The sequence below is a fragment of the Streptococcus phocae genome (genome assembly GCF_001302265.1).
Taxonomy (GTDB): domain Bacteria; phylum Bacillota; class Bacilli; order Lactobacillales; family Streptococcaceae; genus Streptococcus; species Streptococcus phocae.
The window spans coordinates 1-57,671 of the sequence record NZ_LHQM01000006.1 but is presented as its reverse complement, the minus strand read 5'-3'; the positions used below and the strand labels follow the sequence as shown (position 1 = coordinate 57,671).

Here is a 57,671-nt window from a genome sequence, read left to right as displayed (position 1 = left end):
GTTTATTATGTCTATTAAAAAAATAAAAAAAGAAGCCCGTCAAACCTTGAAAGGGCTACCTGGCAAATACCAGCTATTTGCTGTTCCTATTCTATTGTACACGCTGTACATATGGGTCGAAGGTCACGGTGCCTATCTCTACAACAGGGGTCTCGAGTTGTCTCCAGAAGCAGACCTTTTCCCAATCTCTATCTTGCTGTTTATGACTTTGTTTACCTTGTCAGCAACCTTTATCATGCTGGATGTGATTAGGGGCAAACGTCAACAAGCGACTTTTTCAGACACAACGCTTGCTTTTTCAAGAAATTATATTGGCAAACTCATTGCAGTGTTTTTGTTAAACACCTTATTTTTATTCACCCTTTTTTTATTAGCTAGTATTGGTCTTTTATTGCTATTTGCGGCTGCTAGCACAGGGGGAGGCATGTCAGTCGGTCAAATCAGTTTAGCTGTGATTGGACTAATCCTTTTTATAGGCGGGGCCTCTTGCTATATCAATCGTTTATTGGCCTATGCTTTGGTTAATCATATTCTCTATGACACTGTTAACCAGCAGACCTATATCGGAGCTTTATCCGCTCTAGAAAGAAGCAGCGCCTTGGTCAAAGGATACAAGGGGAAACTCTTTTTGTTCCATCTTAGTTTTCTGGGCTGGTACTTAGGCACTCTCTTAACCTTTGGATTGCTTAGCATTTATAGCTTACCTTACTTTGTTACCGCAAAAGCTCTCTTTTATGACCAGTTACTCCAAATACGTCACAAAAAAGAAGCCCAAATAGCTAGCGACGCCTAATTTAAGGACACCAATACAAAAAGCCAGAGATAACATCTCTGGCTTTTTTATGATGGACAGCAGACGCTTGTTAAGCGTCATGCTCCTCTTCTTTTTTCTGGCATTCAGGACAGACGCCATAAGCAATCACTGGAATGCGAGTGACCCTGTATCCAGTTTGTTGATGAGCTTCTCGAGCAATATCCATGACATCAACGTCCATAAAGTCGGCAATTTTACCACAAATTTCACAGACCACATTGACGTGTTGGTGCCCCATAAAATCATAATAAGTGGTGAGATCATTGCTGATTTTTAACTCTGAGACAAACCCTTCATCCACTAAGACCTTCAGGTTATTATAAACCGTAGCAAGGCTCATATTTGGATATTTGGGGTGCAGGTCACGGTAAATCCTGTCTGCACTGGGATGCTCTGTTGACTGAATCATATAAGAAATGATGGCCTTACGTGTTTCAGTAATGCGAATATGTCTTTCGCGAAGATGCTCTAGGACATTTTCATAGGCATCTAGGGCTTGTTGATGTGAATGAATGTCCATAAGCTCAGCTCCTACCTTTTTCTTTTTTGTATCACAAGTCATCAATAATCATTCTAAACCGTTTAGCCTTGCTTAGCTACCAAACGTAAATATTCTATTTTGATGCATCGATTCATGACAATATCGTTTCTGCCTGCTACACGCAGAAGGTTCTCTGCTTCTTGATTTTCTAAACCAAGTTGTGCCCAAAAGACCTTAGCCTTTGTTTCCAAAAAGTCTTCTGCTACTTGAGGGAGAAACTCACTCCGCCTAAAGACGTCCACAATGTCAATCTCAAAAGGAATTTCCTTGAGACTAGCATAGACTGTCTCACCCAAAATGGTTTGTCCTGCTAACTTTGGATTAACAGGGACAATCTGATAATCCATGGCCTGCATGATCTTAGCAACTCTGTAGGCAGCAGTTTCCTCACGGTCAGACAAACCAACCACAGCAATGGTCTTGGCTGCTTCAAGATAAGATAAAATGGTTTCGTCAGATGGGTTTTGAAATGTATAAGTCATTGTATCTGTCCTCTATCTAATAATATCGTGGTCTTTAGCGGTAGCACCAAACTAAGGACCTCACTGCTCAATTCGCGACAACAAGACGAGCCGATATGGCATCTTGCCAGAAAACGATTGCTGATAAAGTGCTTTCATTCTATTATAACACAAAGTTTAAAAATGAGAACACGTATGATTGTGCAAAAAACGATACTTATTTGGCTTCGTACCAACTTTGTCCAGCATTTTCATCCGCTTTTAATGGTACTGCTAAATGAACTGCAGATTCCATCGTCTCTTTGACGAGTTTTCTAACGTCATCTAACTCATGATTTGGCACTTCTAGGACGATTTCATCGTGAACCTGTAACAGCATCTTGGCTTCAAAATCGCCTGCAACCAAGGCCTTGTCTAGATTAATCATGGCAATTTTGAGAATGTCTGCTGCACTGCCTTGAATCGGTGAGTTAATCGCTGTGCGCTCAGCAAAGGAGCGAACGTTGAAATTGCGAGAATTAATGTCTGGTAATTCGCGACGACGCTTAAAGAGGGTCTCTACATACCCTTGGTCTTTAGCTTTGCGAACCACATCTTCCATGTAGCGCTTAATCCCTGGATAACGCTCAAAGTAGGTGTCAATGTAACTTTTGGCTTGTTTACGCGTGATCCCAAGATTATTGGACAAGCCAAAATCAGAGATGCCATAGACAATGCCAAAGTTAACTGCCTTGGCGTTACGGCGGTCATTAGCAGTCACTTCTTCTGGACTGGCAATGCCAAACACGCGCATAGCTGTTGCGGTATGGATATCTGCACCCTCATTAAAGGCAGCAATCAAATGCTCATCTCCCGAAATATGTGCGAGCACTCGTAGCTCGATTTGGGAGTAATCCGAACTCAATAAAACAGCATCATCGCTAGACGGGGTAAATGCCTTGCGGATGAGACGTCCCTGCTCCAAGCGTACGGGTATGTTTTGTAGATTAGGGTCAACGCTTGACAAACGCCCCGTCTGGGTCAAGTCTTGAACATAACGGGTATGAATGTTGCCGTCTTCTAAGATATAGTCTTGAAGTCCTAGGACATAGGTTGATTGGAGTTTGGTGATTTGTCGATACTCCAAAATCTTGGCTACGATTGGTGCAATAGGAGCTAGGCGTTCCAGCACATCGACTGCGGTCGAATAGCCCGTCTTAGTCTTTTTGGTCAACTCTAAAGGAAGCTGCATTTTTTCAAATAAAATAACACCTAGTTGCTTAGGAGAGTTGATGTTAAAGGCTTCGCCAGCCATGCTGTAAATGTCCTGTGTCAGCTGATCGATAACGCGCTGATTTTCCTTAGCCATTTCTTGAAGACTTGCCTTATTCACCTTGATGCCCTGGATTTCCATTTTAGCTAATACATTAGCCAAGGGCAATTCAATGGCATCATAAAGTTCTGCCTGGTCATGGTCAACTAGTTTTTGAAGCATCACAGGCTGGCTATCCAAAAGTACCCTGACCTTACGAGCTAGATGCTCTAAAAGTACTGACTTTTCAGGAACCGCTCGCTTAACCCCTTTGCCATAAACAACCTCATCTGACTCCAAAGGAATTGTGGTGTACAGGCGAGCAATCGTGGTCATCTCGTTATTCTCGACATTGGTTAACAAGTAATTGGCTAAGCGAGCATCGTGGCGCGCCTCTAAAAGCTCAACACCTAAATGACTCAGCAGGACCTTGCTTCGTTTAAAATCATAAGTGGCAAGCGGTTTAGCAAATGCTTCTTTAAATAAATCACCCGTCAAAAGGCTCGTGTCTGCCGAGGCATAAATGTTATCCCCATGTCCCCAAGCAAATCCAATCATTTGCTCACGATGGTAGTTATCTTTTAACACTTCAAAATAAAACACATCGTCTGCTGTAAACATATCAGCAGTCACTTGGTCAACCTCTTGAAAGGCGATAGCTTCGACGGCTTCTTTAGGAAGTTGATGATCTATTGTTTTTTTTAGCTGGACAAATCCCATATCCTCGTAAAACTGTGAGAGCTCCTCAAGATTTGGCCCCTGATAGACCAAATCATCTAGGCCAATAGTGATTGGAGATTCCGTATCAATGGTCGCCAAGGTCTTGGACAAGAAAGCCTGCTCCTTGTCTGCAATCAAGTGCTCCTTCATTTTTGAAGCCTTGATGTCATCCAAGTGGTCGTAAATCCCTTGGAGGCTACCATATTCATGAAGGAGTTTAAGTCCTGTTTTTTCACCAATTTTTGTCACGCCAGGGATATTATCAGATTTATCTCCCATAAGCGCCTTGAGATCAATGAATTGCTCTGGCGTCAGCCCCATTTTAGCCATCAAATAATCAGGCGTAAATTCTTCAAATTCGGCAACCCCTTTTTTAGAAATTTCGACCACTGTGTTGGCATCTGTCAGCTGAATCAAGTCCTTGTCACCACTAACAATGGTCACCTCAAAAGGCTCCGAGGTACCCTCTGCCATCTTGTCAAGGGTTCCAATAATATCATCAGCCTCGTAGTTGTCCAATTCATAAAAAGGTACCCCTAAAGCAGCTAACATGTCTCTGATGTAGGGAAATTGTTCTCTAAATTCATCAGGGGTCTTTGCTCGACCTGCCTTGTAGTCGGAAAAAAGCGCAGTACGAAAAGTGGTTTTCCCCGCATCAAAAGCCACTAGCACATGAGTAGGCTGCACACGCTTCATCGTATGGTCTAGCATCAGATGAAAGCCATAAATAGCATTGGTATGTAGACCACTAGCATTTTTAAAACGATCAATCTGCTGATAGAGGGCAAAAAAGGCACGAAAGGCAATAGATGATCCATCAATTAAAAGTAATTTATTCTTGTTTTTCATGACTTTATTATATCATAAGCTAGCCAGCATTGCTTTTTTGAAATCATCTACATATACTAGAAACACAAACCCCTTTTTAAAAATGATATTTTTATTTTTTTGTTATATTATAATGAGAAATCTATTGTTTTTTTGGTATTTTATGATAAAATAATGATGTCAACTAACCCTTGACACCCAACCCAAAAAGATGAGAGGAAACCTATTTATGAGATTTAGACATATGGCTCTTGGCTTGGTGGCTACTGTTGCCTTATGCACATGTGCTCCTGCCTTGCAGTCTGCTCACGTGCCACAGTCCCAGGCGACTAACATCCAAACCAATCAAAAACCAACTAGAATCAACAGTAATACCCTTGCACTAACTCCTGCCAAGACAACCACTGTGGTTAATGCTGGTACAACAGCTGCTGTATCTAGCTTCTGGCGATTCTTTATCAATATCAGTGCCATTTTAAACAGTTTAGGGCACCGTAGTTAAAATACCATCCTTATTCTCCAAACAACCTTATACAAGCAACACTAAAGAGTCAAACTAGCCATAGGCAGTTTGGCTCTTATCTTTACCATCAAAAAAGAATGGACTATCAGTCCATTCTTTTTTTGATGATAGGCTTATTTCAACCATTCAGCGACTTTATCCTCATTCGCATCAATCCATTTTTTGGCTGCTGCTTCTGGTGACATACCGTTGTTGATGTCCAACATAACTGTTTCCATGTCTTTTTGAGTCCAATGGAAATGGTCAATGATGTCATAAACTTTTGGCATTTCTTCTTTTAGCCCTTTACGAGCAATTGTGTTAATGTTTTCTGCAGAACCAAAGCTACCCTTAGGATCTTCTAGGTATTTCAAATCATACTTCGCAAACATCCAATGTGGTGACCAAGCTGTCACAACAATTGGTTCTTTTTTCTTGAACGATTGTGCTAATGAGGTCGTCATCGCACCAGTCGAAGCAGAAACCAAGTCCCAATCAGAAAGGTTTGAGTAGTCTGTTAGAGCACTTTTGGCAGCATTCATGATACCTGCACCAGGCTCAATCCCTGTGATCTTTTGATCAGCTTGTTTCGTTAAATCAGCAATGCTATTAACATCTGTCATATAACTAGGAACCGCAAGACCTAACTTAGTACCTTCCAAGTTTGGACCAAGGTCATCTAGTTTAGCTTTGTATTTGTCATATTGTTGACCGTGTGTCACTGGCAACCAAGCACTTGTTGAAAAGTCAGCGTCGCCATTGGCAACTGTCTGCCACATAACAGCATTATCAAGCGGTGTTAATTCGACATTGTAGCCTTCTTTTTTCAAAGCTTGGGCAATCACGTTAGTCGAAGCCACCTCTGAGTCCCATTGCACATAGGCAATAGTTACTTTTTCGCCCTTGTCTGCTGATGAAGATGTCATCGCCATCAAACCACGTCCAAGACCTGCGAAGATAAAAATTGCTAACGCAACAAGACCAATCCATTTATTCACTTTACCAGCTTTTGCCTTTTCTTCAGGTTTGCTGTTAAAGTTTTGGGTCATACGGTCCAGGATAATGGCTAAAATAACCAGTGCCAAACCGCTGACAAAACCACTACCAATATCAGCATGCTGAAGGGCTGACAAGACTTCACGTCCAAGACCTGGAGCCCCGATCATAGATCCTGTAACCACCATAGACAGTGCCAACATCATCGTTTGGTTAACACCGGCCATAATCGTGTTTTTAGCGAGAGGAAGTTCCACCTTGAACAATTTTTGTTTTGGTGTTGACCCAAAAGCGTCTGAAGCCTCTACTAGTTCCGTTGGAATGTCACGGATTGCTAGATTAGTAAACCTTACTGTTGGTGGCAAGGCAAAGATCACTGAGGCAAAAACCCCAGGTACCATACCGATACCAAAGAAGGCTACCGCAGGAATCAAGTAAACGAAGGCTGGCATAGTTTGCATAAAGTCCAAGATAGGGTTAACCACTTGGCGCACTGTTGCATTTTTTGCCATCCAAATCCCTAGAGGGATACCAATCAAAATCGAAATCAGACTGGCCACGAGTACCAAAGTAAAGGTATTGATTAATTGTTCCCAAAGCCCTTGGTTATAAATAAAGAGCAAACCTAGGAAAGTAAAGGTTGGCAGGTGCCATTTTTTCTTTGATAAAAAGAACATGGCAACTGTCATTAAAGCGATAAACAGTAATGGGTGGATAAACAAGAGCGTATCTGTCATCCAGTCCATAAGGAAGCTACCAATCACTTGCATCAGGTCAAATAGACCTGAGAAGGTTTTAGTGAGCCATTCTGTGAAATTTTCGACCAGTTGAGCAACTGGCAATTTGGTTTGTAATAAATTTTCCAAAATATGTGTTCTCCGTTCTAGTTGAGGTCTTCGTCTGAAATATTAGCCAGGGCTTCAATCACACGACCACGAATAATAACCCCTAACAAACGATTATTGTCATCTGTCACGGCTATCGGTGCAGATGAGTCATAAATCAGTGGCATAATGTCTGTGATGACAGTGTCTTTGGATACCGTTCTTACATCAGTGTCAATCACATCTGCTAACGGTAGACCTTTTTTACGCGCCTCAAGGGCTGCATCTGCTGTCAAAATACCTTCTAGTTGACGGCGACGGTTGGTTGCCATTAACATAGATACTTCTTCATTGTGCATGCGAGTTAGAGCAACCTGTGGACCATCGATGCCAACTGTTGTTGTAAATGGCTTGATCATGATGTTTTGGGCGGTCAAGACTTTAGATCTGTCAACGTCCTCCACAAACTCACGCACAAACTCATTGGCTGGGTTGGTCAAGATTTCCTCACCCGTACCAATCTGCATGATTTTACCATCTTTCATCAGCGCGATACGATCTCCAATACGCAAGGCTTCGTTCAAATCATGACTGATAAAGATAATGGTTTGTTTCATGGTATCTTGCAAGTCTAATAACTCATCTTGCATCTCGCGACGAATGAGTGGGTCTAAGGCTGAGAAGGCCTCATCCATCAACAGAATTTTTGGACTGTTGGCTAGGGCACGCGATAGACCAACACGTTGCTGCATCCCACCAGATAATTGGTTTGGGTATTGGTCTTTAAAAGCCAATAGACCTGAGTTTTCCAAAGCTCTCTCAGCAATTTCTTGACGCTCTTCTTTTGGAACGCCACGCAGTTCCAAGCCAAACTCGGTGTTTTCTAAAATGGTCTTGTGTGGGAACAAGGCGAAACTCTGAAAGACCATGTTGATGTCGTGACGTCTCACTTCACGCAATTCATCAGCATTCATTTTTGAAATGTCTTTATTGCCAAGTAATACTTGACCAGACGTTGGCTCAATCAAGCGATTCAGCAAACGAACCAAGGTCGATTTCCCACTACCTGATAAGCCCATGATAACGAAAATCTCACCATGTTTGACTTCAAAGCTCGCATCGTAGACCCCGACTGTTGCTCCAGTCTTTTCAAAAATCTCCGTTTTGCTTTTGCCTTTTTTAACCATGTCAAGAGCTTGCTTTTGTCTCTTGCCAAAAATCTTGGTTAAATGTTTTACTTCTAAAATGTTTTCCATTTGGTTCCCCTTGAAATTTCTACTGTTTGTGTTTCATATTTTACAACCGGCGCTAGTTGTCATATCAACGCCTGCTTTTTTTCCTTAAAAAAAGAATCTGTCAAAACAGAACATATCTATTATATCACGTATGGTCTCTTTTTGTCAACCAATTTCTCTTGCAAGCCTCTCTAAAGCCCGGTTTAATCAGTCTAAACACCTACCAACAACATAAAAAAATTCCTACAACCTCTCTCAAAGAAAAAAGTCCTGAGAGTAAGGTAATAGGAACAAAACTAACTGGATAATGTGTGCGTTATGTAATCATAAGGTAAGGAAGTGGTTTAGCCATTTCTGCAAGATACACTCCTAACACCAATAATCATGTTACGGCGACAAGCCGAGAGGCTCATTCACTTCTTAGTCTAATCGATTCGACAATAAAAAGCCATATCAATTATTGGCAAAAGGATTATTTTTTGACCTCTTTTCCTATATATAGTCACCAAATTTTCTCCTTCTTTGTCATGACAAAACACGAACAATTCAACCCCTTAAGACTCTCTACGACTTCGCACCTTAGCATCAAATGCGGTTCCCATTCGAACTTTGAGATACTGATTGAGCTTGGCAACCACAACCGTTGGGATTAGTTTAGCAAAGAAAAAAACATCTGCTTCTTGGCAATCTCCAATTGCAGTATCTGTCACAATCACATCGTATTCTTTTTCCAAAGCCTTGGTGTCAATGGTCAACTGATCAAAAACCGTGATATCAAAAAACTTGCCAATATACTGATCTAAAAAGTCACCGACACTGCCATAGCTTCTTTCAATGACGAGAAGACGTGGTCTACGCATGGTCTCACCAATAGCCAAGAACAAATTTTCCCAAGTCGTCAAAAGGGTATAAAGAAGATTGTTTTGAATAGTGTCTGCCAAATCCTCCTGACCACAGGCAAAGAGTTCCCTGATATAATCAACAAGCTTGTGATAAACATGGGTATAGTGTTTTTTGAAAAAAGCCAAGTACTCACGCTTGTAGTCATAAATGAGATAGCTGTCATTGATATCTTCTGCTGCTAGGATGACTGTTGCATGGAGTCTACGAGCCACTTCGTATTTATTGGATAATACCAACCCAGTATCGTGCTCAACCTTGCTAAGGAGATCTGTCCAACTATTGAGCGACTTGGGTCCTAGAGGTTCTGTTTGGCTATTAGTGACCTGCAAAGAACGACCAAGAACGAGCCCTTCATCTAAATAATTAGAAAACATCTCAGACAAGGCCAACTCATCTAAGGGCAACGAAAACTTAAGCGTAAAAAGATGAGACAAGTCTTGCATCTCCTGTGAATCGCTGAGCAAGCTCAGAAAAATACCACTGAGCTTTTTCTCCTCTCCAATGGCAAAGCCTTTCAGGTAACGGATAAGATTAACCGCACTCAAAATCTTGAGATAGCGAAAGATTGAAAAATCCAAATCAATCTCAGTCAAAGAAGCCATCAAATGAATCAGGCGGCCATGATTGTTCTCATTGAGCAAGGGCTCAAAAGGCCACTGGTTGAAAGGATAAGCCTCTGCAAAATACTTGGCATAAAAGAGGCGAATATCATGTTCTTTACCAACCACACGTATCGGGTGAGTCGCAATTTTAATGTTGAAGCGCTCCCTAAGGTAAATGTTGGTCTTTCCAATAAGACGCTTGAGCGTAGACAGGCTGATAAAAAGCCCCTCAGCCAAGTCATCTAGGGAGGCAAAATCATCAAAAAACAAGGCCGACATCATTTTGAGCGCTTGAGACTCTAACAGAGCCCTTTGGTAAACATCTCTGAGACCATACTGGTGTTCATAGGAGATACGCAGTTGAGAATGCTCACTAGTGATGCTACCCAATCCCTCCATAAAAATAGGATGAGCCACACAAGCCTGCAGGGTCAACGCCGAACAATCTAGCCGTTCGCAAATATCCTTGTAATAAACAGAATCTGAGGTTTGACTCAGAAGATTGATGAGCTCTAATTCGCGCCACTGTTGCTTTGTAAAAAGATTATCTACCGACATCATAACGAACTCCTAACCGTCTTTATTTTTGATAAAAGGTTTCCGTTGTAAAAGTTACCCATGGTCACCTTTTAATCCTATTATCAATATTATCTTACTATATTATAACATAGAGTTTTATCAAAAATGTTCAGAATATATTAACGTTAGGGTTTTGGTAACGATTTCCAAATCAGTTCAACTAATCTTTTTTTATTTATTCTCAAAATAAGCGACCTCCATAGCATCTTGCCTTATCATGCTTCTGCCATAAATAAATCGCTAGCTCTAATAACATTGAAGGAATAGTCTTTTTAAAAAGATATTATAAAAAACACCTTGATAACACTTTTATGGCTAGGTCACTTTTTTTCAAATAGTGATAATTTACTCCAGGATCTGTTAGCACAAACACCTCGCAAGCAAGTTCGTCTGAGAAAAAACAAAAAGCCCAAAAGGTCGAAAACCTAACCTTTTGGGCTTAGATGGCAATATATCTTGCGGATTTTTTGGATTTTGATTAGAACTCTTCTGTACTACCCCAACTGTTTAATAAAGCTTGTCAATCACATCTTCATTGATTTTAAAGGTATGCTTGTCTTCTGGGAAGGTTTTGTTCTGAACTTCTTCAATATACTGGCTGATTCCTTTGGTCATTACCTCTCCGACTTTGGCAAATTGTTTGACAAATTTTGGTGTAAAGTCATTGTACATGCCCAACATGTCTTGATAAACCAAGACTTGGCCATCACAGTCCACGCCTGCACCGATACCAATGGTTGGTATGTCTAGCACTTCAGTGATTTTCTTAGCTAAAAGAGCTGGAACACACTCTAAAACGACAGCAAAGGCACCTGCTTCTTGTACCGCTAGGGCATCCTCGATGAGTTGTTTTGCAGATGCTTCATCCTTGCCTTGAACCTTAAAGCCACCTAAGGCATTAACTGCCTGTGGGGTCAATCCGATGTGGGCACAAACAGGAATTTTGGCTGCAACAATTGCTCGGATAACGTCACAAACCTCACGCCCACCTTCTAGCTTAACACAGTTGGCTCCGCCTTCTTTCATGATGCGCCCAGCATTAAGGACCGCATCTCTAACCCCTGTGCTGTAAGATAGAAAGGGCATATCTCCAACTACTAGGGCATTTTTAGTACCCCTAGAAACTGCTGCAATATGATGAATCATGTCGTCCATAGTGACCTTGATGGTATCATCATAGCCTAACATGACCATGCCTAGCGAGTCACCCACCAAGATGGCATTGACCCCTGCCTCGTCAACGATTTTGGCAGTGGTGTAGTCATAAGCTGTTAGCATGGTGAGTTTGCTACCTGTTTTTTTGGTATCTTTGAAGGTTAATACTGTATTTTTCATAAGCTCGTAAGACCTTAAGGTCTGTCCTTTCTTAATAATTGCTCGAGTGGGTCATAATCTATAGTCTGATGCTTGTCTTGGGCCAATTTGAGGAGCTGCAGGCTAAGAGATTGGTAGATGTCACGCACTTCCTGATAAGATTCTGCCGATAAAGCCTCTAGGTGTTTTTCAACGGTACCCAAATCATTGCGCTCAACAGGCCCTGTTAGCGAAGCTAACGCTCCCTTAGTTACAAAGTGCTCTAAATTATAGGTTGCTAGGCTTTTGAGAGCCTGCAGAGCCTCAGTCTCAGAAAAATCATATTCTTGAAACAGCTCAACAGATAAGCTCCCAAGCGACAAGACCAAATTACTGATCAAAACCGCACCAATATGATATCTGGTTTTATCCTTTGCAGGCATGATTTTGTAGGAATTCCCAGTCACATCTAACCAACTCGCTAAGAGGTCAAGGGCTCTTTGGTCTCCCTCAAGCGTAAAGAAGACCTGGCGCATTTCAGTTTGAGGAGTTGCTTTGCTTTTTATCGCCATAAGAGGGTGGAGGGAACAGACCGCAGCCTCCTGCTGGAGATTTTTATCTAGAGCCTTTGAGGATAGCGCTCCACTGCAGTGTCCAACAACCTTCCCGTTAAGGTCAAGGGGCGATAGGCTCTGCCAAACAGGTACAATCTGAACATCAGTCGTCGTAATCAACAAAACATCACTATCAGCAACTAGCTCTGATAGGTTCACATAAACCGCTGAACCCGTTAAACCAGCAGATTCCTTAGCGCTCATCAAGGTACGACTGTAATAACCCGAAAGTTGTGCAACACCTGCCTCAGAGAGGTAGCGACCAAGTGATGTGGCGACCTTTCCAGCACCTACAAAGCCTAACCTAGGCAGATAACCAGTGGTTACCTTATGCGTTTTCGAGGTCATGGCTTAGCCTTTCATCTGATAGGTAAAGTTGTCAATCAAACGTGTCTTGCCTAGTTTAACAGCCAGAGCCACCAAAACATCTCCTTGGACACTAGAGACTGGCTCCAGAGTGTTAGCATCAACGATTTGAATATAGTCAATGATGGTCCCTGGTGTTTCTGAGATAATAGCTGTCATCTGGTCAATAATGGCCTGGCTTGAAATACCTGGTGCCATCAATTGTTGAGCTTGAGTGATTGCCTTGTAGAGGCAGGTTGCTCTTTGGCGTTCTGTCTCAGAAAGATAACTATTTCGCGAAGACATAGCCAGTCCATCTGCCTCTCGGACAATCGGACAGCCTATGATCTCAACGTCAAAGTTAAGGTCAACTACCATTTTTTTCAAAATCGCCAACTGCTGAGCATCTTTTTGCCCAAAATAAGCTCGGTCTGGTTTGATGAGATTAAAGAGTTTTGCAACAACAGTACACACCCCTGCAAAGTGAGTAGGGCGCTGTTGCCCACAGAGTTGATGAGACAAGGCATCAATGCTGACTGTCGTCTGCAAATTATGATACATCTCTGACGCATCTGGCATAAAAACAGCATCCACACCCAGTTTGTCACAATAATCCAAATCCCTCTCATGATCTTTAGGGTATTTGTCTAAGTCTTCATTCGGTCCAAACTGAATAGGGTTGACAAAGATTGACACCACCACTTGGTCATTTTCTGATCGGGCTTTTCGAATTAGGCTAAAGTGTCCCTCATGCAGATAACCCATGGTAGGTACTAATGCCAACTGTTTGGTGCTTTTTGCAATAGGATTGATGTATTGCCTAACATCTTTTAGGGTTCTTAAGATTTCCATCTGAGTCTCCTTAAAACTCCTCACCTTTCACTAAAACTAGGAAAAGCAAGGAGTTGTTGATGATAACAAATAAACTAACTATACCTAGACTAGCTAGCCATTTCACAACATGTGCAGATACTTTTACCTCAAGCTCATCTGCACATGCTACTACAATAAAAAGGTATTCCAAAGAGACTGAGGCGCTAGTTGTTGTTAGCAGTTCCTCTGTCTATATATGATTCCATTATAGATGTTTTGACCGCAAAAATCAATCTCTATTAAAGAGAGGTAAGTTTAACATTAAGTTGAAAAGGCAACATTTTTCTGTATTGTTACTTTTCCAATTTTTCATCACTCACTACAGTTGGCATTGAGTCTCTTTTTTCCAGAATAAATTGTTCTAAATTCATCTGATGGTGATATTTTTGAGCTGCTAGCTTATCCTTTTTTAGAATTGCCTCACTTAGGTTAATATCATTCAATGCTGCAATGGCAATGGCATAATGCAGAACATCTGCTATTTCTGAGCCTAACTGGCTTTCTAAGTCTTCTGAGATAGTTTCCTTTCTTTTGGCCTTTTTATTTAAAACCTCAGCTACTTCTCCTACTTCCTCAACTAATTTTATGAACAACCCCTCATCGATGGCCTTTTTATGATAGTGATTAAACAAGTAATCCTGTAATTCTGATACGGTAACTTCCATGATTTGTCTCCTTTACACAAATTTGTCTCAGTTTTATTTTGTTTTACACCAAGAGTAACTATCTGACACAAAGTCAGTCTCCACGCTATATGCCTATTGTATCATATGTGGAAATGCCGTTCAAATCGTTAATTATTGCACCTACTCAGTTACTCAAAACGATTGCATGTTCAAAATAACATTAGAAGAATACAAATCTGTCTTTGTTTGTGACTGAAATCAGCCATCTAGTTTGTATCGCTTGCACTATCAACTCTAAAGTAATGTAAAGATACTGTAATTAGCCCATTGCTACCCATGCAAAAAAAGCTCCCTAACTATTGATACTTATTCATAGATATCTAGAGATTATTCTAAACGATAAATCTCCTAAAACCTTTAACAGCTGAATAATTGCAGTCTATTTTTTTATTTATTTGCTATAATCGTATTGCTTTTTTATTAAAATAATTATATTATGAATAATGATAAAAAATGGAGGATGTGTTGTGAAAAATAATCATAAAAGATATAAAATGCTAGGTGTTTCATTGGTGGCGGTAAGCGCCCTTTTAATTAATGGAAATAACGTAGTAGCCGATGAGACTACGGACATGCCCTATATTGAAAAAAATTCTATTAAAGACGATAGTAGTAATCAAACCGTTACAATAGATACGTTAGATACGTCATTAGCGAAAGAGAACATCATTACAGATAAAGCTGTAGACGAAGAGGTCATCCAAGAGATGGAAGAGGTTTCTCAAAATAGCGAGAAGGTAACAACAGAGAAAAAAACAGAAAACTATACTAAGTTACCACCAGCTTATAAAAATATTGAGAATACCTCAGCAACTTTATTATCAGTTAATGACCCTTCTAAAGTAACACATTTGCAACATTTAGCAAACAAAGGACTTGGTAATGTTATTGCTGTGATTGATTCTGGTTTTGATATTGAACATTCAGCCTTTAAGTTAGATAAGGATATTGATAAGAATAAATTATACTATTCAGAAGCAACATTTAGAAAATTAAAGCAAGACAAAGAGATTGACTATGGTCAATGGATAAATGATAAAATTATCTTTGTATACGACTATATTAATGACACTAATATTGTTGGAAGAACAGCACTAGAAATGACCGAGGATGAATCTATCCTTATAAATCACGGAACACATGTGACCGGTATCGTTTCTGCTAATAGTCAGACAACAGCTGAAAACAATCTGCTTGTTACTGGAATTGCACCAAATGCTCAATTAATGTTGATGCGAGTTTCAACTGCTATCGGCGATTCAAAAAAAACAAAAGATAGCTCAGAAGTTTATGCTAAAGCTATTAAGGATGCTGTGTCGCTTGGTGCTAAGACAATTACAATGAGTTTCGGAAAAACTGCAGATTCGTGGATTGGATTGAGTCCAAAAGTTATGGAAGCCATTCAACTGGCTAAAGAGAATGGTGTAGCCCTTATTGCAGGGGTTGGAAATGATGGTGCTTTTGGAATGGACTATAGCAACCCTTTGGCAAGTAACCCTGATTTTGGAATGATCAGTAGTCCAGCTATTTCAGAAGATATTTTGACCGTTACTAACTACGACTCCGAAAAAAGTATTAGCCAAATGGTAACCGTTGAAAAAGCAGGGCAAAAGCAAGAATTTCCGATTATTTTGTCAAAATCTTTTGATGCCAATCAAGTTTATGGATTTGCTTTCGTAGATGTACCTGATGATAAACAGGAATTTGACAATTTGGCAGGGAAAATTGCTCTTGTTCAAAGACCGAATTCAATTCGTTTAGATGATTTAAAACCAATACTTGAAAAATTGGAAGGCGCAAACGCTAGCGGTGTCATTATCGTTAACAACCAAGAATATCAAAGTAATATCTTAATTCCTTATACAAAAATACCAGTTGGTTTTATGGGGAAAATAGATGGGGAAAATTTACTTAAAGACACATCCGCAACATTAAGCTTTAATCATATTTTTAAACTTGTTACTAATAATGGCGGCTTACGTATGGTTCCACAATCGAGTTGGGGCTTAAATGCAGAAGGACACATCAAGCCAGATATTGCTGCACCAGGTTTTGAGATTCTGTCAACACTTTCCGACAATAGTTTTGGAAACTTGTCGGGATCAAGTATGTCTACACCACATGTAGCGGGTATTGTAAGTTTGCTGCAATCTCATTTTGCTAACAAATATGCTCATCTTAACTTATCACCAGCAGAACTAACCGTTTTAATAAAAAATGTTTTGATGAGCTCAGCAACCGCTCTATACAGCCCAGAGGACAAGGCGTATTACTCTCCACGCCAACAAGGTGCTGGCGCCGTCAATGCTGAAAAAGCGGCAAATGCAAACTATTACCTGACCGGAGAGGATGGTCACGCTAAAATTAATTTAAAAAATGTTGACGATAAATTTACATTTACAGTGCGTATTCATAATCTGGATGGGAAAAATCATAATCTTTATTATCAAACAAACCTATTAACTGATCAAGTGATTAATGGGAAATTTGCCCTTAAACCACGCTCTTTATATAATAGTGAGTGGAAAGCAGTGACTTTAGTTGGAGATTATACTGATCTTGAGATTACGATAGACTCTAGCCAATTTAGTCAAGAGCTAACTAATCAAATGAAAAATGGCTATTTTTTAGATGGCTTTGTGCGATTTTCAAACAATCAAAATAGCAAAGAAGAAATCATGAGTATCCCTTTTCTAGGCTTCAAAGGAGATTTCGCCAATTTGCCAGCTCTTGAAAAATCAATCTATGAAAGCATTCAAAGTGGTAGTTTCTATCACAAAGCAAACAATCCAGAAAATAAGTTCCAATTAAATTATACCGATTACTTAGATGAATATAATCTATCAGAATATCAAACAATAAAGAACAAGGAAAGCAAAAACAACTACACTGCTCTACTTACAGAAGCAACGCCGTGGTTCTTATCACAAGACTTCAAAAATGGTGTTGAGTTAAGTTCATTTGCTCAAGAAATAAACAAATATATTGTTTTAGGTACTTTTGCTAAACAGAATGATGACAAAGATGAATCTTATAATCTAGTATTTGACAAAAACGAAAAGCCTTATTTAGTGATTTCGCCCAATGGAGATCAGAACCGAGATAAAATTATTCCTCAAGCAACTTTTTTACGCAACGTCAAAGACGTTAAGGCTATCGTATTAGATGCCAAAGGAAAAGTTGTATGGGAGCAAGTAGCTGGGACTCATTACCGAAAAAACTATAGCCTCAGCAAAAAAGAGACCGAAGGAAAATATAGAATTGAACAACTTGTTTGGGAAGGAAAAGATAATCAAAACGAGACTGTCGAAGACGGCCTTTATACTTACCGATTGCTTTATACACCAGTAGCAGATGATGCCTTGGAACAACACATGGACTTTTCAGTTATCGTTAGCAATAAGTTACCTGAATTGCCTTCTTTTGGAAACTACAACGTCGATTCAGGACAGCTTATTCTCGAGTATAAACCGAGTGTTGACAGCTTGCCAATTTATCGTTCCTTTGTTGCGTTTGCATATGAAGAGGGAATAGGGGAAGCTATCGAAGCTACAGATACAGATACAAGAGTTTCCGATGAAGACGAACTGATTTTTAAAATCAGCAAATACTTCTATGCAGATGAGAACGGAATGGTTATCATTCCTAAAGAAATCCCCTCAGAAGATGGAAGTGGCATGATTACAGTTGATGTTAACAAACTCATCGTAGTAGTTGAAGATATAGCTGGTAATTTTAACTCTATTAAACTATCTGAATTGTTAAAACATAACCCATCAGATAGTAACGCCAAACGAATAGATCAATCACCAAAACAAGAGCTTAAACCATCTGAACAAGATAATCAACTTAGTCCTACATACAAAGAAGATAAGAAACAATCAATATCTTCCAAACCTATTTTTAGTAATGTATTGGATTATAGAACTAGAGAAACCTCAGCATCTAAATATAAACGAGACAGAGTTTTACCTCAAACTGCTGATAGCAAAGGAAGTGTTCAAATGACATTAGGAGCTTTGTTCATTGCTATGGGGCAATGGATGGGCTTAAAGAAGAAAAAAAAGCCAAGACTAAAGAGAGTAAACCTTAAGTGTCAATGACTAAGTAATCTTTCGGATAATTAACTATATTCGTGTAGAAAAAATCTAATTGATATACTCCCCTTATAGTGGACAGTGAAAAACAAACATTCACTAGAAACGATAAGGGGAGTTTTCGCATGTCCTAAAATCAGTACATCAACGTTTAAGAGATGGGTAAGACGATACCAATTAAAGGGTAAAGTTGGACTTGAAGAAAGAATAGAAGTAAATATGATAAAGAGACTAAGAAAACTACTGTAAAGGTGAAAAGGCAACAGTTTTCACCATAGTGACAGAGGATTCCAGTATACCTCACGAGAATATCGCATGGTGACGGTGACAACCCAGTATCAAATAAGGCAATCTATGTCACATATTGGCAAGTGCATTGATAATGCTCCGATTGAAAGTTTTTTGGTCATTTTAAAACAGAATGTTATGATTTGAAAACCTAAAAAGCTATGAAGAGTTAGTTGATGATATTGATGCGTATATCTACTTTTACAATAACCAACGATTTCAAGAACGCAATAACGGCCTTGCCCCTCTTGAAACGAGGAACAAGGCCGTTGCTTAATCTTTTATTATTTCATTGTCTACTTGACAGGGTGCCGTTCAAATTGGTCCTCTCGAGATGTTAGTTTTTCATCTACCCAGTACAGTTGGCAAATAGTCTGTTCTAGTTTTGAGTCGAGAAATCTTTTTATCCCAGGCTCTTTTCTTGGTCTTATAAGGTGTTTAGTTATTGCTACCAAATTCACCGATGTAGCTTGGATATGAGTATGCTAATGGATTGTTCTGTTTGATCCCTGCTAAGAATGGAACGTTATTACCTTTACCTTTGTACTCTTCTTTTAATTTAGTTTTAAAAGTCCAGGTAGTCGTATGACCAAGTTTGCGATCTTCTTCTGGACTACCAAAATAGCCATAATTATCAACTAAAACTCTAGAAAAACCGCCATTATCTTTTAGCCTAGTAAAGCGGTCATAGCTTGCGCTCCATCCTGTCCATCCAGGAAACTTTTCCCATTCGCTATTAAAATTGCCTTTTTGGGTGTCCCAATCATAAAACCACTGAGTGTTATTTTTATGATGCCTTTCTTGTCTTCCGTCTCTGTAGTCGTCAACAATATCAATGCCAGTTGGTGCTTCTACTTCTTTTGGCAAAAAGACTGCAAAATCCGGATAAACCCATTTTTCTTTTGCGCCATTAAAAGTGACCTCCCATGTGATGTCATCGTTAGTGACGGTTTTTTTATAGTCAACAAATTTTCTAACATCAACACCACCATTCCAATACAAGTGGGTTTTACCAGTAATGTCAACCCAGTCTAAGGCGCTGGCTTTCTCAGTCGAAACGACCATCATTGCAGACAAAGCCATGCCAGCTGCTGTTAATTTAAGACAATTTTTTAGTAATGAATTCATAATTCATTATCCTCTCTTTTTTTAATATTTTAGTTTAATTGTTATAATTAACTAATTACAATTATATTTTAAGCTATAAATAAGTTTTTGTCAATACTTTTTGTCATAGTAAATTTATTTTTTAATCAAAATAAATTTTTAAACATCTTGTGATAAGTTATTTATTATAAAATAGATTCTCCTGTATACTGCTAGTATCAAATAGAGCTAGAGGATGTTTTGATATCACAAACTACTATACCTTTGAAGTTTCCACAATCACATCATTTTGATAAGAAACGCAAAAATGAGAGTTCCGTGAAGATACGTTTTGAAAATGGCAAAATGACTTGCACAAACACTGAAAATGAGGTTGAAGTTCTAATTGCTGAACAAGTTAACTGGCACATGGAGAGCTTTTCTTTCGGTATAATAAAGAAAAACATCAGGGGAAAAGCGATGAGTCTACAAGATAAAATTATTGAAAGCTTAACAAAACCGTTGAAGAAATTTCTAATGAGCTAACTTTCCTTAGCTCCATAGCAAATCGTCTGAAAAATCAATGACAATCAATGACTAGGATTAGGTAACTGAGTCTCTTTTAAGAAAATAAACTGTTTCTGAAGGAAGTGAATGGGTTCTAATTGAGTGAATCAGGTCGTTCCTCAATGGACTTAGCAGCAGACTTAAAGCGAGAGCTTGCCTTCTTATGTTTTCTCTGAAAAGGCAACACTTTTCTGTACAGATTTTATAAAGTGTTTTTTGTTAAGCGATCATTCGCTTGGTTATTGGTGTTTGGTAATTGAGACTGCTGTGAATTCGATGGTGGTTCCACCAGTGGACATAGTCCTTGGTTTTTAGGCTTAATTCTTCTAGCGATTGGAAGGTTTCTTGGTTGATAAACTCAAGTTTGAAGGAACGATAGGTACTCTCAGCTACGGCATTGTCATAGGGACAACCAGCTTGGCTAAGTGAGCGACTGATGCCAAAGGCCTCTAACATCTCATCTATCAGCTGGTTATCAAACTCCTTCCCTCTGTCAGAATGAAAAATATTGACCTTGGTAAGTGTATAAGACACGCTTCAAATGTTTTTTGGGGGGTTAATTTTTTTATAAAATTTTCTTATAAACGCAATAAGGATAGCAGAATAAAGATATTAACAAAACACTATAAAATCAAGCTTTTATAACTCATTTTCATTAAATAAATGTCCTTATAACCCAACACATCAACTAATAGATTACCAAAAAATTAGTTTTCGGAGCTTATGTAGTTGAGAAAATACGTATTCACTTTACTTTTTTGTATATTCATTTTATAATGTATTTACACAAGGAGGTAGACATCATGAATGTTGTTTTGCGTAAAACCGGGAACAGTACCGTCATTACTATCCCAAATAAAATTAGAGAAGCACTTGGAGCAGAAATTGGTACAGAAATCGAATTCGAGACATCTGGAAATACGGTTATCATTCGTAAAGCTAAACCAAAATTTGATTTTGATAAAGAACTAAAAAAAGCTATGAACCAATATGATGAACTATTGAAAGAATTGGTAGATAAATGAGATATCTAACTGCTGAAGATATTATCAAAATCAATGTTATGGTCATTGGCAAATATTCTCCTCTGGAACCTATTGGTATTGTTGATCCAGATAGTTTACAGATGATTGTTGAACAGCCAAAACAAGAAATATTTGGCAAAATTCTTTATCCAGATATATACAGTAAGGCATCTATCGTCTGGATTAATTTGATTAAAAAACACCCTTTTTACAATGCCAATAAACGAACAGCTATTCTTGCAATGCATCTGTTTTTTTCAATGAATGGCTATCAATCTAATCTTTCATTACATGATGGACTTGAAAAGACAATTGAAATTGCTACTTTTCAAGATGACTTTGAAGAATTAAAAAGGACCATTGTTGAATTCCTTAAACAAGGAGATAATGTAACAAAATTATGATTTAAAAAGGGGTTGTCAACTTTTAGTTGGCAACCCCTTTTTTATATCCTTCTACAATACTTCGAAAAGCGTACCAATGACTCTTGGAGTGAATCGGTTACAAGAACTTTGACAATTTCAAAAAACACATTTTCCTCGCTTTGAATATGACAAAAGAGAAGACGACATTCGTCTCCTCTCGCCTTTAGCTATAAGTCACCCACTACAGTTGACAATGAGCCGTTTTTGTTAAGATGATGAACACTAGTGAGTTTTGGTTTAGTCTTCTTTGCGTTTTGGCAAGAAAGCTAAGCCGACGCTTGCAAGAACTGCCATTGCTGTTGCGGTGAAGAATCCTGCTCCGGCGGCATCCCCAGTAGATGGCAAGCTTGCTTTTTGGTCATGTTTTTGCATGCTTGGTGCGTGTTGGTTTTGTGCTTTCTTAGATTCCGGAGCTTTTGGTGCTTTAGGAGCATCTTTTTCTTTTTTCTTCTCAATAGGAGTTGATGGGGTTAGCGGTGTCCAAGGAATAGACTCTTTCTTAGGTGCTTGTTCTGGTGTCTCAGGTTTTTCAGGAGTCATCGGTGCTTCAGGAGCCTTAGGCATATCTGGAGTTTGCTCAGGAGTTTTTGGTGACTCTGGCATCTCTGGAGTCTTAGGCTCTTGTGGCGCTTCTGGTTTCATCTCCTCTTTCTTAGACTCAATATCTTTTTTGAGGTTTTCGATTTCTTTAGCTTTCTTGTCGATGTCTGCTTTTAGCTTACCGATTTCCTCATTGAGAGTTTGTTTCTCTTTTTCACTCATCTCACGAGCATTTGCCAAGGCTTTGGTTAATTGCTCTACCTGTGCTTGGAGCTCTGCCTTTTCCTTTTCAAGAGTCGCCACTTGTGCTTGCTCAGCTGTTAATTTTTCCTGTGCCACACTGAGTTGTGCTTGTGTGTTTGTCAACTCTGTATTTGCTGCCGCAAGCTCTGTTGTCAAGTTTTGTTTTTCAGCGGTTAACATATTAACTTTCGCTTGAAGGTCAGCAATTTTAACCTTAAGTTCTGCTGAATTATCTGGAACTTCTGGCATTTGCTCTTTCTTAGCGTTTTCAAGAGCTTTTTGAGCATTTGCTAGTTCTTGCTCTTTTTGAGCGAGTTTTTCTTGAAGTTCATTTGCTTTTTTAGTTGTTAAATCATTCTTATTTTTGGCATCTTCAAGAGATTTTTGAGCATCCGCTAACTCTTTAGTTTTTTGATCTGCTTGATTTTGAGCATCCACGAGTTTTTGCTCAAGTTCTTCTTTTTGTTTTAAGATTTCTTCTTTACCATCGCCTTTGGCAATAGCATCCTCAAGATTTTTTAGTTTTTGCTCAAGTTGTTTTTTAGCATCCTCTGCTTCTTTTCTTGCTTTTTCAGCAGCTTCTGCTTTTTCATGTTGAATTAAAATTTCTTTGTTATATTCTTTAACTTTTTGTTGGGCTCGCTTAGCACTTTCTTCCGCTTTTTTCCACTTAAAGGACCATTCATCTGCGTTTTGCTTAGCTTTAGCCACTTCTTCTGAAATTCTTGCTTTTTCTTTTTCAGCTTCATTGAGCTTTTCGCGAAGATTCTTTACTTTTTCAGTCTCATTTTTTTTAATGTTTTCAAGTTCTTTGACTAGAATCTCAAGTTGTTTTTCTATTTCAACTTTTTTCCTATAAGCAGCATCCACCTCAGCCTCCGCTTTTTCTGTTCTTTCTCTCTGTGTCGAAACTTCATCAGAAAGGCGCTTACTCTCCGCTTCCAAAGCTTCATTTTTAGTTTTAAGTTCATTTAACTCTCTAATCGCTCGCATAGCGTAAGAACTCGAATCCTGAGCTGATTTCTCCGCTTTTTTCCACAAAGAACTCACCTCATCAGCTCTTCTCTTAGAGGCTGCACTACTTTCTAAAGCTTTTTCTGTTCTTTCTTTCTGTGTCAAGACTTCATCAGAAAGGCGTTTACCCTCCGCTTCCAAAGTTTCGTTTTTAGTTTTAAGTTCATTTAACTCTCTAATCGCTTGCATAGCATAAGAACTCGAATTTTGTGCTAATTTTTTAGCTTCGTCACGTTCTTTTATGCGTTTTTTAACCTCTTCAAAAACTAATTTTCTGTTTTCTGCATTATCACCTGTTCTACCCCCACTAGATCCCGATCTATCCTCATTAAAGTAAGGTATTAAAAAATTTAAACGCTCTATTTTATTTTGAACTCTTAAATTAGCGTCTAAATTGGCATCACCAGATACTATTAATAGCAACGTTAATAACACGTCTAGGTCTGATGTATCCAATGAACCTTTCAACTTTGTTGTGTCTAGTTCTTTATTTTCGCTTTTCAAAGTGCTCTCATAAAGCCTAGTTAATTTATCATACAAAGACTGGTTCCCATTGCTATTTGTCTCTGCGCTAACATTTTTTGCATCTACACTTCCCATCAAACTTCCTACAACTAGGGCTGCTGCTAGTGTTTGCGTGCATAGACGTTTAAATCTCGATTTTTTCATCATCTCTGTCTCCATTTTCTCAATATGTTAATTTTTTCTCATCTTATGAGTTTGAAGACTCTTTTTGATGAGTTTTTCCTTTTTCATATTATCGTTTTCCTTGGCATTTGACTAGTGTAAAATCTTTTTTTTTTTGGTATTTTTCATTACTCTATTCTTTTTTTTATGCGTCTTATTAGTTCGTGACCCTTTTTATGTTCTCATTTTTTCATTTGGTGAGATAAATAGTCCAAAAAGCCTAGCTTCTTTAAAGAAGCTAGGCTGACTAGAGAGGGCAAGAGCTTAGAAACTCTTATAAGTTTTAACTAGTACTCAAAATCATATAGTGGATCCGAAGGGTCGAGGGTGTTTGGCTGAGGTTCTGGGATGAGCGGCTCGTCTGCCAGAGTAGATGCGGATAAGTCTGGAGTGTGGTGTCCATTATTTAGCCAATCTTCCCACGAATCTTCGATTTCTTCATCTGTTTTTTCTGCTGCGCCACCTTGAGTCTCACCAATCAGGTCTAGATCTGAATTAAAATCAGGTTGTTCTTTGTTGGTGTTATCCTCTGGTTTTACAGTCGGAGTATCAGACTCTTTGTCTCCTGTTTTTGATTTTTCTACAAAGTTAATGGTATAGACCTTGTCTTCGGTGACGGGGACCTCATCATTAGCTATGATGTCAGTAGAGACTTGGGCTTGGTACCCTTCTTTTGGCTGAGTAGCTGGTGGTAAAATTCCTGCTTGGCTGAGGCTGGTGCCTTTTCGAACCAGGTAAACGATGCTCTTGGTTCTGCCGAGAAGCGTGACGAGCTCGCCGTTGTCCCCTGCTTTAAAGGCAATAGCCACATAGTTTCTCGGATTGTGCCAGTAGTAGTTGGGATGACGACTAGGGTCGTTCTTGTCAGTCGGGTTATTGTGATTCTTAGGGAGATATGGGCCAATATAAGGTGCTGTTGTCCCAAAAGCAGCCATGCTGATGGTAGTGCTGACTGGTGAGTTGTCATCTCTAGATCCATCAGTGATGTTACGCCACTCAACAAACTCGTAGTTGTCATTTGGTACTGGGGTAGGTGGGACGAGCCCTTGTTCTCTGGCTTGCTTCCAGGTTAGGCCTGGCTTGACAAAATAGGTAAAGCCGCCCTGAGTCACACCATTAGCAGCCAGTCTGCCGTTCAGGATGGTAGTGTACTTGATTGGAACATAGGTAGACAAATCTAGGTCTGCGACATTATCACCTGGGCCGTAGACTCCTTTTTTCGGTTGTTGTCTTTCCTTATCAAAGGTTGCGTGAAAAGCTCGGTTTTCTCTGGCCATTTTCCCAGAAGTTGGAAGCTCTGCACTCCAGCCTTTAAAGACTCTGCCATCACGCTGAATAGCTGTCGGAGGTGTGATGTGGAGGTCTTTCCAGTCTAGGTCTTTGCGGACTAAATAGTAGACGGTTTTGACCTTTTTGCCATCAATCTCCAGGTCGCCGTATTCACTATTGGTGTTAAATTGCAAGAGCACAAAGTTTTTGATGTTTTTGATGCCGTCTACGCGATAGTGCTGATAAACCCCATCACGGGTAAAGCGCTCGATAGGTCCCTCAGTGTAAAATGGACCGTAGACACTCTGAGTCTCCAACTCTAAGTTTGTGGTCTCTGTTGCGATGTCGCGTTCTGGGTCGTCTGGTAAGGTCGGATCAATCTTGTAGGTGTGTGAGTGGTCGCCGTGGCGGACACTGATGTAGTTGCCACTGACCGTAATGTTCTCACGCTTGACCTTGTAACGGTCGATAAAGGCTTTGATAAGACGCTCTTTTCTCGCTTCAGGTGTTTCACCATCGATGGTTTTATCAACCTCTTTTTGTGCCTGTGTGTCTGGATCCTCAAATGGTTTGCTGACATCGATATCCTTGAGAAGGAGGATATGATGATGATCGCCGTGTGGGTACTGTAAACCTACCTCACCCTTATCTGTTGTGATTTTTTGAATCTTATCAGGCGAGATATGGAGCTGTTTGGCTAAATAGGCGAGCTTAGCTTGATAATCTGCCTCTGCTTTGTTCTCAACCTCAGGGGCTAATGGTTGTTTTTGATAACGGTCAGCGATGTGACCCCATTTGCTACGGCGTAGCTCTTCAAAACTAATCGGATGTAAGTGCCCTTTATGATTTACTAAAATCCCTGTTTCTGTGGTGCCTGTGATATTGTTGCCATCAAATAAGAAATTATCACTGGTTGGGTAGTCAAGACCTGCAATACCGTTTTGGTTAGGTAATTGTTGTGGTGGGGTTGATGGGAGTTTTGGCTGATAGGTGAGGACCTGTCTGGTGTGATTAGCCACCTGAGGTGTTAAGGTTGATTTTAGGATGTAGTGGTAGTGGTCACCGTGGCGAACGGTATAGCCAAGAGCATCTTCTGCCACGATATCCGCCGGGTTAAAGACATAGTTGTCAGCGACTGCACCACTGTGGTGATGAGCAGCTCTAGGTGTTGGGCTTGTCGCCTGTGCCAAATTGGTTCCTTCTGGGATTAGATAAGCCCACTTGGTGCCTTTTAGGTCTGCGTAAAAGATAAAATGGCTGTGCCCATTATGATCTAAGACAAGACCTTGGTCTGTTTTACTTTTGATTTGTGACTCACTTGTAAATAAAAAGCCATCATCTGTTGGGTAATCGATGCCTGAGATACCTTTTTGTTCTTCTTTAGCCATTCGTTTTTTACGATTTTTGGCATTTTTAGCTTTTTTATGTTTTTTAGTGGTTTGATGGGTTTTTGTCTTGTCTGATGACGATTTATCTTGTTTTTGACAAGCTGACAGGCTAAGCTGACAGGTGAGTAATACCCCTACCACAGCGAGGATGTGTTTACGATTTTTCATGAAGATTCCTTTCTTAACCGGTTTAATTTTTACTGGTTAAGTATAGCAAGTCTTTTTGAAAAAAACAAGTGGTAATTTTTGTTTTTTTATCTAAGTCAAGCAGTTTAGAGAGGAGTAGATTTTGCAGATTTTTTTGGGTATACTAATAGCAGGAAATCACGTGCCCACTCTTTTATGTGAGGCGCTTTATTACTGTATTACAAAGGAGTTGTTATGAAAGAAAATTTGGAAAAGTTGAGCATTTTGTCCTTGTCGTTTATGTTGGTGTCGTCTTTTTCAATTTCACCAGCCTTACCAGAGATGCTGACTTTTTACCAGAGTTATCCCGCCTCTAAAGTAGAAGTTTTGGTGTCTTTGCCTTCATTTGCCATCATGCTGACGCTGCTGTTGAGCGGGCCTGTGACTAAACTCGTATCAGATAAAACTATTATTATCAGCGGCTTGACCCTTGCTAGCTGTGCAGGAATATTCCCCGTTTTTTCGCAGGTTTATGAGTTAGTCTTTGTTTCTAGACTGCTCTTAGGTGTCGAAATCGGACTGATTAATGCTCGCGCCATCGCCTTGATTAGCGAACGTTATCAAGGGCAGACCCGAGTCAGACTCCTCGGCTACCGTGGTTCTGTCGAGGTATTTGGCTCTGCCTTTTTGACAGTGCTTGCTGGACAGTGCTTGCGTTTTGGTTGGCCTTATGCCTTTTTAGCCTATGCCTGTGGCTTTATCAGTCTCTTGCTTTACGTCTGCTTTGTTCAACCAACCGCCCACACCTTACCTTCAGAAGCTGAGCTTTTGCATTCTGGTCGTTGGAAACTAACCGGTTGGCAATTCATTATGGTTGCAAGTACTTTGGCCTTAGCTGTTGAGACTGTTTTGATTAACGCCTCTATCTACCTGAGACTGCCTCTTTTGATGCTTGGTTTAGGCAATTTTTCAAGCGAACAAGCGTCACTAGTACTTGGTGGTCAGCAACTGGTTGGGATTTTATCTGGGTTTTTCTTTGCCTGGCTGTTGGCGCATCTAAAGGGATTGTTGGCTCCTGTGGCAGAGTTTGGTTTTGCCCTTTCCTTAGCTGGGCTAGCACTGAGCTCTTCGGTAACTTGGTTTGTGCTGAGTGCCATCGTGAGTGGCTTTTTCTTTGGAATCAAGATTACCCTAGTTTTTAATACCCTTTCTGAGCATTTACCTAGCCATTTGCTCAATCAAGCAACTGCAATTATCCTTTTAGGCTGTAGCTTTAGTGCCTTTTCAGCACCTTTTGCTCTGACTATTTTAGACAGACTATCTGGCAGTGGTTACCAATCATTTTTCTACTATAGCATGGTGTCAGTTACTTATGGTATCATTCTTCTTGGGCTTTCTATGAGAAAGACAAAAAAAGAGTCTAACTAATCTTGCAGAGGGTCCCCTCTGCTTTTTGATGCCTTGATAATTATTTTTATTAAAAATATATTGACTAAATGATAATAAGATGGTAAATTATTTTTATGTTAGAAGGATAGAGGAAGTTAAGGTAGCCAGCACAAGAAAAACTAGCTACAGTTTCTTGTGTCATGCTAGTGACTTTACACCGATTCTTCTGCAAATTAGCTGTTAGGTAATCAAAACAAACGCTTAGACATCTAAAAGGCTAATTTCCGTTATCATCCTTACGATAACTTAGCTATCTGGCTTTGCCCTTGTGCTTGCGAGATGGCTTTTTTATTGTTCTCAAAAACGTTAAAAAGAGTGCTTAAAATTTATTTCTGCTAGTCGCTTCTTAAAAAGAAACCGTTCACTTTTTTACTTATTTTATTAAAAAAGTATTGTCAAAATGTTAGCTTTATAGTAAACTAAATTTATATTAAGAGAGAAAGGAAACTGTTTATGAAGTTTGCGTTGAGACGATTAGCATCACATCTGTTGATTTTGCCAATTAGCCTATTCCCACTTGTCTTCCAGATCATTCGTAATCGCTACTAATGGTTGACTCGATAAGACACTTAAACATTTTAAACTAACTTCCGTTATCATGTGATGATAACACAGCTACCTAGTCTGGCCAGTTTCGGTGCTAGGTAGTTTTTTTGTGCTCAAAAAGAACCTTCTCCTTGTGAGAAGGTTCTTTTGAAAACCATGTGATTTCTAGTTAGCGCTTGTTTTTGGGTTGGCTCTTGCAGTTGCTACCCGCTAATCCTGCTAATAAGAGCATTCCTAGGAGACTAAATTTGCTTTGTGTCTTATCTCCTGTGCTTGGAAGTTTTTGCGTTGTTGCTTGTTTTGGCTGTCCTAGGACACGAACATGGCTGACCAGCGATTGTGGCTGGTGACTAGCTCTGCCTTTTTCTTGGGCAGAACGGGTCTCTTTCAGGATTTTCAGCATGGCATCAACCACATCGTTTTGACGGGCTTTGATTGACTGCTTACCTGAAACATGGTAGCCGTTTGGTAGGTCAACCTGGATGGTGTAGTTCCCTTCATTCAGCACCTTGCCATAAACCTCTGGCATATAGAGAGACTGATCTAGACGAGTAAACTGACCGTCCTCCGCTGTCAGATAGACCTCGCTATCCTCTGGTAGGAGCTGGTCAAAATGCAGACGAATGGTTCCTGGCTCTGCCTTTTCCATGTCAAAGCTGATGCGCATGGCCTGATGCTCTGCGTCAATTCCTGTATCAATAATGGCAACAACCATTCCTTGACCTTTGTACCCCTTGTCCCAGGCATCACTTGTTTTAATCAAGTCATGGGTAGCCATATTGACAGGAGCTGTTTCTGCCTCGGTAGAGTGTGCTTCTACTAATGGTACTTGTTCCTTTGGAGTCGCTTCTAACTCAGCTTCAGTCTGCTCTGTGGACTTAACTGCTAGGTTACTAATTGAAGGTGTACTCTCTCCTTGCACCTCATTAGCTGCCACCTGCATGCCAGTTATAAAAATACTACCAACCAAAACGGAAACCATGCCCGATTTGTATTTCCTAAGTGAGAAGCGTTGTTTTCTTTCCACTCATCATCCTCCTATGATATCGATTATTTATCACACCCAAATTACTAGTTCATTTTATATTAATAATACTTACATATTTAAGCATATCTATTCAAAAAAAGCAATCTCTCTTCATAGGAATTAGAGATATTTTTGAACTTTTTACTCAAAAAGTGGTCAAAATATTAAGAAATCATCAAAAAAAAGACCTGATGACACGCCAAAAGAGCGACTCATCAGACCTTTTTAGAGATATTGGAAATTTGGGGGTGGTTTTATTTGATAACGATATTAACCAGCTTGTTTGGCACAGCAATGACTTTGACAATGTCTTTGCCTGCGATTTCAGCTTTGATTTTCTCATGTGTTAGGGCTGTTGCTTGGAGCTCTTCTTTAGAGAGGTCTTTTGCAACTGTTAGCTTAGCTTTAACCTTACCTTTGATTTGAACAACGATTTCAACATCATTTTCAACCAATTTTGACTCGTCCCAAACTGGCCATGCCACATGCGAAATGGATTCGCCCGATGCGGTTAGCATTTGCCACAATTCTTCTCCTAAATGAGGAGCAAATGGTGCAATCAACTGCACAAAGCCTTTAGCGTGTTCAACATAGAGGCTATCTTCTTTGTTAGCTGCATTGACAAAAATCATGAGCTGTGCAATAGCTGTGTTGAATTTCATGGTTTCGACTTGCTCTGTGACGGCCTTGACGGTTTCATGATAAACTTTATCCAAAGCACCGCTATTGTCAGCAACGATTTCCTTAGTGGTCACCAAACGGTAGACACGGTCAAGGAACTTGCGGGCACCTTCTAAACCATCTTCGCTCCAAGCAATTGATGCATCCAATGGTCCCATAAACATTTCATAAACACGAAGGGTATCTGCGCCGTACTGCTCAACAACATCATCAGGATTGACAACGTTTTTGAGAGATTTAGACATTTTAGCAGGTGCTTGCTCTAGCGCTTCGCCTGTTTCGATATGGAAGAAAGCCCCTTCGCGTTTTTCAACTTTGTCAGTCGCAACCAGTGCACCGCGATGATCACGGTAGCTTGTGCCTAAAATCATTCCTTGATTAAAGAGTTTTTGGAACGGTTCCTTGGTTGGGACAACCCCTAAATCATAGAGCACCTTATGCCAGAAACGTGCATAAAGCAAATGCAAGACAGCATGTTCTGCTCCACCCACATAGATGTCAACAGGTAGCCATTGCTTGAGGAGCTCCTCGTCTGCTAGTTTTTCGTCGTTGTGCGGATCAATGTAGCGTAGGTAATACCAGCTAGATCCTGCCCACTGTGGCATGGTGTTGGTTTCACGACGACCTTTGACGCCGTCTTCACGAGTTACTTCAAGCCAATCTGTCAAATTAGCCAAAGGCGACTCTCCTGTCCCTGAAGGGCGAATGTCACTAGTCACAGGTAAGACAAGTGGCAATTCAGCTTCTGGCACAGCTGTTGAGGTGCCATCTTCCCAGTGGATAATTGGAATTGGCTCACCCCAATAACGCTGACGTGAAAAGAGCCAGTCGCGTAGTCGATAAGTCACTTTTTCCTGACCAACTGCATGTTCTTCTAGCCAAGAAATCATTTTAGCAATGGCATCTGCCTTATTAAGGCCGTCTAAAAATCCTGAATTGATGTGCAGACCATCTTCGGTGTATGCAGCCTCTTGAACATTGCCTCCCTCAAGAACTGGGATAATGTCTAGGTCAAATTGCTTGGCAAAGGCCCAGTCACGTTCATCATGAGCTGGTACTGCCATGATAGCACCTGTACCGTAGCTAGCAAGAACGTAGTCCGCAATCCAAATTGGCATTTCTTTGCCATTGACTGGATTGATGGCATAACTTCCTGTCCAGACACCAGTTTTGTCCTTAGAGAGGTCTGTACGAGCAAGGTCTGATTTGAGACTGGCTTGATACTTGTACTCTGCCACAGCCTGCGCTTGCTCTGGTGTGGTGATTTGCTCTACCAGTGCATGTTCTGGCGCCAAGACAGCATAGGTCGCTCCAAACAAGGTATCAGGACGAGTGGTAAAGACCGTAAAGTCTTGGTCACTGCCTTTAGTTTTAAAAGTAACATTAGCTCCTGTTGATTTGCCAATCCAATTGCGTTGCATGTCTTTGATAGACTCTGGCCAATCAACTTCTTCTAAGTCTTGGAGTAAACGCTCAGCATAGGCTGTGATTTTTAGCATCCATTGGCGCATTGGTTTGCGAACAACTGGATAGCCCCCACGCTCAGACGTGCCATCAGGTAAAACTTCCTCATTAGCGATAGCTGTTCCAAGCTCTTCTACCCAGTTGACTGGAACTTCTGCTTCATAGGCTAGGCCTTTTTCATACAATTTTGTAAAAATCCACTGGGTCCACTTATAGTAACTCGGGTCAGTCGTATTGACCTCACGGTCCCAGTCGTAAGAAAAGCCAAGGCTATTAATTTGGCCTTTGAAGGTTTCAATATTTTTGGCAGTAAATTCTGCTGGGTCATTGCCTGTGTCCATAGCATACTGCTCTGCAGGTAAACCAAAAGCGTCCCAACCCATGGGATGTAGGACATTATAACCCTGAGCGCGCTTGAAGCGGCTCAAAATATCTGTCGCAGTATATCCTTCTGGATGCCCAACGTGTAGGCCCGCCCCTGAAGGATACGGAAACATATCCAGTGCATAAAACTTCGGTTTTGAAGCGTCTGTTCCTGTTTTAAACGTGTGATTTTCTGCCCAAAAGGCTTGCCATTTAGGCTCAATCTCTTTGTGATTATAGAAAGTCATGTGAGTTCTCCCATGTCAAAATGTAGTACTTGTTATTATATCACGTTAAGCTTGTTTTAGAAACACGTTACTGCCTCTAAAGATTAGAAAACATCAGCAAAAAAGTCCTGCCAACAACTGACAGGACACTATCCTCAAATAAGTATACTTACTATTGAGCTGGCCACATGTCTTTGCCACTAGAGAGACTACCTAGACGCAAGAGTCGAGACCCTAAGACTTCGCCTTCTACTTTTTGTGCTGAAATGGCTACATGTCCTTCCTTATTTTTACCGACATAGTATTTTTTCATTCCCACATCAGTACTATTGTCTGAATCCGCAACATATATCGCGACTAATTTCTCATCTTGATCAAAATCTGCTCCCCACAAATTAACCACGTGAGCCATTCCAATACCTGCATAAGTATAAGAAATTGCTAAAGCTTTGCCTTCTTTTAACTCTTGCTTAATCAATTGACCAATTTCTTCGATGCTCTTGTCATCTAAGTCATGACGGCTAGTCAATTTTTTGTGACTATCTCCTCTGTTAAACACATGGTCAAAGACACCACCTCGATTGTCTTTTCTTGTATTAGAAGTGTTGGTTTCGCTTAAATCGTTAATTGATAAATAGTAACCATTGATAAACATGTCTAGGACGCGATCGACAATGAGTCCTGTATTACGTCTGCTAATATCTGGAAAGGCTTTTTCCTGGAAATAAGTAAAGAGGGCACTGTCTTTTTGCTTATCTTTAGTCTTAATAAGCTCCTCCATCGATAAAAATTTTTCTCCTCTAAAACTAATATTAGCTTTTTCAGGATGCTCCTTGAGATAACGATCTATTTGCTCCTTGTTCTGATCAAACCACCAATGCAGCATATTACCTGCGGTTGCTGCAGCACACAAGAGGTTATCACGACCATTAAAACTTTTAGTAATGTTATACCATCCTTGATTTGACTGGTAAGGGTAATGAAGAAAACCATCAGTATGACGTTTAAATTGCTTGGTGTCAAGTTTTTGCATACCTACGGTCCACACTGTATTAACCTTAGTATCTGGATCACTTAAATTAGCCGTTTGAACATTTTCAGCAGTAACTAGATTTGTCTCATTTTGATTGCTATCAACTGATACCGAGATGGTTGATGCTGATCTATTATCTGCATGAGCTTTTTCAGGCACACTCAACAGGCCACCTGATAATAAAGCCCCTAACAAAAGTGTTCTTGCACTGATTCTGAAATATCGTGGCAAGCCTTTGCTGTTTTTCTTATTCATTAACTTTCTCCTTTTAAACAGATATATTATTTTAGAATAATATTATATCCATTACATGAGTATCATTCAATGTATTTTTAATCAAATTTTATTAAAATGAGCTTTTTTTATTTTTCTTCGAACATTTGATGGCTATCAAGAAACAAAAAAACCGAGAAACCAATTGGTCTCTCGGGTTAACACCTCACTATAAGGCAAGGCTTGTGATGTTATTAGTCTTCTTTGCGTTTTGCTGAGAATGCAACCATACCGGCACCAGCCATAACAGCCATTGCTGCAGCTGTAAAGAATGGGTTTGTTGCTTCTCCTGTTGATGGCAATTGGTTTGCAGCTTTAGGTGACATTGCTTTAGGAGCCATCGCTTTAGGAGCTACTGGCTTAGCTGGAGTCAATTTAGTCATTGGTACTGATTTACCAGCATCTGGTTTGTCAGCTTTTGGTTTGTGAGCTTCTGGTTTATCAGTTTCTGGTTTGTGAGCTTCTGGTTTTTCAGCTTCTGGTTTTTCAGCTTCTGGTTTTTCAGTTTCTGGTTTTTCAGCTTCTGGTTTTTCAGCTTCTGGTTTTTCAGTTTCTGGTTTTGCAAGTGATGACAGAATAAGTTCTTTCAGCGCTTTCACACCTTCGACAGTTTTAGCACCGTCAATTTTGCTGATGAAGAAGTCGCTTACACCTGCTGCTTTCAATTCTGCTTTAGCTGCCGCTTTAGCTTCTGACAGTTTGATAGACTTAATAGTGTCTTCTGCTGGGGTTTGTTCTTTCAAGAAATCAACAAGGCCTTCTGTGCCTTCTTGGATGCGGTTAACTTTAGCTGCTTCAACAACTTCTGATTGAAGTTGTTTAACCCCTTCAACGGTACCAGCTTTTTCAATCATCTTCTTGTAGAAGTCGCTCACACCATATTTGTCAAACTCTTTAAGAGCAGCGTCTTTAGCTTCTGCTAATTCAATTGCTTTAACAGTGTCTTCTGCTGGTGTTTGTTCTTTCAAGAAATCAACAAGGCCTTCTGTACCTTCTTGGATACGGTTAGCTTTAGCTGCTTCAACAACTTCTGATTGAAGTTGTTTAACCCCTTCAACGGTACCAGCTTTTTCAATCATCTTCTTGTAGAAGTCGCTCACACCATATTTATCAAACTCTTTAAGAGCAGCGTCTTTAGCAAACTCAAGTTTGTAATCTTCAACAGTTTTCACTTCTGAACCTGTCAAAGTGTTAAGGCCTTCTGAAAAGCCTTCAAGGTTTTTAGCAATTTTATCTTGTTTTACTTTAGCTGTTAATGCATCAACAGCAGTTACTGAAGCAGCATCAATAAATTTGCCTTCGTATGATGCTTTTTCTGCATCAGATAGATTTTTATCATCGTATAATGCATCAAGTGCCGTTGCTTTAGAGCTTGAAAGATCTTCTGAAGCTTTAGCTTCAGTTGTCATTGCCATAACGTCATCTGCGTTAACAGCTGTTGTTAATGAGCTACCTACTATTAAAGCTGCTGATACTGATGCTAGTCCAAAGACTGATTTTCTCAAGCAATACTTTACCTGTTTGTTTTTTTCCATTTCCAATTCCCCTTTAATTTGTTACGGAAGTTAGTTTATCTCAATTATCACGATTGATAACCATAGTACAATTATAAATACTGTTTCTCATTAAGTCAAGGTAAAGCCTGGTTTCTTTTCGTTTCTTCGTGCAAAAACTACACAAAGAACACCTTAATCATGCGATTTTGTGACTGATTTTAATTTTCAGACACATTACACTAAAGTGTCTTGGCTTATGATAAATCTGCGATTTGGTAGAGTTCGACTTCTGCTATGGTTTCTGAGCCAAACATGTTTAGCATTAATTTAACCTTGTTGTTTTCGAGTTCTACCACTCGGCCTTCTTGTCCCATGAAGGCACCGTCAATGATTTGTACCATGTCACCTTCTTGGATATTGGTGTCAAAGACGTCAATGGTTTGACCCATTGATAATAAAATTGCTCTGATTTCATCTTCAAGAAGAGGAGTTGGTTTTGAGCGGTTACCGTGGGAACCGACAAAGCCTGTAACGTTTGGCGTGTTACGAACCACGAACCACGCTTCGTCTGTCATAACCATCTCAACAAGGACATAACCTGGAAAACGATTTTCTTCGATTTCTTTGGCCTTGCCATTTTTTTCGACATTAACCGTCTGAGTAGGGATTTCTACTCGTAAGATTTTATCGAGCATGTTGTAGGTTTGGGCACGAAGCAAGAGGTTTTCTTTAACTTTGTTTTCGTATCCAGAATAAGTTTGTAAAACAAACCATCCTTTATCAAAAGAATCTAACATTGTGTTTCCTTTCATTAATAAAAAAGCCTAGTCGGCTTTTTAAATCTTTTCGTCTGTTTCATTATAATGGAAGAATCCTTCACTGTCAATCATTGTCACATCTGAGTCCACAAAAAAGACCGAGACAGTCGTCTCAGCCTTTGCTTTTCCCAATCGTTTTTACTTGTACTAGAAAAAGTTAATCAGTGTTAAAACTCCCTTTGATAAGAAATGGTCAAAAATAAAGATAATCACTGTAAAGAAAGCTGTATACTCAAGCACTGAGATAAAGTCTTTCCAGCGTTGCTTACGATCTGGCCATGTTGTATCTTTCAAGAGTTTAAAAACGCCACTAATAAATCCCATCTGGCTCTCCTCTAACGTGTTTCTTTGTGTAAGGTATATTTTTTGCAATATTTGCAAAACTTATTGACTTCTAGACGTGTTGGTTTTGGTGTGCTACTGACTCCAATAGAGTAATTGCGGCTGCCACATTCTACACACGCTAGGCTTGCTTTTTTCTGTGCCATAACGCCTCCGTAAAAATAATTTTAACATGATTTTAAATTTTCTGCAAGCTATCTAAAGTAGTCAATGATATTATTCCAGATATTTTGTGCCTTATCTCGTAATCCGGACTGGTCAACAGCTTCAGACAAGCTTTTAGAGGCGTCCTCTGCTGACTTGCGCAGACTATCGATAATGGATTGGGACTCCTGAGCAGTCTCGGTATTTGTTTCATTGATACCATAGAGAGCTGAGATGCCATTTTGGGCATAGGCATTATCTACTTTAAAGGTCGTTCCCTTAGTATAGGGTAAAATATATGACGCTTGTGTGCTAAAAATAGCTGATGCCGTGCCTGCGCTTGAGTCTGACAGGTAGTGGTTTTCGTCGGTTTGGTCAAAACCAACCCACTGGCTAATGACAACATCTGGAGTGTAGCCGATAACCCACTGGTCTCCTGCAAGATCTGGGCTAAAGTCTGTTTCTGAGGTTCCTGTTTTTCCTGCAAGCGTGTAGCCATAGACATTCGCATTAACTGCTGTGCCGTTTGAGAAGGTTCCAAGCATCATGCTTGTCATCTTATCTGCAACTGAAGGACTAATCACGCGCTTTGTTTTATCTGTAAAGGTTTTGATAATTTCACCTCTAGCATTTTCAATTCGTTTAATCAGGTGGGCTTTGTGCATGACCCCGTTATTTGCAAAGGCTGAATAGGCTTGAGCCATTTGAAGGGGGTTGGCTGTCACGTTGCCTCCAAGAGCCAGTCCTAGTTCTTTATCAACCGCATCCATTTTTAAACCAAAGGCCTTGCCATATGAAACTGCCTTATCAATCCCTAATTGATCAACAATAGAAACCGCTGGGATGTTATACGAATTAGCCAAGGCTTGATACATGGGAACCGATTCTGACTCATAGTTTCCGTAGTTGTGTGGCTGATAGCCATTAAAATTTTGCGCGGTATTTGCGAGTTCGTGGTTTAGTGACCAGCCTGAGGCAACTGCCGGTGTGTAGACCACCAAGGGTTTGATGGTCGATGCTGGACTTCGTTTTGCTTGGGTAGCGTAGTTAAAACTTCTAAAGGCCTGAGTCGTGCTGTTCACACGACCTACCAAACCTCTGACACCACCTGTTTTGGGATCTAAGGCAACACTGGCTGCTTGGGCAGAGCTCCCATCAAACTCAGAGACAGGAAAAAGATGCTGCGTGTCAAAGGTGGTCTGCATCCCTCTTTGGTAGTTAGGATCCAGCTCTGTGTAAATCTTATAACCATTATTGACGATGTCTTTTTCAGAGATGCCATATCGGGTGATGGCTTCGCTGATAACCGCATCAAAATAGGATGGGTATTGGTAATCATCTGATCTGCCAACATAAGTATCTGCTAAGCGATTCCCAATACCGATTGTTTTGGCTTGATTAGCTTGGTCTTGAGTAATTTTTCCTGCATCTACCATCGCGGCTAAAACCGTATCCCTACGATGTGTGGCATTGTCAATAGAGTGATAGGGGTTGTAGATTTCTGGACCTTTTAACATGCCTGCTAGAGTTGCTGCTTCGTCCAAGGTTAGATTAGCCGCAGAGGTGCCAAAATATTTTTGGCTGGCATCTTCGATACCCCATGTCCCATTTCCGAAATAAGCATTGTTCAGGTACATGGTTAAAATGGCCTGTTTGCTATATTTCTTGGTTAATTCAAGGGCTAAGAAAAACTCACGCGCTTTTCGTTTAATGGTTTGGTCTTGTGATAAGTAGGCATTCTTAGCTAACTGCTGCGTAATCGTAGACCCTCCACCGGAGCGACCTGCGGTAACAACAGCCAACAAGAAACGCTTGAGGTTGATACCGCTATTGGTGTAAAAGGTCCGGTCTTCTGTGGCAATAACGGCATTTTCCAAATCATCTGAAACGGCATCTAGCTCAACATAGGTTCCTTTTTGACCAGACAAACTGCCTGCATATTCACCCTTTTTGTCATAGATGAGGGTCGTTGCCTTTAAAGCATCTTGAAGGTCAGATACCTTAGCCGTTTTTGACAAATAAAAGAGGTAAGATCCCATGATCAAGATTAAAATCCCTATCAGGATAATAATCATTTTACCCACCTGATATCGGCGCCAAAATCGACGAATAGGATGCTTAGATGAGGGCATTAATCTGCTCACCTGCTTCATCCAACCAGTTGTTTCCTTATCCTCAATAGCACGTCGCCGTTGCAAAGCAGCCCTTGTCTCCTGTTCGTCCTGTTGAACGCTATCTGCACTAGCCTTTGCCTGAGCTTTTTTACGGGCTTGGTCTTCTTGGTATTTTTTTGGGAAAAACTTTTTTTGCAATAATTCTAACAATGTCATAGATTATACCACGGTACTTAGGAGCTGTGTCATCAGGACACAGAGACAGGCTTGGCATAAGCCACACCGTCTACTTGAAAGAGAAGACCCTCTGGTCCTCCATGGTGGGCAAACTCTGTTTGTAGTGATTTGCGTGCGGGATACTTCCCATTAAACCGTTCTTTAATGATTTTTTCCATCACTGGAATATTCCAGACGTCTCGAAACAGACAATCCATTTGCACCACAGCCTCAAGGGTCAAACCAACCAAACCCAAACGACGCTCCATTTCATCAAAAGCACCATTGATTTGGCGTTCGATATCATCCCCAACGTTGCCTACACAATAATTTAAAAAGTAGAAATCTCCAGCTTCAACCAGTCCTGTATGGGCCCATTCTTCATTAACATCATAACGTCTAATACTTTTCATTTTATTTTCTCCTATTAGTTTCAATTCGTTTACCATATTATATCAATTTCTCTGAAAATCCTATACTAAAAACTACCTCTTCAAGCGTTGATGCTCTTAAATCAAGCCCGAAAGGGACAACCTTTTTTGAAAAACATGCTATAATAACAGTAAATGAATACACTAAAAGGAACAAGCTATGAACTCATTTGAAGCCTTTAAGGCAACCCTATCTAACGAAAGCTTAACCGCTATTTACGACGAGGTGCGCCTCGAACTCGCCAAAAGCCATTTAGAAGGAACAGAAGCTTTCTCTGCTATGATCGCTTCTGAAATGGCTATTCACCTTGTGGAGAAGTATCATGACTGGCTCAATGAAGACACCAACTAATGCCAAAAAAGGCTTTGAGCTGTCTCTGATAAACCCCTACGCAAACTCTACTGTAAAGGAACTTCTAGAAGACTATCTACTGATTCCTCGCAAAATCAGGCATTTTCTACGCACCAAAAAACACGTCTGGATCAATGGCGAGCCTGTCCACTGGCAGAGCCCTGTTCGCAAGGGAGACCAAATCGTCTTATTTTTTGATGAGGAAGATTACCCAGAAAAAGAAATAGCAATGGGAGATAGCAGTCTGATTGATTGTCTCTATCAAGACGAGCATTTGATTGTTGTCAATAAGCCAGAAGGCATGAAAACACATGCCAATGAGCCGGGTGAAATCGCACTTCTCAATCACGTCTCTGCTTATGTCGGAAAGACCTGTTATGTGATCCACCGATTGGACATGGAAACCAGTGGGGCTATTATCTTTGCGAAAAATCCTGCTATCCTCCCCATCTTGAACCGTATGTTGGAAAAACGAGACATCAAGCGCGATTACTGGGCCTTGGTTCAGGGACAGTTAAAAGAAAAAGCCATTACCTATACAGACCCTATTGGCAGACATCGGCATGACCGCCGCTTAAGAGTGGTTGACCCTCATAAAGGTCAAGCTGCCATTACTCACGTCACCTTGCTCCAAGCCAATCACCAGACCAGTTTGATTAATTGCCAACTAGATACCGGCAGAACCCATCAAATCAGAGTGCATTTGGCCCACCATGGTCATGCCCTGATTGGGGACCCACTATACAGTCGTCAAAAAGCTAAGCGGCTAATGCTACACGCGCACCAACTGACCTTCACCCACCCCTTAACGGGTGAGGTTATTACGGTACAGGCTAGGTCTCAAAGCTTTGAAAAAGGACTTCCCTAATAGGAAGTCCTTTTTTAATCTTGTTTAGTCATTTCCATACCTAGAGATGGCTTGGTGTAATCAATTTCCGAATCTCGTGATGCCTGCCAGAGAACTGCACTGGCTTTGTTGCCAGAGTGTTTGATACCAAATGCGTACTTGACGTCAACGCCTCCGATACCGATGCCCTGAGTGAGCGCTAAAGTATTTGATTTAGGATCCAGCACATAGGCAAAAAGCCCTGCTTCTTTTTCCTGGGTCTCCAAAACCTTGCTGACAAAGGATTCATCAGATTGTCCTGCTTGTTTAAGCAAGGTTGTTACTGTGCCGTCTGCTGCTAAGGTCATCGTGACTTGCATGCCATTTCTAGTGGCACCCCAAGTTCCAAGAAGGGACTCTGGAAAGACCGACGGTTTTTTAACATTGTTGGTCTCAGAAACCACGGTCAGGTTTTTAGGACCAGATTGGCTGATGAAATACGTTTTTCCATCTTTTTTCAGGGTAACCTTGCCTTCTAGCTCCTGTATGATATGCCCTGAGGTTGATTTGGCAGGGTCCGTCGTTTGGTCATAGAAAAAATCATAGGTGGCTGTAAAATCCAAAAGATACGTTTTTTTGCCAATTTGAGTCATTTGGGTTAATAAAATAGATGGAATGGTCACATGCGACGCTTTCCTGCTATCTGTCTGATATTTGGCTTGTATGGATTCTTTTAACCCTTTGTAAAAATCGTTATCAGAGCCTTTATCAAAGATCGTAGCCAAATCAGTTGGGTCCTGTCCGCCATTGAGATAAGCAATTAATTGGTCAAAAGCGGATACCAAAATCTGCCCTGCTTGTTTTTCGCTGAGAAGATTGCTGATTGTAATATCAACTGCCTCGCCATCTGCTACCGACGCTAGAGAATGTTTCCGTGATTTGAGAACCCCATCTGGAAACCGTTTTTTAACATAGGCTTTTGAAGTCGCTGTGACGGGGTAGTCTGCTAGTTCTAACTGTCCTTCTTTGAGAGTACCGACACGTTCTGCATCAATATAGAGCTCTGCATCTTTGACGTTGCTAGTCACCGAAAATTGTTTAAAGCTCACACTGAGGTCAATAAGATTTGACCCTCCTTCATAAACCTTGCTCACAGCAATTTTTCGACCTTTATAGCGACCTTGGATACTTGCTTTATAGGTAGCTGCTGGGAGTTTTTTTAGAGTTACGGAGAAATCTTCAGAATCGGATAAGGCGACCTTTTTTTGATTGAGCAAAACATCAACACTAGGAACATTGGTCTTGATGCTCAGACTAATAGGCTTGACGGCGATGCGGTAATCAGGAAAAATCAAAAACTTTCGCCCGACAGAAGTCACATAAACATCATCTTTAGCCGTTGCTGTTTTTAGCTGCTGCCTTTTTTCCTCTTTCTCCGATTGCTCAAGACGAGCAAAGTTCGAATACTTGGCATCATCATTGGTTAGTTGTTCCTTATTGTCAGCCCATACCAGATAGGGTTTGATGTTTTCAAAGACACTGCCTGTTGTAGAGGATTGGGCATGGAGATAAGCGTTAATGCGACTAGATTTGGAGTAGTGTACCGCTCCAAATAGCAGTAACAAGGTGAAAAATCCCATCACAAGAGCCCCTAACGTTTTGAGTCTTTTCATTGATTTGATGGCAAGCATGATATCTCCTGTCTTTCCTTGTTTTCTTTTATTATACCAAAAAAGTGACCTTCTGGTTTGCATAAAAGGCAAAGCCCCGTGTCTCAATCACTTGGTATCTATTGACTACCTTTTAGGTAATTTCTTGAATTTTTAATAAAAGAGATTTATAATAATTCAGAAAGCGCTATCATTTACAGGAGGTGTCAGATGAAAACGAAACTATGGACCGTGACCATATCAACTCTTTTGCTAGCTATCGGATGTCAACAAACGAGCTATGCTTGCACAGGCTTTGTCATTGGAAAAGAGCTAACAACAGACGGCTCGCTTCTTTATGGAAGAACAGAAGATCTTGAACCCAACCACAACAAAACATTTGTGGTGAGGCCTGCAAAAGATCACAAACCTGGTAAAAAATGGAAAGACCTAGCCAATGGATTCACATACCCCTTACCAAAACATTCTTATCGCTACACCGCGATACCTGACGTCACCCCTAAAAAAGGAGTCTATGACGAGGCAGGCTTTAACGAATTTGGGGTCTCTATGTCTGCAACGGTCTCTGCAACAGCAAATAAAGCCATTCAAAAAGCAGACCCTTATGTCAAAGATGGATTGGCTGAGTCATCTATGGCTAGCATCGTTCTCTCTAGGGTGAAAACAGCACGCGAAGGGGTAGAATTTCTCGCTAAAGTCATCGATGAAAAAGGCGCAGCAGAAGGCAATATCGTCACATTAGCCGACAAAGAAGGCCTCTGGTACATGGAGATTTTATCTGGTCACCAATATGCAGCCATCAAATTCCCCGATGACAAGTTTGCTGTTTTTCCAAACACCTTTTTCTTAGGTCATATTGATACCAAGGATACAGAACACGTCATTGCTTCTGCCCACTTGGAAAGCCTTGCGCGAAAGGCTCATTCTTATCATGCTGTGGACGGCACATTTCACATCGCGGCATCCTACAATCCCCCACTGAGCAAGGCAAACCGTTCCCGCTCTTTTTCTGGCATTAAATCTCTCGACCCTACGTCTAAAATCACCTATAAAGATAGTTCCTATGACTTGCTTCAAAGCACTGAAAAAACACTTGACCTGACAGATGCCATGGCGTTACAACGCAATCGATTTGAAGGTTTGTGCCTCAAACCATTAGATGAGATGGCACTTGACAAGAAAAAAAAGACAAAAAATAAAAAAGCTATTAGTGACTATGCCTATCCCATTTCCAACCCTAATGTCATGGAAGCCCACATTTTTCAACTCAAAGACGATATTCCTGCACAACTAGGAGGTGGCGTCTTGTGGTTATCTATCGGCAGCCCTCGCAACGCCCCTTACTTGCCTTACCTAGGCAATATCACTCAAACCTACATGGCTTATCACAACAAAAGCAGCCATTATGACACAGACTCTTGGTATTGGACCACTTCCCACATCAATGATTTGGTTGCTGCACATCCCAATCAGTTTGGTAACGAGGTTATTGGGGACATCAAAGCTCTCGAAAGCAAGTGGATCACTCAGCAAGGTCGCACCAACCAAGAAATTGCTCAACTGGTAAAAACAGACCCAAAAGCAGCTCAGAAAAAAGCAACAATTATCTCACTCAAGCGTGCGAAAAAAACATTTACCCATCTCAAAGCCATCGAAGCAAGACTGGTCAAAGAAAGTAAGAAAAAATAGCCCAAACAGCTCTCAGCTTAAAAAAACTCCGTGCGAGAAGATCCCGCACGGAGTTTTAAGGAAGGAGGTATGAAAAGAATTAGTTAGGAATGGTAACTAATTGTTATTTAGGACTGTCTTAAGTATAAAAAGACTTGCTTAAAGAAACCTTAAATCCTCAATCTTTTTTTAAATATTTAACTGTTAAGGTTGCTTTAAGGTAGTTGAGGTATCTTTAAACCATCCTAAATTTTTCTTTTCATAAATCTCCAAAAAAGACTTGGCCAATAAAGGCCAAGTCTTTTTTGTTTTTCAGTAATGGTTTACCTCGTCTTAAAAGCCACCCATCATGCCTGGATCCATTCCAGCAGGCATCGCTGGTGCTGCCGGCTCTGGTTTTGTAGCAACGACTGCTTCTGTGGTCAAGATCAGACTAGCTACTGATGCCGCATTTTGCAAGGCTGAACGCGTCACTTTAACTGGGTCAATAATACCATCTTCAATCATATCTACCCACTCACCTGTTGCAGCGTTAAATCCTGTACCTGCAGGACTATTTTTTAGCTTGTCAATCACAACTGAACCTTCAAAACCAGCATTGTATGCGATTTGACGGACAGGCTCTTCTAAGGCACGAAGCACAATATTGCGTCCTGTGGCTTCGTCTCCTTCTAACTCAAGAGCAGCAACTTGATCAATCACTGTTACAAAAGCAGTACCACCTCCTGCAACAATTCCTTCTTCGACAGCTGCTCGTGTGGCATTGAGAGCGTCTTCAATGCGGAGTTTCATCTCTTTGAGCTCTGTTTCTGTCGCGGCACCAACCTTAATAACTGCCACACCGCCAGATAACTTCGCCAAGCGCTCTTTTAATTTTTCACTGTCAAATTCAGAAGTCGTAGTCTCTAGTTGAGATTTAATGAGGGCTACTCGATTACTAATAGCTTCTGAGCTGCCAGCTCCTTCAACGATAACCGTGTTGTCCTTGTCAACAGTAACCTTAGCTGCTTGACCAAGGGCTGCCATTGTAGCGTCTTTCAAGTCTAAACCAAGGTCTTCAGTAATAACTGTACCACCCGTTAAAATAGCGATATCCTCAAGCATAGCCTTGCGACGGTCTCCAAATCCTGGCGCCTTGACCGCAACAACGTTAAAGGTTCCACGAATTTTATTAAGAACAAGAGTCGGAAGGGCTTCGCCATCAACGTCATCAGCAATGATTAACAATGGGCGATTCGTTTTCAACACTTCCTCAAGTAAAGGCAGGATGTCTTGGATGTTGGATACTTTTTTATCGGTCATTAAGATAAATGGGTTTTCTAAATCTGCCACCATTTTTTCATTGTCAGTGACCATGTACTGAGACAAATAACCACGATCAAACTGCATGCCCTCAACCACTTCAAGTTCTGTTTCCATTCCACGTGATTCTTCGATGGTAATAACACCATTGTCTCCCACGCGCTCCATAGCCTCAGAAATGTACTCGCCAACTTTTTCAGAACGTGACGACACCGCTGCAACCTGAGCAATGGCTTCTTTTCCTGAAACGTGTTGTGAAATAGCTTTTAAGGCGTCTACAGCTGTTGCGCTAGCTTTTTCAATCCCTCGGCGAATACCAATTGGGTTAGCCCCTGCTGTGACATTTTTCAAGCCTTCACGTACGATAGCTTGTGTCAAAACGGTAGCTGTTGTCGTTCCATCTCCTGCAATGTCATTTGTTTTTGACGCCACTTCAGATACCAATTTAGCACCCATGTTTTCAAAATGGTCTTCTAGTTCAATTTCTTTGGCAATAGTAACACCATCATTAGTGATTAGAGGTGAGCCAAAGGCTTTTTCCAAGACCACATTACGTCCTTTAGGGCCCAAGGTAACCTTGACAGTATCTGCCAACATATCAACGCCACGGACCATAGCCGCGCGGGCATCTGCTGAAAATTTAATATCTTTTGCCATGTTTATTTCCTCTATTTCTCGTTTGTTAATCTGATTTTATGCTTTCTGAAAGGCTACTTTCGATTAAGCCAGAACCGCCAAAATATCTGTCTCACGGTAGATAACCACATCACGGTCACCATCTTTTACTTGAAGACCCGCTCCTGATTCGACCAAGACCTTGTCACCAACGCTAACGCTAGGAGCAATCAAGTCTCCTGTGATTGTCCGAATGCCTGTTTCGCTAACAGCCACAACCGTTCCCACCTTAGTTGTTTCTTTGTGGCTCGCTGCTAGGACAAAACCACCCACAGTTTGCTCTTTATCTTCTTCAAACGCTAGGACCACACGGTCACCTAATGGTTTCAACATGAATATTACCTCCAAAATACGTGATTTCTTTATTAGCACTCTTATATATCGAGTGCTAATTTCCTTTTCTATTTTATCACTTGGTCAAAAATAGTCAAGAAAAAAGAGTCTGTTCAAACAAACAGACTCTTTAGAATTATCATCATAGTGTCAACTACTGATTAATTAAGCGATTTTAAAGGTCAACTTGCCTCGAGAGACACCAATTTTAAGGTTCTGACCTTTTGAAAGCGCCCCCGAAAGCAGAAGCTCCGACAAATGATCTTCCACCTGTGTCTGCAAGGTACGACGCAGTGGTCGAGCTCCCATCTCAGGATCATATCCTTTTTGAGAAAGGTAAGCAAGGGCTGATGGTTGGAAGGTTAAGGCAATCTCTTTTTCAGCCAGTGTGGCAATTAATGGTTGCACCATAATTTTGACCACATCTTTCATGTTGTCCTGAGATAAGCTATGGAAAACAACTTTTTCATCAATCCTGTTAATGAATTCAGGTCGATAAGCTTTTTTCAGCTCTTCTAAAATACGTTTTTCCATGGCTTGATAGTCATGATTGATGTCCCTTGCTCCAAAACCAACTGTTTTGTCATCTCTTAGAGCTGTTGCTCCCAGGTTGCTGGTCATGATGATGATGGTATTTGAAAAATCAACTTTGCGTCCGCGACTATCTGTCAACACTCCATCGTCAAGCACTTGAAGCAAGACGTTAAAAATGTCAGGATGGGCTTTTTCAACCTCGTCTAACAGCAAAACGGAATAAGGTTTATTTCTGACTTTCTCAGTCAATTCGCCCCCCTCATCATAGCCAACATAGCCTGGAGGTGCACCATTTAATCGGCTAGCCGCAAATTTTTCCATGTATTCAGACATGTCAAAACGAATCAAAGCCGACTCATCGTCAAACAAGACTTGGGCTAAGGCTTTTGCTAGTTCAGTCTTTCCGACACCTGTCGGACCCAAAAACATGAACGAACCAATCGGCCGTTTTCCTGTTCGAATACCTGACTGATTACGGCGAATAGCCCGTGAAATCGCAGATACAGCTGTTTCTTGCCCAATCACGCGCTTGTGCAGTTCCTTCTCCAGATTGAGGTACTTTTTGTTATCCGCTTGGCTCATTTTTTCAACTGGTATGCCTGATAACTTGCTCAAAGTAGACATGATGTCATCTTCGGTAACAGGAGTTGGTTTAGCTTTTTTATTTTTTGACGCTTTCGCTAAAATAGCTGATGCTTTCTTCATATCACCATCAATCAGAGCTTGATCCAGTGGTGTAATCTTATCTGGACTTGATTTTTTAACAAGGCTTTGCACCGTCGCACTCGCCTCGTCTAACAAATCAATCGCTGAGTCTGGTAGATTTTTACTAGTCAAATAACGGTGCGCCATTTTAACAGCAGTATGAATGGCCTCATCTGAAATCACAACATTATGATACTTTTCATAAGAAGCTCTAAGTCCCAATAAAATCTGGTTGGCATCTTCTAAACGTGGCTCTTCAATGATGATTTTTGCAAAACGGCGTGACAAGGCCGCATCTTTTTCGATATGTTTTTGATATTCGTCTTGAGTGGTCGCACCCACCATGCGGAGGCTACCACGAGACAAGGCTGGTTTCAAGATATTAGCAGCATCTAGCGTGCTATCAATACCACTGCCTGATCCCATAATAGTGTGCAACTCATCAATAAAGAGAATAATCTTGCCATCAGCCTCAATGTCGTCAATAATTTGATTCATGCGCTCTTCAAAATCACCGCGAAAGCGAGTCCCTGCCACCACACTCATCATGTCTAACTCCAGCACCCGCATGTCTTGCAGCTCATACGGAATCGCACCGTTAACAATTCGCTGTGCTAATCCATAGGCTAAGGCTGTTTTCCCGACACCGGCATCTCCTACCAAAACAGGATTATTCTTAGTTTTACGGCTCAGAACCTGTACCATTCGTGAAATCTCTTTGTCTCGACCAACAACTGGCTCTAGTAAGCCTTGTTTCGCCATTTCTGTCAGGTCTCTGGTAAAATCAGATAGATCACCCGCGGTACTCTGAGGTTTCATCATTTCTGAGAAAGTCCCCGTATTTTTTTGTTTTTTCGGTCTGCGTAGCTCATGGATAGCTTTGATGGTTTCTTTGCTATAACCAGCATGGGTCTCAACGGCTTTGCGCAAATCTGCTAATCGTGGTTCATCGCCATTTTTATCTTTTAATTGGTAGCCTGCTAGCTCTAGGAGACGGCTGGCCAAGGATTCTGGATTTAACAACATGGCAAAGAGCACATGCTCTGAGCCAATTTCTTGATCCCCAACCACTTGACAAATAGCACGAGCAAATGCGAGCAAATCTGACAAGGCTTTGGATTGTGGTTTAAAAGCAACTTGAGTTACCTCGCTTTTTGGGCTCTTCCCAATTGCCAAAATAGCAGCTGCTTCATACTCTTCAACCGCAATTTTGTGGTCAAATTCGCTAAGGACTAATCCTGCCAAGGACTGCTCTGTCACTGCCATAGCTAGTAAGACGTGCCAAGTCTCTAGGTATTGGCTATCAAAGCGCTCTGCTTGAAATTGGGCTTGTGTAAAAATGTCTTGCATTTTTTTTGAATACATCATGATTAGTTACTTCCCTTTCTATCAATTCGCTGCAGTAAGCATTTAAGCATACGAGTGCGAATGGTTGGTCCGTCATGGCCTAAAACATCATCTGACGCCATAGCCAGTATCATATTTCCCTCGCGATGTGTTAATAATTGTTCATCAAATAACAGTTGAACCGAGTCTGTAAAAACCTGTTCACTGAGTTGGTCTTCTATTGAGGCCATTAAGTTGCCAATCAGATGGTGTTTGTCCGAAAAATGCACCTTGGCGATGCGTATGTAGCCGCCGCCGCCGCGCTTACTTTCGACCTCATAGCCTCTGCTTTGCGTGAAACGCGTCTTAATGACATAGTTTATCTGACTTGGCACCACTTGAAAAGAATCAGCTAGCAAGGAGCGTTTAATTTCCGCGATTCCTGATTGAGCTAACAACTCTTTGATGTATTCTTCAATACTATCTGAAGTATTTTTCGTTGGCATACAGTCACTCCTTTACTAATAAGCAATCGGTTTATGACTTTAACCATAATCTATTGCTTTTGACTAAAACTGACTATCATTATATCAAATAGCACAATGGAAAAGCAAATCTAAATCATTCTAAAACCGCTTTAGAACACAAAAAAACAGACACTCGTGAAAGTGTCTGTTTAGTTTAATCTATTTTAATGTGATTAAGACATTTTTGTGATATTAACTGCTTGAGGGCCACGTTGACCATCTTCTACATCAAATTCCACTTTTTGTCCTTCGTCCAAAGATTTAAATCCTGGAGTCTGAATAGCTGAAAAATGTGCGAAGACATCTTGACCGTTTTCAGTTGAAATAAAACCGAAACCTTTTTCAGCGTTAAACCATTTAACTGTACCTTGTGCCATATACATCCACTTCCTTTCTATAAATCATTTTGTAAAAATAGAGAGAAATAAAGATGTGAAACACAAATACTAACTCATAAACTAATTTACTTAACCAGTGTATCATTAATAATTGCTCTTGTCAACGGTTTTTTAGAACCCATTGATCCCTTTTTTACTTATATAATTATTTTTTAAAATCGTTTCAACGAGTCGATAAGCACTAGCCATCTTACTAACTTTGCCAGCAAAGTCATCTGTCCTGAGCATATTAGTTGAAATTGTCACTAATTAGTACTATCATATAGTCATGATACATCTCCTAGAAACCTAGAGGCAAGATTTTAGTTTTGCTGGTTTCTACTGATTTTACAGAAAAAAGAGGACCCTATTATGACTGACACAGCACTTATCGGTATTCACCACGTCACTGCTATGACCAATGACATTGAACGCAACTACACCTTTTTCACTGAAGTTTTAGGCATGCGCTTGGTTAAAAAAACAGTTAACCAAGACGACATCCACACTTACCATACCTTTTTTGCCGACGACAAAGGCTCTGCAGGAACAGACATGACTTTCTTTGATTTTCCTGATAACCCTAAAGGGATTCGTGGAACCAACTCTATCTCACGTGTCGGTTTTCGAGTGCCTAACGACGCTGCGCTAGACTACTATCTTGAGCGTTTTGAACAATTCGGAGTCAAACATGACGGCATTATCGACCTCTTTGGTCATAAAGCACTACCTTTTGAAGAAGAAGATGGACAACGTTACCAACTAGTCTCAGACGAGCACAACAAAGGGGTTGCCCCTGGTATCCCTTGGCAAGAAGGACCAGTTCCTACTGACAAAGCCATCTATGGGTTAGGACCTGTCGAAATCACAGTGAGCTACTACGAAGATTTCAAGGTTTATTTGATGCAAGTATACGGCATGCGTGTCCTACAAAGTGGCGACGACTATACCATTCTTGAGGTTGGTGAAGGTGGTCACGGTGGCCAAGTGATTCTGCGTAAAGACGAAGAAAGTCGACAAGCCGTTCAAGGCTATGGCGAAGTTCACCACGTTTCTTTTCGTGTAAAAGATAGCGAAGCTATCCGTCACTGGGCTGATAAATACGAATCGCTAGGCATTATGAGCTCAGGATTGGTCGACCGCTTCTATTTTGAAGCACTCTATTCTCGTGTCGGTCACATCTTAATTGAGATTTCAACCGACGGTCCTGGATTTGCGACCGACGAGCCTTATGAAACACTCGGCGAAACCCTATCACTCCCACCATTTTTAGAGCCTAAACGTCACGTTATCGAGGAAATGGTTCGCCCATTTGATACCAAACGACACTAATATTTTTGAAAGAGGGACAAGCTTATGGAAACCATTCAACACATTCATCACATCAGCGCTATTATCGGCAATGTTCATGAAAACTTAGACTTTTACCGAAACATTTTAAAGCTACGCTTGGTCAAGCAAACCGTCAACTTTGACGACCCAAATGTCTACCATTTGTACTTTGCGAACCAAGCTGCTGATAACGGGACTTTGATTACTTTTTTCCCTTGGGATGGCGCAGAGCCTGGACGAAAAGGAAGTGGCCAAGTGGGCCGCATTGCCTTTCGCGTCCCAAAAGGTTCCTTAAGCTTTTGGAAACAGCAACTCCAAGATCATCAAGTACCTTTTAAGGAAACGAACTGGTTCCAAGCCCCTGCCCTCTTTTTCCAAGACCGACACAGCCTTGATTTAGCCCTTGTTGAAAGCGATGATAGCCATAGCGATCCTGCTATATTAGGCTTCCACGGAGCTATTCTGTTATCCAATGATTACACCGCTAGTCAACAATTCCTAAAACACTATATGGGATTGGTTGATGTCGACCAAGATGACAATTACCTTAGACTAAAAACCGTTGGTGATTTGGCCCATGAAATCCTTCTTCCTAAAACAAGCTTTGACAGAGGCAGTTGGGGGCCAGGAACAGGGCACCATATTGCTTGGAACGTAGCTGACCTCGATGCTCTAAAAACTTATCAAAAAGGATTTGAAGCCGACCGCTTTCACGTAACCGTCGTTCGCGATAGAAAATACTTCCAATCCATCTACCTCAGAGAAAGTGGCAAAGTCATCTATGAATTTGCCACTACAGGACCTGGCATGGCGGTCGATGAGTCTATTGATCAGCTGGGACAACACCTCCAATTGCCTGACATGTATGAAAGCAGACGCTCAGAGATCGTTAACAACCTTGACCCATTGAACCTTGACTAACTCGTAACGCCTGCCAAAAGGAGACCCTATGTTATCTATTGAACAATCGCAACTCACCCCAAAAGAAGAGTATAAAATCCTCATTGGAACCGTTATTCCAAGGCCCATTGCCTTTGTATCTACCTTATCTAAGGAGGGGCACTTAAATCTAGCACCATTTAGCTTTTACAACATCGTATCTTACAACCCTCCAGTGGTATCCGTTAGTATCCAGAGAAAAGACGGTGTCATGAAAGACAGTGCAAGGAACATCCTTAGGCAAGGCGAAGCTGTGATTCATTCGGTATCGTCTGACAACCTCGAAATGGTCAACCAAGCTGCCAAAGCCCTTCCTGAAAATGAAAGTGAGCTACCCTTAACTGGGATGACGGCAGTTGCATCTAGTCAAATCCAAACACCTGGAGTCTTAGAAGCTAAAACACGCTTTGAAACCAAACTTTATGACCACATTCCCATCACAGATGATCAAGGGCAAGTCGTTGCCGATTTGATGTTGCTGCGTGTTGTTCACTACCACATGGATGATGCCGTCTATCAAAACACGTACGTCCTACCAGATAAACTTGACCCTATGAGCCGACTGGCCGGTCAAGACTACGCAAGCTTGGGAGAATTAACACGATTAGAAAGACCCTGACAGATAAAGGAGAAACACTATGTTAACCGTACACTATTATCTGACAAAAGAAGCCGAGCAAACAGCCGTCTACAAGACCGTCGATGCTTTCATGACTGCTCAACTCAAAGAAGTACCTGACTTACAGGACAACTATTTGGTGAGTCGAGTCATCTTAGATGGTAAGGAACTCACTCATCTAGCAGGCCAGCGCATCAGTCAGGTCTTTGCCTATTTATCCAAATCATAAGGAGATTGTTATGGAGCACATTTTTCAACAGGGCCAAGCCAATGGGCCAACCCTCATTTTATTACATGGAACAGGTGGCAACGAAGAAAGCCTCCTATCTGTAGCTGAGTTTTTAAACCCAACAGCTAACTTACTAAGCCTTAGAGGTTCGGTTAATGAAAATGGTGCCTTACGCTTTTTCAAACGCCATGCTGAAGGGCAATTTGACGTGGCCGACTTGGAAAAACGTGGACAAGAGCTTCTTGCTTTCCTCAAAGAAGCTGCCAAAACCTATCACTTTGACTTAGCCGAGGCGGTCTTAGTCGGTTTTTCAAATGGTGCCAACATCGCTATCAATATACTACTAGCTGATAACTCACCACTTAAAAAAGGCATCTTGTTTGCCCCAATGTACCCTGTTGATACGAGCCATCTAACCCAAGAAAAACCCGACACAAAAGTGTTCTTGTCAATGGGAACCAATGACCCGATTGTACCAATCACCGATTGCCATGAGGTCATTGATTTATTTGAACAACGCAACGCCAATGTCCAACAATTTTGGGTAAATAGTCACGAAATTCGATTAGACAACCTGCAAGCCGCTAAACATTGGCTAGACCAGCACTAAACTAACACTCATTTAACAACAACTACATTTTCTCCTCAAAAATCCCCCACATCTTGATTAAGGTGTGGGGGATTTCTTGCTTTTCTTTTTAAGGTCATACAAGGTATTAAAAAGAACCTAAACAAAAACACCAAGCAAGGAAGTTTAAGTAGAGGTTCAAGATAAGGGTGGGGCAACCGCTCCTAATTCTTATTGAAATGATATCATATCAAAATAAAAAAATGATATACCTTTTGATGCTAATTTTCTGTTTAATGATATTCTACTTTATCAGCAAGGGAAGTATTATCTTCTAATCCCGTTTAAGAGTTTTTATCTTGTGATTAATCAAGTAAATCCACCAACTGAAAGACACGTAATGAGAAAAATAATCAGGACATTCAAAACATATTTAGGAAGTTGACCGATTTTTGACCGAATAAATAGTATCCCTTTCTATCCTTTTAAAAAACAAAAAAGCCTTGATTTATCAAGGCTTTTATAAGGTCATACAAGGACCCAAAGTGTCAAAAAAGGCGGTAGACGGATTTATAGTGCCTCTATATCAGTGGTTTTAATGTTGTTTGACCGATTTTTGACCGACTTTTTTATTGCAATTCTCTGAGCACATACTACTTTTTCTGTCATCACGGTTTCGTGTGGCCTAACTTCTTCACCTGGCAATACGTAATCAAATATCAATCCGTGTTTTCTCACGATCATCACTGTGTCTTCTGTGATATATCCACCATCAATCGCTTCTTTAAATTCATCGTATGTTAGCATAACTTTCCTCCTATTATATTATTCGAAATTAATTCGCAAAAACTATTATATTTGTGATAAAATTAAACAAAAAAAGGAGGGCCTTAGTATGGCTATACCACGTCACCGTAGTACGAGAAAATTAACAGTTCTTCTACTAATCTTTCTATCTCTTTTTACAACTAGCTCTGTCCAAGCTGCAAAAAAAATTCGAACTTTCCCAGACACAGTCCATGTCTCGCTCAATAAGCCAGCTAGTCAAACGCCTGGAATTTTGCCGTTTAATGGTAGCTATCAAATTTCCTTAGGAGAACTTGATTTTCTGAATAGAGCGACCTACGCACATATTCAACTTAGAGACCAAGATGAGCCTAAGATTCAAAGAAAAGGGCTCCGCTTTAACCCTCCAGGGTGGCATAATTATCAACTGACTGATTCTAAAGGGAAAAAGGCATGGTTAATGGATCGTGGTCATCTAGTAGGTTACCAGTTTAGCGGCTTAAATGATGAACCTAAAAATTTAGTTACAATGACAAAATATCTCAATACTGGTTTTAGTGACAGAAATCCTTTAGGAATGCTTTATTACGAAAATAGGCTGGACAGTTGGCTGGCCCTACATCCTAACTTTTGGCTAGACTACAAAGTTACGCCAATTTATCAAGGAGACGAGCTAGTTCCGCGCCAAGTGGTATTACAATATGTTGGAATTGATGAAAATGGTAATCTACTCCAAATTAAGTTGGGTGGCAACAAAGAAAGGATTGATAATTACGGCATAACATCAGTGGTGCTAGATAATACTTCTCCTTTAGCTGAGCTTGATTACAAAACAGGAATGATGCTTAATCCAACTCAAAGTGAAATACCAAGCGATGTAGAAACGGAAGAGCTTGAAGAAGCTGCTTAACGTAAATTAACAAATAAAACAAAAAAACGCCCAGAAATTAATCTGAGCGTTTTTATTTATTAGTCGCTAGTGTCAGGCGATTCTTGCCAATAAAAAGAAAAAGCCAACCTAGCTGGTGGCTTTTCCCGTTATAAGACGGCATTACCCATAGAATCTCTTCGTTACTTATAACGTTAAACAAGGTAATACTTGCACTTATAGTATATAACATCTCTAAAAATTAGTCAATTTTTTCTTTTCCACTAGTAAAGAAATCAGGGACTTTGATACATATTTCAGGATTCAAAAACTCTGAACAACATTTTGTAGTATTTTTGTATCTTCTGTATTTTGTGTTTACCAATAGGTCTGCAACTTGTATAAAACGATGATGTCGTGAGTCTAAAAATTTTACAACGAACTGAGAGCCAATCTTAGGAATAAATTGGCTATACTCTATCCCCTTCAAATAAGAAGATTTATTTTTCCAGTAATCGTTGAGGTGTTTTTCTAAATTATTTCTATATCTTTCTTCTGACAACATTTCTAGATCAATATTGATATGTAAGATGGTTTTTGCGTTTATTAATTTTTCTTTATGCAATTTTTCAACAATACGTTTAAGTAAGTAATTTTTGTGAAAACGTATCTTTTTCTTATTCTCGAAGTCCACCCTTTCTAACTGACGTACATCTTCTACCAAGAAGACTTGATGGATTCCAGGGACTTCGGAAAATGCTTGTAATAATTTCTTTCGGTGTTTGATTTTAATGTCAGAACCTTTTATTTCTCCATTTATTCCGAAAAATTGACATTGTTGTTTGACAATATTCATAAATAGATTGTAGGCCTTCTCGTTTTCTATAAAAATGCCTCCATATAAAAAATAATTATGTGTTCCACTATTACTAAGTTGTCCAGAATCATCCAAAAATAGCCACTTGTCTTCCAAAACTCAATGTACCCTCTCTTGCTTTTATCATCTCTATAGTAGCATACCCTCGAAAATATAACAAGATAACAAAAACAGCCCCCGCAAATCGAGGGCATTTGTCTTATCTCGGAGCTTTACCTCCTATTTTTGGTACCGACACAAATGTCGGTTACACTAATTTACCCCACAAGCTGATTCGATTACCGTCTTTATCAGTTTGACCGATAGCCATGTAATTACGCTTGCCAGAGCCACCAACGTAGCTAATCCACCAGTAACCATTCGCATAGCCCTCGCTGTCAAAGTTAACTACATCGCCTTGCTTATAGCTGTCTACTACTTCACTGGCTAGACTAGGCCACCGTCTAACGTTAATCTCTGATACATCAAGCGTAAAAGCTCCAGATTTTGGTGTTTCTACGATTGTATCAGAGTTTTGTGGCTCTGTACTAACAGGTTCGCCTGCCTTTTCGTACGGAGGATAGAACCAACCGACAATATCGACGAAATCTCTAGCGTTAAATCTAGCTGGTCCTCCAACCTGTAAAGCGTCCCAATTGCCATCTATGTTTTGTTCAATGGTTTTCATGGTGTATCCGTCACTGTCTTTTATTACGACGCCTGTGTGTCCATAGTCGTGGCTAGCTTCCCTTTTGACAAAAATTGCGCCAGCCTTTGGATTTTCTTCTGTTGGCATGTAATGAACTTCCCAACCTTGCGCTGAAGCTGCGTTCAATAAGTCAATCGCATTCCCCCACAAATCAACTCCGAACCAATTCTTGGCAATAAAGCAAGGCAAGTCTGCACATTGCGTACCAAAAACGCCATCTTTGTCTACTCCCATACCTGCGTTGGCAAGGTCAACACAGTATTTTACAATCTCGTTTGCTGTCGCCATTGATTTCTCCTTTGTGTTTTTCAGAATTTCCATATCCCACTTTTGCAAGTTGTTTTCCTCAATCAACTGAATAAGCAATTCAGCATAATCACTAGCTGTGGCATAACCTGCATCTTTGATAGCGTGACAAGCCTTTTTGTAGTCAGTCTCGCCAATCACTGATTTGTATCGTGGATTATCTACTAAAAACTGGCCATGGTCAGCGATTGACTCACCCCAACTGTCGTAAGCTCTGAAGCGGTCCACAATGTCCGTGACGACGCCAGGCTGATACTCTTCTTGGGTTTTTGTGTTAAAAGATTTACCAGTCCAAGATTTATCTGCCTTGATACCAAACAGAGCGTTATGCGGGGCATACTTGCCCCACCCACTCTCTAAGATAGCTTGAGCTGCGGTCAAGGATGGTAGAATTTTGTATTTAACCCACCCATCTAAACAACCTTGCTTTATTTGGTCTAAAAAGGTCATACCATTAACCTTTCCAGTTGTCATTCATGCGTTTAACAGCTGCTTCGATAAAGACTTCCATTTGCTTGTCAGACAAATAAACATTGTGTTTTGATAATTCGTCACGAACTGCAACTTTGGCTTCCGTTAGTTTTTCAATGCCTTTTATGTCTTTGTCATAAGTGATTTGTTCAACTGCTTCAACAGCATTTCGGGCGACAATTTCAGCGATTTTGACAGCTTTCTCGC

The 57,671-nt window shown here is 40.6% G+C and carries 48 protein-coding genes and 2 pseudogenes; 17 read left to right on the top strand and 33 right to left on the bottom strand.

Going from position 1 to position 57,671, the window contains the following annotated elements:
* Window positions 1-7 precede the first annotated feature (7 nt).
* Complete coding sequence (locus AKK44_RS01795; RefSeq protein WP_054278252.1) at window positions 8-793, top strand: DUF975 family protein; 786 nt, start codon at window positions 8-10, stop codon at window positions 791-793.
* 70 nt (window positions 794-863) lie between these two features.
* Here the strand turns inward: AKK44_RS01795 and perR are convergent, their stop codons facing one another.
* The 3 genes from perR to polA all read right to left on the bottom strand — a co-directional run bounded on the left by perR (window position 864) and on the right by polA (window position 4,676).
* A complete protein-coding gene (gene perR, locus AKK44_RS01790; RefSeq protein ID WP_037594277.1) occupies window positions 864-1,334 on the bottom strand; it encodes a peroxide-responsive transcriptional repressor PerR in 471 nt (156 codons plus the stop codon).
* Between the two features lie 62 nt (window positions 1,335-1,396).
* Window positions 1,397-1,837: a CoA-binding protein gene (locus AKK44_RS01785; protein ID WP_054278251.1), complete on the bottom strand. Its 441-nt coding sequence runs from the start codon at window positions 1,835-1,837 to the stop codon at window positions 1,397-1,399.
* A 196-nt stretch (window positions 1,838-2,033) separates the two neighbouring features.
* Entirely contained in the window at window positions 2,034-4,676 is a 2,643-nt protein-coding gene (gene polA / locus AKK44_RS01780; protein ID WP_054278250.1) for a DNA polymerase I, read from the bottom strand.
* A 208-nt stretch (window positions 4,677-4,884) separates the two neighbouring features.
* Here polA and AKK44_RS01775 point away from each other — a divergent pair, with 208 nt between their 5' ends.
* Window positions 4,885-5,157 carry a hypothetical protein gene (locus AKK44_RS01775; protein ID WP_054278249.1) on the top strand — a complete coding sequence of 91 codons (273 nt, stop codon included), beginning with the start codon at window positions 4,885-4,887 and terminating at the stop codon, window positions 5,155-5,157.
* A gap of 134 nt (window positions 5,158-5,291) precedes the next feature.
* Here AKK44_RS01775 and AKK44_RS01770 read toward each other — a convergent pair whose 3' ends face one another.
* The 7 genes from AKK44_RS01770 to AKK44_RS01740 form a co-directional block, all read right to left on the bottom strand.
* The gene (locus AKK44_RS01770; protein ID WP_054278248.1) at window positions 5,292-7,019 is read right to left on the bottom strand and encodes an ABC transporter permease/substrate binding protein; all 1,728 of its coding nucleotides are present in this window, start codon (window positions 7,017-7,019) and stop codon (window positions 5,292-5,294) included.
* 17 nt (window positions 7,020-7,036) lie between these two features.
* Complete coding sequence (locus tag AKK44_RS01765) at window positions 7,037-8,233, bottom strand: quaternary amine ABC transporter ATP-binding protein (protein ID WP_037594282.1); 1,197 nt, start codon at window positions 8,231-8,233, stop codon at window positions 7,037-7,039.
* A 533-nt stretch (window positions 8,234-8,766) separates the two neighbouring features.
* On the bottom strand, window positions 8,767-10,278 hold the full coding sequence (locus AKK44_RS01760) for a helix-turn-helix domain-containing protein (protein WP_236686642.1): 1,512 nt from the start codon (window positions 10,276-10,278) through the stop codon (window positions 8,767-8,769).
* 525 nt (window positions 10,279-10,803) lie between these two features.
* Window positions 10,804-11,631, bottom strand: coding sequence for a 3-methyl-2-oxobutanoate hydroxymethyltransferase (gene panB, locus AKK44_RS01755; RefSeq protein ID WP_054278247.1), 828 nt, complete (start codon window positions 11,629-11,631; stop codon window positions 10,804-10,806).
* A gap of 14 nt (window positions 11,632-11,645) precedes the next feature.
* Window positions 11,646-12,551: a Rossmann-like and DUF2520 domain-containing protein gene (locus AKK44_RS01750; protein ID WP_054278246.1), complete on the bottom strand. Its 906-nt coding sequence runs from the start codon at window positions 12,549-12,551 to the stop codon at window positions 11,646-11,648.
* A gap of 3 nt (window positions 12,552-12,554) precedes the next feature.
* The gene (gene panC / locus AKK44_RS01745) at window positions 12,555-13,400 is read right to left on the bottom strand and encodes a pantoate--beta-alanine ligase (protein WP_054278245.1); all 846 of its coding nucleotides are present in this window, start codon (window positions 13,398-13,400) and stop codon (window positions 12,555-12,557) included.
* A 314-nt stretch (window positions 13,401-13,714) separates the two neighbouring features.
* Window positions 13,715-14,089, bottom strand: coding sequence for a MazG nucleotide pyrophosphohydrolase domain-containing protein (locus AKK44_RS01740; protein WP_054278244.1), 375 nt, complete (start codon window positions 14,087-14,089; stop codon window positions 13,715-13,717).
* A 485-nt stretch (window positions 14,090-14,574) separates the two neighbouring features.
* On the opposite strand from AKK44_RS01740, the gene AKK44_RS01735 reads away from it, so the two are divergent.
* A complete protein-coding gene (locus AKK44_RS01735; RefSeq protein ID WP_161802563.1) occupies window positions 14,575-18,210 on the top strand; it encodes a S8 family serine peptidase in 3,636 nt (1,211 codons plus the stop codon).
* 267 nt (window positions 18,211-18,477) lie between these two features.
* A pseudogene (locus AKK44_RS08590) lies at window positions 18,478-18,769 on the top strand (transposase); the annotation flags it as partial.
* A gap of 161 nt (window positions 18,770-18,930) precedes the next feature.
* Here AKK44_RS08590 and AKK44_RS01730 read toward each other — a convergent pair.
* Window positions 18,931-19,620, bottom strand: coding sequence for a hypothetical protein (locus AKK44_RS01730; RefSeq protein WP_236686641.1), 690 nt, complete (start codon window positions 19,618-19,620; stop codon window positions 18,931-18,933).
* A gap of 219 nt (window positions 19,621-19,839) precedes the next feature.
* On the opposite strand from AKK44_RS01730, the gene AKK44_RS01725 reads away from it, so the two are divergent.
* Window positions 19,840-20,124, top strand: a complete 285-nt coding sequence (locus AKK44_RS01725) for a hypothetical protein (RefSeq protein ID WP_152911045.1) — start codon at window positions 19,840-19,842, stop codon at window positions 20,122-20,124.
* 240 nt (window positions 20,125-20,364) lie between these two features.
* Here the strand turns inward: AKK44_RS01725 and AKK44_RS01720 are convergent.
* Window positions 20,365-20,682: pseudogene (locus AKK44_RS01720) on the bottom strand (transposase); the annotation flags it as partial.
* Window positions 20,683-20,948: 266 nt separating this feature from the next.
* Between AKK44_RS01720 and AKK44_RS01715 the strand changes: the two are divergent.
* Together AKK44_RS01715 and AKK44_RS01710 are read left to right on the top strand one after the other, a co-directional pair.
* On the top strand, window positions 20,949-21,170 hold the full coding sequence (locus tag AKK44_RS01715) for an AbrB/MazE/SpoVT family DNA-binding domain-containing protein (RefSeq protein ID WP_054278242.1): 222 nt from the start codon (window positions 20,949-20,951) through the stop codon (window positions 21,168-21,170).
* On the top strand, window positions 21,167-21,574 hold the full coding sequence (locus AKK44_RS01710) for a type II toxin-antitoxin system death-on-curing family toxin (protein ID WP_054278241.1): 408 nt from the start codon (window positions 21,167-21,169) through the stop codon (window positions 21,572-21,574). The genes AKK44_RS01715 and AKK44_RS01710 overlap by 4 nt, the downstream gene beginning before the upstream one ends.
* Before the next feature lie 258 nt (window positions 21,575-21,832).
* Here the strand turns inward: AKK44_RS01710 and AKK44_RS01705 are convergent, their stop codons facing one another.
* Window positions 21,833-24,064, bottom strand: a complete 2,232-nt coding sequence (locus AKK44_RS01705) for an LPXTG cell wall anchor domain-containing protein (RefSeq protein ID WP_054278240.1) — start codon at window positions 24,062-24,064, stop codon at window positions 21,833-21,835.
* A 302-nt stretch (window positions 24,065-24,366) separates the two neighbouring features.
* Window positions 24,367-26,904 (bottom strand): pneumococcal-type histidine triad protein, encoded by a 2,538-nt coding sequence (locus AKK44_RS01700; RefSeq protein WP_054278239.1) that lies wholly within the window; start codon window positions 26,902-26,904, stop codon window positions 24,367-24,369.
* Window positions 26,905-27,117: 213 nt separating this feature from the next.
* Between AKK44_RS01700 and AKK44_RS01695 the strand changes: the two genes are divergently transcribed.
* Window positions 27,118-28,290, top strand: a complete 1,173-nt coding sequence (locus AKK44_RS01695; protein ID WP_054278238.1) for an MFS transporter — start codon at window positions 27,118-27,120, stop codon at window positions 28,288-28,290.
* A 736-nt stretch (window positions 28,291-29,026) separates the two neighbouring features.
* Here the strand turns inward: AKK44_RS01695 and AKK44_RS01690 are convergent.
* The 9 genes from AKK44_RS01690 to AKK44_RS01655 form a co-directional block, all read right to left on the bottom strand.
* Window positions 29,027-29,884: a YSIRK-type signal peptide-containing protein gene (locus AKK44_RS01690; RefSeq protein ID WP_054278237.1), complete on the bottom strand. Its 858-nt coding sequence runs from the start codon at window positions 29,882-29,884 to the stop codon at window positions 29,027-29,029.
* Between the two features lie 254 nt (window positions 29,885-30,138).
* Window positions 30,139-32,640: a leucine--tRNA ligase gene (gene leuS, locus AKK44_RS01685; protein WP_054278236.1), complete on the bottom strand. Its 2,502-nt coding sequence runs from the start codon at window positions 32,638-32,640 to the stop codon at window positions 30,139-30,141.
* A 151-nt stretch (window positions 32,641-32,791) separates the two neighbouring features.
* Complete coding sequence (locus AKK44_RS01680) at window positions 32,792-33,907, bottom strand: IdeS/Mac family cysteine endopeptidase (RefSeq protein ID WP_054278235.1); 1,116 nt, start codon at window positions 33,905-33,907, stop codon at window positions 32,792-32,794.
* A 212-nt stretch (window positions 33,908-34,119) separates the two neighbouring features.
* A complete protein-coding gene (locus AKK44_RS01675; RefSeq protein WP_054278234.1) occupies window positions 34,120-35,460 on the bottom strand; it encodes an albumin-binding GA domain-containing protein in 1,341 nt (446 codons plus the stop codon).
* A 215-nt stretch (window positions 35,461-35,675) separates the two neighbouring features.
* A complete protein-coding gene (gene nusG, locus AKK44_RS01670) occupies window positions 35,676-36,218 on the bottom strand; it encodes a transcription termination/antitermination protein NusG (RefSeq protein WP_054278233.1) in 543 nt (180 codons plus the stop codon).
* 168 nt (window positions 36,219-36,386) lie between these two features.
* Window positions 36,387-36,563 carry a preprotein translocase subunit SecE gene (secE, locus tag AKK44_RS01665; protein WP_054278232.1) on the bottom strand — a complete coding sequence of 59 codons (177 nt, stop codon included), beginning with the start codon at window positions 36,561-36,563 and terminating at the stop codon, window positions 36,387-36,389.
* An 11-nt stretch (window positions 36,564-36,574) separates the two neighbouring features.
* Entirely contained in the window at window positions 36,575-36,727 is a 153-nt protein-coding gene (rpmG, locus tag AKK44_RS08585) for a 50S ribosomal protein L33 (protein WP_003052996.1), read from the bottom strand.
* 48 nt (window positions 36,728-36,775) lie between these two features.
* Window positions 36,776-39,055: a penicillin-binding protein PBP2A gene (pbp2a, locus tag AKK44_RS01660; protein WP_054278231.1), complete on the bottom strand. Its 2,280-nt coding sequence runs from the start codon at window positions 39,053-39,055 to the stop codon at window positions 36,776-36,778.
* A gap of 32 nt (window positions 39,056-39,087) precedes the next feature.
* Window positions 39,088-39,468, bottom strand: coding sequence for a RidA family protein (locus tag AKK44_RS01655; RefSeq protein WP_037594305.1), 381 nt, complete (start codon window positions 39,466-39,468; stop codon window positions 39,088-39,090).
* Between the two features lie 178 nt (window positions 39,469-39,646).
* Here AKK44_RS01655 and AKK44_RS01650 point away from each other — a divergent pair, with 178 nt between their 5' ends.
* Complete coding sequence (locus tag AKK44_RS01650; RefSeq protein ID WP_037594307.1) at window positions 39,647-39,838, top strand: hypothetical protein; 192 nt, start codon at window positions 39,647-39,649, stop codon at window positions 39,836-39,838.
* Entirely contained in the window at window positions 39,822-40,706 is an 885-nt protein-coding gene (locus AKK44_RS01645) for an RluA family pseudouridine synthase (RefSeq protein ID WP_054278260.1), read from the top strand. Before AKK44_RS01650 ends, AKK44_RS01645 begins: the two co-directional genes overlap by 17 nt.
* A 14-nt stretch (window positions 40,707-40,720) precedes the next feature.
* Here the strand turns inward: AKK44_RS01645 and AKK44_RS01640 are convergent, their stop codons facing one another.
* Complete coding sequence (locus AKK44_RS01640) at window positions 40,721-42,355, bottom strand: zinc ribbon domain-containing protein (protein ID WP_054278230.1); 1,635 nt, start codon at window positions 42,353-42,355, stop codon at window positions 40,721-40,723.
* Between the two features lie 189 nt (window positions 42,356-42,544).
* On the opposite strand from AKK44_RS01640, the gene AKK44_RS01635 reads away from it, so the two are divergent.
* Window positions 42,545-44,023, top strand: coding sequence for a C69 family dipeptidase (locus tag AKK44_RS01635; protein WP_054278229.1), 1,479 nt, complete (start codon window positions 42,545-42,547; stop codon window positions 44,021-44,023).
* 312 nt (window positions 44,024-44,335) lie between these two features.
* On the opposite strand, the gene groL is transcribed toward AKK44_RS01635, so the two are convergent.
* The 5 genes from groL to AKK44_RS01610 form a co-directional block, all read right to left on the bottom strand.
* Entirely contained in the window at window positions 44,336-45,961 is a 1,626-nt protein-coding gene (groL, locus tag AKK44_RS01630; RefSeq protein ID WP_054278228.1) for a chaperonin GroEL, read from the bottom strand.
* A gap of 63 nt (window positions 45,962-46,024) precedes the next feature.
* Window positions 46,025-46,312, bottom strand: coding sequence for a co-chaperone GroES (gene groES, locus AKK44_RS01625; protein ID WP_037594109.1), 288 nt, complete (start codon window positions 46,310-46,312; stop codon window positions 46,025-46,027).
* Window positions 46,313-46,477: 165 nt separating this feature from the next.
* Window positions 46,478-48,922, bottom strand: a complete 2,445-nt coding sequence (locus AKK44_RS01620) for an ATP-dependent Clp protease ATP-binding subunit (RefSeq protein WP_054278227.1) — start codon at window positions 48,920-48,922, stop codon at window positions 46,478-46,480.
* The gene (locus tag AKK44_RS01615; RefSeq protein WP_037594108.1) at window positions 48,922-49,383 is read right to left on the bottom strand and encodes a CtsR family transcriptional regulator; all 462 of its coding nucleotides are present in this window, start codon (window positions 49,381-49,383) and stop codon (window positions 48,922-48,924) included. The genes AKK44_RS01620 and AKK44_RS01615 overlap by 1 nt, the downstream gene beginning before the upstream one ends.
* Before the next feature lie 194 nt (window positions 49,384-49,577).
* Complete coding sequence (locus AKK44_RS01610; protein WP_037594106.1) at window positions 49,578-49,781, bottom strand: cold-shock protein; 204 nt, start codon at window positions 49,779-49,781, stop codon at window positions 49,578-49,580.
* Window positions 49,782-50,153: 372 nt separating this feature from the next.
* On the opposite strand from AKK44_RS01610, the gene AKK44_RS01605 reads away from it, so the two are divergent.
* The 5 genes from AKK44_RS01605 to AKK44_RS01585 are packed head-to-tail and all read left to right on the top strand — an operon-like array spanning window position 50,154 to window position 53,510.
* Window positions 50,154-51,113 carry a ring-cleaving dioxygenase gene (locus AKK44_RS01605; RefSeq protein WP_054278226.1) on the top strand — a complete coding sequence of 320 codons (960 nt, stop codon included), beginning with the start codon at window positions 50,154-50,156 and terminating at the stop codon, window positions 51,111-51,113.
* Window positions 51,114-51,137: 24 nt separating this feature from the next.
* The gene (locus AKK44_RS01600; RefSeq protein WP_054278225.1) at window positions 51,138-52,034 is read left to right on the top strand and encodes a VOC family protein; all 897 of its coding nucleotides are present in this window, start codon (window positions 51,138-51,140) and stop codon (window positions 52,032-52,034) included.
* Between the two features lie 28 nt (window positions 52,035-52,062).
* The gene (locus AKK44_RS01595) at window positions 52,063-52,671 is read left to right on the top strand and encodes a flavin reductase family protein (RefSeq protein WP_054278224.1); all 609 of its coding nucleotides are present in this window, start codon (window positions 52,063-52,065) and stop codon (window positions 52,669-52,671) included.
* 19 nt (window positions 52,672-52,690) lie between these two features.
* Window positions 52,691-52,900 (top strand): hypothetical protein, encoded by a 210-nt coding sequence (locus AKK44_RS01590; RefSeq protein WP_054278223.1) that lies wholly within the window; start codon window positions 52,691-52,693, stop codon window positions 52,898-52,900.
* 10 nt (window positions 52,901-52,910) lie between these two features.
* Window positions 52,911-53,510 (top strand): alpha/beta hydrolase, encoded by a 600-nt coding sequence (locus tag AKK44_RS01585; RefSeq protein ID WP_054278222.1) that lies wholly within the window; start codon window positions 52,911-52,913, stop codon window positions 53,508-53,510.
* Between the two features lie 528 nt (window positions 53,511-54,038).
* Here AKK44_RS01585 and AKK44_RS01580 read toward each other — a convergent pair.
* Window positions 54,039-54,275, bottom strand: coding sequence for a competence regulator inhibitor paratox (locus AKK44_RS01580; RefSeq protein WP_054278221.1), 237 nt, complete (start codon window positions 54,273-54,275; stop codon window positions 54,039-54,041).
* An 88-nt stretch (window positions 54,276-54,363) separates the two neighbouring features.
* Between AKK44_RS01580 and AKK44_RS01575 the strand changes: the two genes are divergently transcribed.
* Window positions 54,364-55,164, top strand: coding sequence for a DNA/RNA non-specific endonuclease (locus tag AKK44_RS01575; RefSeq protein ID WP_054278220.1), 801 nt, complete (start codon window positions 54,364-54,366; stop codon window positions 55,162-55,164).
* Between the two features lie 220 nt (window positions 55,165-55,384).
* Here AKK44_RS01575 and AKK44_RS01570 read toward each other — a convergent pair whose 3' ends face one another.
* The 3 genes from AKK44_RS01570 to AKK44_RS01560 all read right to left on the bottom strand — a co-directional run.
* A complete protein-coding gene (locus AKK44_RS01570; RefSeq protein WP_054278219.1) occupies window positions 55,385-56,095 on the bottom strand; it encodes a DUF3800 domain-containing protein in 711 nt (236 codons plus the stop codon).
* Window positions 56,096-56,246: 151 nt separating this feature from the next.
* Window positions 56,247-57,443 (bottom strand): glucosaminidase domain-containing protein, encoded by a 1,197-nt coding sequence (locus tag AKK44_RS01565; protein ID WP_054278259.1) that lies wholly within the window; start codon window positions 57,441-57,443, stop codon window positions 56,247-56,249.
* A gap of 4 nt (window positions 57,444-57,447) precedes the next feature.
* Window positions 57,448-57,671 (bottom strand): phage holin (locus AKK44_RS01560; protein ID WP_054278218.1); only part of this gene is annotated, 224 nt, incomplete at its 5' end.

Bases quoted from the DNA above. Each gene is read 5' to 3' on its own strand.
- AKK44_RS01750 (WP_054278246.1), bottom strand. From the start codon at position 12,551: ATGACCTCGAAAACGCATAAGGTAACCACTGGTTATCTGCCTAGGTTA.
- AKK44_RS01595 (WP_054278224.1), top strand. From the start codon at position 52,063: ATGTTATCTATTGAACAATCGCAACTCACCCCAAAAGAAGAGTATAAA.
- panB (WP_054278247.1), bottom strand. From the start codon at position 11,631: ATGAAAAATACAGTATTAACCTTCAAAGATACCAAAAAAACAGGTAGC.
- AKK44_RS01585 (WP_054278222.1), top strand. From the start codon at position 52,911: ATGGAGCACATTTTTCAACAGGGCCAAGCCAATGGGCCAACCCTCATT.
- AKK44_RS01565 (WP_054278259.1), bottom strand. From the start codon at position 57,443: ATGACCTTTTTAGACCAAATAAAGCAAGGTTGTTTAGATGGGTGGGTT.
- secE (WP_054278232.1), bottom strand. From the start codon at position 36,563: ATGGGATTTATTAGTGGCGTTTTTAAACTCTTGAAAGATACAACATGG.
- AKK44_RS01680 (WP_054278235.1), bottom strand. From the start codon at position 33,907: ATGAATAAGAAAAACAGCAAAGGCTTGCCACGATATTTCAGAATCAGT.
- AKK44_RS01605 (WP_054278226.1), top strand. From the start codon at position 50,154: ATGACTGACACAGCACTTATCGGTATTCACCACGTCACTGCTATGACC.
- AKK44_RS01760 (WP_236686642.1), bottom strand. From the start codon at position 10,278: ATGATGTCGGTAGATAATCTTTTTACAAAGCAACAGTGGCGCGAATTA.
- polA (WP_054278250.1), bottom strand. From the start codon at position 4,676: ATGAAAAACAAGAATAAATTACTTTTAATTGATGGATCATCTATTGCC.
- AKK44_RS01635 (WP_054278229.1), top strand. From the start codon at position 42,545: ATGAAAACGAAACTATGGACCGTGACCATATCAACTCTTTTGCTAGCT.
- perR (WP_037594277.1), bottom strand. From the start codon at position 1,334: ATGGACATTCATTCACATCAACAAGCCCTAGATGCCTATGAAAATGTC.
- AKK44_RS01650 (WP_037594307.1), top strand. From the start codon at position 39,647: ATGAACTCATTTGAAGCCTTTAAGGCAACCCTATCTAACGAAAGCTTA.
- AKK44_RS01675 (WP_054278234.1), bottom strand. From the start codon at position 35,460: ATGGAAAAAAACAAACAGGTAAAGTATTGCTTGAGAAAATCAGTCTTT.
- AKK44_RS01610 (WP_037594106.1), bottom strand. From the start codon at position 49,781: ATGGCACAAGGTACAGTTAAATGGTTTAACGCTGAAAAAGGTTTCGGT.
- AKK44_RS01615 (WP_037594108.1), bottom strand. From the start codon at position 49,383: ATGCCAACGAAAAATACTTCAGATAGTATTGAAGAATACATCAAAGAG.
- AKK44_RS01765 (WP_037594282.1), bottom strand. From the start codon at position 8,233: ATGGAAAACATTTTAGAAGTAAAACATTTAACCAAGATTTTTGGCAAG.
- nusG (WP_054278233.1), bottom strand. From the start codon at position 36,218: ATGTTAGATTCTTTTGATAAAGGATGGTTTGTTTTACAAACTTATTCT.
- AKK44_RS01715 (WP_054278242.1), top strand. From the start codon at position 20,949: ATGAATGTTGTTTTGCGTAAAACCGGGAACAGTACCGTCATTACTATC.
- AKK44_RS01600 (WP_054278225.1), top strand. From the start codon at position 51,138: ATGGAAACCATTCAACACATTCATCACATCAGCGCTATTATCGGCAAT.
- AKK44_RS01775 (WP_054278249.1), top strand. From the start codon at position 4,885: ATGAGATTTAGACATATGGCTCTTGGCTTGGTGGCTACTGTTGCCTTA.
- AKK44_RS01795 (WP_054278252.1), top strand. From the start codon at position 8: ATGTCTATTAAAAAAATAAAAAAAGAAGCCCGTCAAACCTTGAAAGGG.
- AKK44_RS01580 (WP_054278221.1), bottom strand. From the start codon at position 54,275: ATGCTAACATACGATGAATTTAAAGAAGCGATTGATGGTGGATATATC.
- leuS (WP_054278236.1), bottom strand. From the start codon at position 32,640: ATGACTTTCTATAATCACAAAGAGATTGAGCCTAAATGGCAAGCCTTT.
- AKK44_RS01575 (WP_054278220.1), top strand. From the start codon at position 54,364: ATGGCTATACCACGTCACCGTAGTACGAGAAAATTAACAGTTCTTCTA.
- AKK44_RS01645 (WP_054278260.1), top strand. From the start codon at position 39,822: ATGAAGACACCAACTAATGCCAAAAAAGGCTTTGAGCTGTCTCTGATA.
- AKK44_RS01655 (WP_037594305.1), bottom strand. From the start codon at position 39,468: ATGAAAAGTATTAGACGTTATGATGTTAATGAAGAATGGGCCCATACA.
- AKK44_RS01730 (WP_236686641.1), bottom strand. From the start codon at position 19,620: ATGAATTCATTACTAAAAAATTGTCTTAAATTAACAGCAGCTGGCATG.
- AKK44_RS01640 (WP_054278230.1), bottom strand. From the start codon at position 42,355: ATGCTTGCCATCAAATCAATGAAAAGACTCAAAACGTTAGGGGCTCTT.
- AKK44_RS01705 (WP_054278240.1), bottom strand. From the start codon at position 24,064: ATGATGAAAAAATCGAGATTTAAACGTCTATGCACGCAAACACTAGCA.
- panC (WP_054278245.1), bottom strand. From the start codon at position 13,400: ATGGAAATCTTAAGAACCCTAAAAGATGTTAGGCAATACATCAATCCT.
- AKK44_RS01710 (WP_054278241.1), top strand. From the start codon at position 21,167: ATGAGATATCTAACTGCTGAAGATATTATCAAAATCAATGTTATGGTC.
- AKK44_RS01700 (WP_054278239.1), bottom strand. From the start codon at position 26,904: ATGAAAAATCGTAAACACATCCTCGCTGTGGTAGGGGTATTACTCACC.
- AKK44_RS01695 (WP_054278238.1), top strand. From the start codon at position 27,118: ATGAAAGAAAATTTGGAAAAGTTGAGCATTTTGTCCTTGTCGTTTATG.
- groL (WP_054278228.1), bottom strand. From the start codon at position 45,961: ATGGCAAAAGATATTAAATTTTCAGCAGATGCCCGCGCGGCTATGGTC.
- AKK44_RS01785 (WP_054278251.1), bottom strand. From the start codon at position 1,837: ATGACTTATACATTTCAAAACCCATCTGACGAAACCATTTTATCTTAT.
- pbp2a (WP_054278231.1), bottom strand. From the start codon at position 39,055: ATGACATTGTTAGAATTATTGCAAAAAAAGTTTTTCCCAAAAAAATAC.
- rpmG (WP_003052996.1), bottom strand. From the start codon at position 36,727: ATGGCACAGAAAAAAGCAAGCCTAGCGTGTGTAGAATGTGGCAGCCGC.
- AKK44_RS01590 (WP_054278223.1), top strand. From the start codon at position 52,691: ATGTTAACCGTACACTATTATCTGACAAAAGAAGCCGAGCAAACAGCC.
- groES (WP_037594109.1), bottom strand. From the start codon at position 46,312: ATGTTGAAACCATTAGGTGACCGTGTGGTCCTAGCGTTTGAAGAAGAT.